At 70.0% G+C, this 56,432-nt stretch carries 55 protein-coding genes and 3 pseudogenes (1 of these 58 running past the window's edge); 19 read left to right on the top strand and 39 right to left on the bottom strand.

Annotation, left to right across the window (positions count from 1 at the left end; all coding sequences use genetic code 11):
* The 5 genes and pseudogenes from dprA to KMZ30_RS19305 form a co-directional block, all read left to right on the top strand.
* On the top strand, positions 1-762 hold the 3' portion of the coding sequence (gene dprA, locus KMZ30_RS19325; protein WP_215520140.1) for a DNA-processing protein DprA. 177 nt of this gene lie to the left of the window's left edge; the window shows 762 of its 939 coding nt (coding positions 178-939); the start codon falls outside the window, past its left edge; its stop codon occupies positions 760-762.
* Positions 759-1,601, top strand: coding sequence for a ComF family protein (locus KMZ30_RS19320; protein ID WP_215520139.1), 843 nt, complete (start codon positions 759-761; stop codon positions 1,599-1,601). The genes dprA and KMZ30_RS19320 overlap by 4 nt, the downstream gene beginning before the upstream one ends.
* 257 nt (positions 1,602-1,858) lie before the next feature.
* Positions 1,859-2,263: pseudogene (locus KMZ30_RS19315) on the top strand (transposase); the annotation flags it as partial.
* A gap of 179 nt (positions 2,264-2,442) precedes the next feature.
* Positions 2,443-3,726 carry an IS256 family transposase gene (locus KMZ30_RS19310; protein WP_215512103.1) on the top strand — a complete coding sequence of 428 codons (1,284 nt, stop codon included), beginning with the start codon at positions 2,443-2,445 and terminating at the stop codon, positions 3,724-3,726.
* Positions 3,727-3,808: 82 nt separating this feature from the next.
* The gene (locus KMZ30_RS19305; protein ID WP_215512047.1) at positions 3,809-3,991 is read left to right on the top strand and encodes a hypothetical protein; all 183 of its coding nucleotides are present in this window, start codon (positions 3,809-3,811) and stop codon (positions 3,989-3,991) included.
* Between the two features lie 62 nt (positions 3,992-4,053).
* On the opposite strand, the gene KMZ30_RS19300 is transcribed toward KMZ30_RS19305, so the two are convergent.
* The gene (locus KMZ30_RS19300; RefSeq protein ID WP_215512046.1) at positions 4,054-4,548 is read right to left on the bottom strand and encodes a hypothetical protein; all 495 of its coding nucleotides are present in this window, start codon (positions 4,546-4,548) and stop codon (positions 4,054-4,056) included.
* Positions 4,549-5,283: 735 nt separating this feature from the next.
* Between KMZ30_RS19300 and mobF the strand changes: the two genes are divergently transcribed.
* Positions 5,284-10,821 (top strand): MobF family relaxase, encoded by a 5,538-nt coding sequence (gene mobF / locus KMZ30_RS19295; RefSeq protein WP_215520137.1) that lies wholly within the window; start codon positions 5,284-5,286, stop codon positions 10,819-10,821.
* A gap of 1,214 nt (positions 10,822-12,035) precedes the next feature.
* Here mobF and KMZ30_RS19290 read toward each other — a convergent pair.
* Positions 12,036-12,215 carry a sigma factor-like helix-turn-helix DNA-binding protein gene (locus KMZ30_RS19290; protein ID WP_215520136.1) on the bottom strand — a complete coding sequence of 60 codons (180 nt, stop codon included), beginning with the start codon at positions 12,213-12,215 and terminating at the stop codon, positions 12,036-12,038.
* A gap of 50 nt (positions 12,216-12,265) precedes the next feature.
* Entirely contained in the window at positions 12,266-12,808 is a 543-nt protein-coding gene (locus KMZ30_RS19285) for a hypothetical protein (RefSeq protein WP_215520135.1), read from the bottom strand.
* A 225-nt stretch (positions 12,809-13,033) separates the two neighbouring features.
* Between KMZ30_RS19285 and KMZ30_RS19280 the strand changes: the two are divergent.
* Both KMZ30_RS19280 and KMZ30_RS19275 read left to right on the top strand, forming a co-directional pair.
* Positions 13,034-13,212: pseudogene (locus KMZ30_RS19280) on the top strand (transposase); the annotation flags it as partial.
* A gap of 184 nt (positions 13,213-13,396) precedes the next feature.
* Positions 13,397-14,371: an IS481 family transposase gene (locus KMZ30_RS19275; RefSeq protein ID WP_215520134.1), complete on the top strand. Its 975-nt coding sequence runs from the start codon at positions 13,397-13,399 to the stop codon at positions 14,369-14,371.
* 13 nt (positions 14,372-14,384) lie between these two features.
* Here the strand turns inward: KMZ30_RS19275 and KMZ30_RS19270 are convergent, their stop codons facing one another.
* From KMZ30_RS19270 to KMZ30_RS22685, 33 genes and pseudogenes are all read right to left on the bottom strand, one after another.
* Complete coding sequence (locus tag KMZ30_RS19270; RefSeq protein WP_215520133.1) at positions 14,385-15,044, bottom strand: hypothetical protein; 660 nt, start codon at positions 15,042-15,044, stop codon at positions 14,385-14,387.
* Entirely contained in the window at positions 15,041-16,495 is a 1,455-nt protein-coding gene (locus KMZ30_RS19265) for a type IV secretory system conjugative DNA transfer family protein (RefSeq protein WP_215520132.1), read from the bottom strand. Before KMZ30_RS19265 ends, KMZ30_RS19270 begins: the two co-directional genes overlap by 4 nt.
* Positions 16,492-16,950 carry a hypothetical protein gene (locus KMZ30_RS19260; RefSeq protein WP_215520131.1) on the bottom strand — a complete coding sequence of 153 codons (459 nt, stop codon included), beginning with the start codon at positions 16,948-16,950 and terminating at the stop codon, positions 16,492-16,494. The genes KMZ30_RS19265 and KMZ30_RS19260 overlap by 4 nt, the downstream gene beginning before the upstream one ends.
* A gap of 64 nt (positions 16,951-17,014) precedes the next feature.
* Positions 17,015-18,352, bottom strand: a complete 1,338-nt coding sequence (locus tag KMZ30_RS19255) for an ATP-binding protein (protein WP_215520130.1) — start codon at positions 18,350-18,352, stop codon at positions 17,015-17,017.
* 38 nt (positions 18,353-18,390) lie between these two features.
* Positions 18,391-19,575 carry a peptidoglycan DD-metalloendopeptidase family protein gene (locus KMZ30_RS19250; protein ID WP_215520129.1) on the bottom strand — a complete coding sequence of 395 codons (1,185 nt, stop codon included), beginning with the start codon at positions 19,573-19,575 and terminating at the stop codon, positions 18,391-18,393.
* 13 nt (positions 19,576-19,588) lie between these two features.
* Positions 19,589-21,109: a putative type IV secretion/conjugal transfer ATPase gene (locus KMZ30_RS19245; RefSeq protein ID WP_215520128.1), complete on the bottom strand. Its 1,521-nt coding sequence runs from the start codon at positions 21,107-21,109 to the stop codon at positions 19,589-19,591.
* A gap of 68 nt (positions 21,110-21,177) precedes the next feature.
* Positions 21,178-22,686 (bottom strand): SCO6880 family protein, encoded by a 1,509-nt coding sequence (locus KMZ30_RS19240; protein WP_215520127.1) that lies wholly within the window; start codon positions 22,684-22,686, stop codon positions 21,178-21,180.
* 14 nt (positions 22,687-22,700) lie between these two features.
* Positions 22,701-24,098, bottom strand: a complete 1,398-nt coding sequence (locus tag KMZ30_RS19235) for a type IV secretion system protein (RefSeq protein ID WP_215520126.1) — start codon at positions 24,096-24,098, stop codon at positions 22,701-22,703.
* Positions 24,099-24,100: 2 nt separating this feature from the next.
* Positions 24,101-24,916: a hypothetical protein gene (locus KMZ30_RS19230; protein WP_215520125.1), complete on the bottom strand. Its 816-nt coding sequence runs from the start codon at positions 24,914-24,916 to the stop codon at positions 24,101-24,103.
* Entirely contained in the window at positions 24,916-25,206 is a 291-nt protein-coding gene (locus tag KMZ30_RS19225) for a hypothetical protein (protein WP_215512023.1), read from the bottom strand. The genes KMZ30_RS19230 and KMZ30_RS19225 overlap by 1 nt, the downstream gene beginning before the upstream one ends.
* Entirely contained in the window at positions 25,203-26,027 is an 825-nt protein-coding gene (locus tag KMZ30_RS19220; protein ID WP_215520124.1) for a hypothetical protein, read from the bottom strand. Before KMZ30_RS19220 ends, KMZ30_RS19225 begins: the two co-directional genes overlap by 4 nt.
* A complete protein-coding gene (locus tag KMZ30_RS19215) occupies positions 26,024-26,266 on the bottom strand; it encodes a hypothetical protein (RefSeq protein ID WP_215512021.1) in 243 nt (80 codons plus the stop codon). Before KMZ30_RS19215 ends, KMZ30_RS19220 begins: the two co-directional genes overlap by 4 nt.
* Positions 26,263-27,075: a hypothetical protein gene (locus KMZ30_RS19210; RefSeq protein ID WP_215520123.1), complete on the bottom strand. Its 813-nt coding sequence runs from the start codon at positions 27,073-27,075 to the stop codon at positions 26,263-26,265. The genes KMZ30_RS19215 and KMZ30_RS19210 overlap by 4 nt, the downstream gene beginning before the upstream one ends.
* A 189-nt stretch (positions 27,076-27,264) precedes the next feature.
* Positions 27,265-28,679, bottom strand: a pseudogene (locus KMZ30_RS22690) (integrase core domain-containing protein).
* Between the two features lie 187 nt (positions 28,680-28,866).
* Positions 28,867-29,310, bottom strand: a complete 444-nt coding sequence (locus tag KMZ30_RS19195; protein ID WP_226905262.1) for a protein-tyrosine phosphatase family protein — start codon at positions 29,308-29,310, stop codon at positions 28,867-28,869.
* 224 nt (positions 29,311-29,534) lie between these two features.
* Positions 29,535-30,500: a hypothetical protein gene (locus KMZ30_RS19190; protein WP_215520122.1), complete on the bottom strand. Its 966-nt coding sequence runs from the start codon at positions 30,498-30,500 to the stop codon at positions 29,535-29,537.
* Complete coding sequence (locus KMZ30_RS19185; protein WP_215512018.1) at positions 30,493-31,077, bottom strand: TetR/AcrR family transcriptional regulator; 585 nt, start codon at positions 31,075-31,077, stop codon at positions 30,493-30,495. The genes KMZ30_RS19190 and KMZ30_RS19185 overlap by 8 nt, the downstream gene beginning before the upstream one ends.
* Positions 31,078-31,169: 92 nt before the next feature.
* Positions 31,170-31,919 carry an SAM-dependent methyltransferase gene (locus tag KMZ30_RS19180; RefSeq protein WP_215520121.1) on the bottom strand — a complete coding sequence of 250 codons (750 nt, stop codon included), beginning with the start codon at positions 31,917-31,919 and terminating at the stop codon, positions 31,170-31,172.
* Positions 31,920-31,987: 68 nt separating this feature from the next.
* The gene (locus KMZ30_RS19175) at positions 31,988-32,539 is read right to left on the bottom strand and encodes an ester cyclase (protein ID WP_215512016.1); all 552 of its coding nucleotides are present in this window, start codon (positions 32,537-32,539) and stop codon (positions 31,988-31,990) included.
* Positions 32,540-32,579: 40 nt separating this feature from the next.
* Entirely contained in the window at positions 32,580-33,455 is an 876-nt protein-coding gene (locus KMZ30_RS19170) for an NmrA family NAD(P)-binding protein (RefSeq protein WP_215512015.1), read from the bottom strand.
* 109 nt (positions 33,456-33,564) lie between these two features.
* Positions 33,565-33,984, bottom strand: coding sequence for a GNAT family N-acetyltransferase (locus KMZ30_RS19165; protein ID WP_215520120.1), 420 nt, complete (start codon positions 33,982-33,984; stop codon positions 33,565-33,567).
* 669 nt (positions 33,985-34,653) lie between these two features.
* Positions 34,654-38,091 carry a LysM peptidoglycan-binding domain-containing protein gene (locus KMZ30_RS19160; protein ID WP_215520119.1) on the bottom strand — a complete coding sequence of 1,146 codons (3,438 nt, stop codon included), beginning with the start codon at positions 38,089-38,091 and terminating at the stop codon, positions 34,654-34,656.
* Complete coding sequence (locus KMZ30_RS19155; protein ID WP_215520118.1) at positions 38,088-38,525, bottom strand: TadE/TadG family type IV pilus assembly protein; 438 nt, start codon at positions 38,523-38,525, stop codon at positions 38,088-38,090. Before KMZ30_RS19155 ends, KMZ30_RS19160 begins: the two co-directional genes overlap by 4 nt.
* Positions 38,526-38,531: 6 nt before the next feature.
* The gene (locus tag KMZ30_RS19150; protein ID WP_215520117.1) at positions 38,532-38,960 is read right to left on the bottom strand and encodes a TadE/TadG family type IV pilus assembly protein; all 429 of its coding nucleotides are present in this window, start codon (positions 38,958-38,960) and stop codon (positions 38,532-38,534) included.
* On the bottom strand, positions 38,957-39,361 hold the full coding sequence (locus KMZ30_RS19145) for a TadE/TadG family type IV pilus assembly protein (RefSeq protein ID WP_215520172.1): 405 nt from the start codon (positions 39,359-39,361) through the stop codon (positions 38,957-38,959). Before KMZ30_RS19145 ends, KMZ30_RS19150 begins: the two co-directional genes overlap by 4 nt.
* Before the next feature lie 22 nt (positions 39,362-39,383).
* Positions 39,384-39,608, bottom strand: coding sequence for a hypothetical protein (locus KMZ30_RS19140; protein ID WP_215520116.1), 225 nt, complete (start codon positions 39,606-39,608; stop codon positions 39,384-39,386).
* A gap of 43 nt (positions 39,609-39,651) precedes the next feature.
* Positions 39,652-40,557, bottom strand: a complete 906-nt coding sequence (locus tag KMZ30_RS19135) for a hypothetical protein (RefSeq protein ID WP_215520115.1) — start codon at positions 40,555-40,557, stop codon at positions 39,652-39,654.
* Positions 40,554-41,420 carry a type II secretion system F family protein gene (locus KMZ30_RS19130; protein ID WP_215520114.1) on the bottom strand — a complete coding sequence of 289 codons (867 nt, stop codon included), beginning with the start codon at positions 41,418-41,420 and terminating at the stop codon, positions 40,554-40,556. The genes KMZ30_RS19135 and KMZ30_RS19130 overlap by 4 nt, the downstream gene beginning before the upstream one ends.
* Positions 41,417-43,018, bottom strand: a complete 1,602-nt coding sequence (locus KMZ30_RS19125; RefSeq protein ID WP_226905260.1) for a TadA family conjugal transfer-associated ATPase — start codon at positions 43,016-43,018, stop codon at positions 41,417-41,419. Before KMZ30_RS19125 ends, KMZ30_RS19130 begins: the two co-directional genes overlap by 4 nt.
* The gene (locus KMZ30_RS19120; protein ID WP_215520113.1) at positions 43,015-43,836 is read right to left on the bottom strand and encodes a hypothetical protein; all 822 of its coding nucleotides are present in this window, start codon (positions 43,834-43,836) and stop codon (positions 43,015-43,017) included. The genes KMZ30_RS19125 and KMZ30_RS19120 overlap by 4 nt, the downstream gene beginning before the upstream one ends.
* Positions 43,837-43,840: 4 nt before the next feature.
* Positions 43,841-44,479: an SAF domain-containing protein gene (locus KMZ30_RS19115; protein ID WP_215520112.1), complete on the bottom strand. Its 639-nt coding sequence runs from the start codon at positions 44,477-44,479 to the stop codon at positions 43,841-43,843.
* Positions 44,480-44,571: 92 nt separating this feature from the next.
* Positions 44,572-44,970, bottom strand: a complete 399-nt coding sequence (locus tag KMZ30_RS19110) for a PKD domain-containing protein (RefSeq protein ID WP_215520111.1) — start codon at positions 44,968-44,970, stop codon at positions 44,572-44,574.
* Between the two features lie 1,367 nt (positions 44,971-46,337).
* Complete coding sequence (locus KMZ30_RS22685; protein WP_215512004.1) at positions 46,338-46,778, bottom strand: helix-turn-helix domain-containing protein; 441 nt, start codon at positions 46,776-46,778, stop codon at positions 46,338-46,340.
* A 717-nt stretch (positions 46,779-47,495) separates the two neighbouring features.
* On the opposite strand from KMZ30_RS22685, the gene KMZ30_RS19100 reads away from it, so the two are divergent.
* The 3 genes from KMZ30_RS19100 to KMZ30_RS19090 all read left to right on the top strand — a co-directional run bounded on the left by KMZ30_RS19100 (position 47,496) and on the right by KMZ30_RS19090 (position 48,834).
* Entirely contained in the window at positions 47,496-47,954 is a 459-nt protein-coding gene (locus tag KMZ30_RS19100) for a hypothetical protein (RefSeq protein WP_215520110.1), read from the top strand.
* A gap of 113 nt (positions 47,955-48,067) precedes the next feature.
* Complete coding sequence (locus KMZ30_RS19095; RefSeq protein ID WP_215520109.1) at positions 48,068-48,271, top strand: hypothetical protein; 204 nt, start codon at positions 48,068-48,070, stop codon at positions 48,269-48,271.
* 152 nt (positions 48,272-48,423) lie between these two features.
* Entirely contained in the window at positions 48,424-48,834 is a 411-nt protein-coding gene (locus tag KMZ30_RS19090) for a VOC family protein (protein WP_308284335.1), read from the top strand.
* 200 nt (positions 48,835-49,034) lie between these two features.
* On the opposite strand, the gene KMZ30_RS19085 is transcribed toward KMZ30_RS19090, so the two are convergent.
* Complete coding sequence (locus tag KMZ30_RS19085) at positions 49,035-49,616, bottom strand: DinB family protein (protein WP_215520108.1); 582 nt, start codon at positions 49,614-49,616, stop codon at positions 49,035-49,037.
* A 578-nt stretch (positions 49,617-50,194) separates the two neighbouring features.
* Here KMZ30_RS19085 and KMZ30_RS19080 point away from each other — a divergent pair.
* The gene (locus KMZ30_RS19080) at positions 50,195-50,509 is read left to right on the top strand and encodes a hypothetical protein (protein ID WP_215520107.1); all 315 of its coding nucleotides are present in this window, start codon (positions 50,195-50,197) and stop codon (positions 50,507-50,509) included.
* 30 nt (positions 50,510-50,539) lie between these two features.
* On the opposite strand, the gene KMZ30_RS19075 is transcribed toward KMZ30_RS19080, so the two are convergent.
* Entirely contained in the window at positions 50,540-51,190 is a 651-nt protein-coding gene (locus KMZ30_RS19075; protein WP_215520106.1) for a leucine-rich repeat domain-containing protein, read from the bottom strand.
* Positions 51,183-51,416, bottom strand: coding sequence for a hypothetical protein (locus tag KMZ30_RS19070; protein ID WP_215520105.1), 234 nt, complete (start codon positions 51,414-51,416; stop codon positions 51,183-51,185). The genes KMZ30_RS19075 and KMZ30_RS19070 overlap by 8 nt, the downstream gene beginning before the upstream one ends.
* 244 nt (positions 51,417-51,660) lie before the next feature.
* On the opposite strand from KMZ30_RS19070, the gene KMZ30_RS19065 reads away from it, so the two are divergent.
* From KMZ30_RS19065 to KMZ30_RS22510, 7 genes are all read left to right on the top strand, one after another.
* Positions 51,661-52,218 carry a hypothetical protein gene (locus tag KMZ30_RS19065; protein WP_215520104.1) on the top strand — a complete coding sequence of 186 codons (558 nt, stop codon included), beginning with the start codon at positions 51,661-51,663 and terminating at the stop codon, positions 52,216-52,218.
* 2 nt (positions 52,219-52,220) lie between these two features.
* Positions 52,221-52,817 (top strand): TetR/AcrR family transcriptional regulator, encoded by a 597-nt coding sequence (locus tag KMZ30_RS19060; protein ID WP_215520169.1) that lies wholly within the window; start codon positions 52,221-52,223, stop codon positions 52,815-52,817.
* A 309-nt stretch (positions 52,818-53,126) separates the two neighbouring features.
* A complete protein-coding gene (locus tag KMZ30_RS19055; RefSeq protein ID WP_215520103.1) occupies positions 53,127-53,945 on the top strand; it encodes a maleylpyruvate isomerase N-terminal domain-containing protein in 819 nt (272 codons plus the stop codon).
* A 169-nt stretch (positions 53,946-54,114) separates the two neighbouring features.
* Complete coding sequence (locus KMZ30_RS19050) at positions 54,115-54,348, top strand: ribbon-helix-helix protein, CopG family (RefSeq protein ID WP_215520102.1); 234 nt, start codon at positions 54,115-54,117, stop codon at positions 54,346-54,348.
* Positions 54,345-54,587 carry a toxin gene (locus KMZ30_RS19045; protein ID WP_215520101.1) on the top strand — a complete coding sequence of 81 codons (243 nt, stop codon included), beginning with the start codon at positions 54,345-54,347 and terminating at the stop codon, positions 54,585-54,587. The genes KMZ30_RS19050 and KMZ30_RS19045 overlap by 4 nt, the downstream gene beginning before the upstream one ends.
* Positions 54,588-54,942: 355 nt before the next feature.
* Positions 54,943-55,485, top strand: coding sequence for a nucleotidyltransferase domain-containing protein (locus KMZ30_RS19040; RefSeq protein ID WP_215520100.1), 543 nt, complete (start codon positions 54,943-54,945; stop codon positions 55,483-55,485).
* Positions 55,482-56,303 carry a DUF4440 domain-containing protein gene (locus tag KMZ30_RS22510; protein ID WP_372449526.1) on the top strand — a complete coding sequence of 274 codons (822 nt, stop codon included), beginning with the start codon at positions 55,482-55,484 and terminating at the stop codon, positions 56,301-56,303. The genes KMZ30_RS19040 and KMZ30_RS22510 overlap by 4 nt, the downstream gene beginning before the upstream one ends.
* Positions 56,304-56,432 lie beyond the last annotated feature (129 nt).

Raw genomic sequence — 56,432 nt, 5'->3', positions numbered from 1 at the left:
CACGCCGGCCTACGAGGCCTCGACGAGCCGCGAGCACGCGTGGACGCCGAACTGGACGCCGGTCACCGCGCCGGGGCAAGGCTGATCACCGTCCTCGACGAGGACTACCCATCCAACCTGCGGCAGGTGCCCGACCTGCCCCCCTTCCTGTTCGTTCTCGGACAGCACCACGCAGCGGACGAGCGCGCCGTCGCCGTCGTCGGTACCCGACAAGCCACCGACACCGGGCTGCGACGAGCCAGCCGTCTGGCCACCGAGCTGACCCAGCAGGGCGTAACCATCGCCTCCGGCCTCGCCCGCGGGGTCGACACGGTCGCACACACCGCAGCCCTGGACGCCGGAGGACGCACCTTGGCAGTGATCGGTACCGGCATCACCCGCTGCTACCCCGCCGAGAACAAGACCCTCGCTGAGCAGATCACCAGGCACGGCGCAGTGATCAGTCAGTTCTGGCCCACCCGCGCCCCCGGCCGAGACACCTTCCCCCGACGAAACCGGGTCACCAGCGGTATCAGCCTGGGCACCGCCGTCATCGAAGCCTCCAGCACCTCCGGAGCGAAAATGCAGGCCCGACTAGCGTCCGAGCACGGCAAACACGTCTGGCTCCTGGCATCGCTAGTGACTGCTCAGCCGTGGGCCCAGAAGATGATCTCTCAAGGTCGCGCCCGAACCGTGTCGACCACCGCAGACATCCTTGAGGATCTCAGCGTCCCCGCCACCACCGCGCCCGCCGCCGTCCAGGACACCTTGGACCTGTCATGAGCTACCGCGGATTCAATAAGCCGATCAGCACGAACTGGACCACGCGAGACTGGCTCAGCTGGGCCATGGATGAACGGCTCTTGCTGGACGTGCGCACCGACATCCCCGAAGGCGTCTGCGCGGGCTGCTACGGCGGAACGGACAAGACCTACGAGGACACTACTTTCGTCCGCGATCCCAGCGGCTTCATGACTCTGCACACAGAACTCCGACGATGGCCCAGATGCTTTCCCTGCAACAGCTTCGACGGTCTCGATGGGATCCTGCCCATCTCGTACAGCCTGGGCAATCGGCTCGAGTCGGCGATCTGGCGGGCTAAGAACGACACCGCGCATCGCTGGCTCAATGTCCCCCTCGCCTCCATCCTGCACACCTTCCTCAGTAGCCACCTGGAGTGCATCGAGGACAAGTGGGGACCGGTGGACGTCATCACCGTCGTTCCGTCTCACGCCACTGCACGTGGGGGGTGGGACCACATGAAGGACCTCATCAGCAAGGTTCGCACCTGGCCAGGTAAAGGTGTGTGGGAGCTCGACCTGCTGGAAAAGGTCGGCCTATCCAACGCCGACACGCGCCGCGACCGACCACGTGCCGACCTGTTCCAACTGATGCCCGACAAGGGCGCCATCGAGGGTCAGCGCGTTCTACTGCTGGACGACACCTACACCACCGGAGGCACACTTCGCTCAGCCGGCCTCGCCGTCAAGGCAGCCGGCGGACAACCGATCGCCGTCACCATCGGACGCCAAGTCCGGAACGACCAATACGGCGCTCACATCGTCGCCGACGCAACGAACCGCGCCCCCTTGTTTGACCCTCGTCGATGCGCGATCCACTGACCGAGCGCCAGTGGCCCTCCCACCATCAGCCAAGTCGTCCACCACAGCTACCGACCAGGAGCCCAAACCACCCACACAGTGATGAGCAGTCCGATCACCATCACAATCACGAGGGCGAAACTACGGAGCAAGGTGGGCAACCCCTCTGCAACTACGTCGATCACACTGCCCCAGATAATGCGTGACCCACGTCGCGCCCAAGGTTGCCGCCACTCGGTCAGTCATGTCGATGACACCCAAACACTCACCCCAGATAAGCGGTCTTCCGCACGATCTTCGCCCAACCCAGCCTCACCCCAATGGCCGCGCATTGGGACAAGGTCCGCGACGAGCTCGCCGCGCGCTACCCCAAGATCGGGCCACTGATGGACGCCGCCAAGACCGAGGTCCTGGCGTTCGCGGCGTTCCCGCGCGAGCACTGGCGCAAGATCTGGTCCACCAACCCTCTGGAGCGGCTGAACAAGGAGATCAAACGCCGCTCCCGCGTCGTGGGGATCTTCCCTAACGAAGCCGCCGTCATCCGCCTCATCGGAGCCGTCCTGGCCGACACCCACGACGAGTGGGCCACCGACGAACGCCGCTACCTCTCCGAAGAATCCATGGCCAAGATCGCCACCATCGACGACACTGAAACCGTCGCCCTCACCGAGGGTGACCGGTAGGCATCGATGACCTCAAAGCCCACCACTCCGCGGGACTCTTACTAGACCGCCCTACAGCCTGGTTTCCAGATTCGGTGGTGGGGACTGTCCGCCAAACGGTGTTTCCGGCCTAGCACGCCGGCAGCTGCTGGCGGGAAGGTTGGTCACTGATGACCGAGACAGTCAGGGGCGGGAGCGCGATGCCCAAGGAAGCGAAGAAGCGGACGTCCTCGTCGACGGCGTCGGCCAAGGAGCGGGCGGCGATCACCGAGCTGGTGCGGGCTGCCCGGGAACGCGGCGACGACATCACCGGCCCGGACGGGCTGCTGAAGTCGATCACCGCCTCAGTGCTCGAGGCGGCGCTGGAGGAGGAGATGACTGACCACCTGGGCCATCCCAAGCACCAGGCCCCCGAGCGCGGGGCCAGCAACATCCGCAACGGCACGCGAGGCAAGACGGTGCTGACCGACGCCGCCGGTGAGGTTCAGATCGACGTTCCGCGGGACCGGGCCGGCACGTTCGAGCCGGTGATCGTCAAGAAGCGCCAGCGACGCCTGTCCGATGTCGACGCGGTCGCGATCTCGCTGTACGCCAAGGGGCTGACCACCGGTGAGATCAGCGCGCACTTCGCCGAGGTCTACGGCGCGTCGATCTCCAAGGACACGATCTCGCGGATCACCGACCGGGTCGTGGAGGAGATGCAGGCCTGGTGCGCCCGCCCGTTGCAGGGGGTGTACGCGGCGATCTTCATCGACGCGATTTACGTCGAGGTCCGCGACGGGCAGGTCGGCAACCAGCCGTTCTACGCCGCGATCGGGGTCGACCTGGGCGGCCACCTGGACGTGCTCGGGCTGTGGGCCGGCAAGGGCGGTGGGGAGTCGGCGAAGTTCTGGATGAACGTCCTGACCGACCTGAAGAACCGCGGCGTGGCCGATGTGTTCTTCATCGTCTGTGACGGGTTGAAAGGCCTGCCCGACGCGGTCAACATCGTCTTCCCGGCCGCGATCGTCCAGGCCTGCGTGATCCACCTGATCCGGGCCACCCTGCGCTACGCCTCACGCAAGTACTGGGACCAGCTCGCCAAGGACCTGCGCGCGATCTACACCGCACCCAGCGTGGAGGCCGCTTGGGCGGCGTTCGAAGAGCTCGACGAGAAATGGGGCAAGCCCTACGCGGCCATCCCCAAGCTGTGGCGGGCCGCGTGGGAGGAGTTCACCCCGTTCCTGGCCTACGACGTCGAGATCCGCCGGGTCCTCTTCTCCACCAACGCCATCGAGTCCCTCAACGCCCGCTACCGCCGCGCGGTCGGAGCCCGGGGCCACTTCCCCACCGAGCAGGCCGCGCTCAAGACGCTGTACCTGGTCACCCGGGGCATGGACCCCAAAGGCACCGGGCAGGCACGATGGACCATGCGGTGGAAGCCCGCGCTCAACGCGTTCGCCGTCACCTTCGCCGACCGCATGCCGGCCGCCGAGAACCTCTAAAAATGAACGCCGGAAACACCGTTCATCGGACAGTCCCGGCCCCGGCGTCGTCTACGACCGGGCCGGGGTCGGCATCGTCTTCATGGACGAGCGTGGGCGCGACTTCACCTTCACCGACACCGGTCGCGCCCTCGAGGCGTGGTGCGGCCAGGGTGCGCGCCTGTCCCCCACGTTGGCCCGCGACCTCGCGACCGCGCTCGAGCGGTTCGCCGACTACGCCGAGGGCCACACCGCCTACGACCTGCCACCGGACACCCGCACCTGACCCAGCCACACGCTGCAGCGCCCGGCACGCGAGCCACCTCCGTGCCGGGCGCTGCACTGCGCTCACCACAACGCCATCTGCTCGCCGTACAGCGCCCGCAGCCGTTCCAGGTCCGCAGCCACCAGGGCAGGGTCCTGGCGTGCCAGGTCCCGCAGCTCGCGCGCCCTGGCCCGTGACCCGCGCGGGTCATCCAACGGGGAGCCGGAGATCGCCTTCCGGATCGCCCACTCCCGCCGGTTCTCGACGTATGACGAGGCCACCACGTGGCCCGGACCGACCCGCTGACACAACGGGTTGTCACAGCGGTGGCCCAGCACCGGCACCGCCGCCACGGCTTGGACCCCGTGGACCAGCGCGTACCCGAACCGGTGCGCGATCACCACCCGCTGTGGACCCAGCCAGAACCTCCCGTGGCCCCGCCCGGACAACGCCCCCGTCCACCACCAGCAGCCGCTGCCGTCGACCTCCACCACCTTGGAGCGGTACCGCTGCACCACCTCGGGCCGCCCGAGCGCACCAGCCAGCGCCCGCAGCCCACTGTCGTCCAGCCGCGCCACGGGCCCTCGATCAGCCGGCGGCCGGCACGCTGCCGGCCGCCGGCGCATCCGACTCCGTGCGCGACCCCGGAGGGGGGGGGGGGGGGGCCCGGGCGCCGCCCCCCCCCCGCCCCCCCCCCCCCCCCCCCGCCGCCCCCCCCCCCCCCCCCCCCCCCCCCCCCCCCGGGTCGGGCTCGGCCCCTGCGCCGAGCCCGACCCTCCGCAGCCGCACCGCCTCACGCGCGTCCACCTGACCGCCGCACCACTGCACCGCCTCGGCCAGGGTCAGGCCCTCATCCTCGGTCAGCGCCCGCAGCGCCTCCCCGGCCCGCGCCTCGCACTCACGCATCAGCTCGTCGCGCTCGGCCAGCGCCGTCACCACCGTGACCGCCAACCCACTGCGCCGCCGCTCCTGCTCCGCCCGCTCCTGCCGCAGCCGCGACTGAGCATCCAACGCCGCCCTCCTCGCCCGCTGCCGCGCCGTCTGATTCGGCATCACACACACCCCTTCCGCTGGTCGCATCCACCCCCCCTAAGCGCGCCGACAGCGCCGAAGAGTCACCACCACCCCAACCAGCCCGCCACGCGCCCTCCCGACCCCACCGGCGACGGCGTCCCCCCACGCGATCCCACGCCCCGCGACACCACCCGTCCGCGCCCGAGCGCACTGCCCCACACACCTCTTGCACCGACGGTCGTTTCAGCTTCAACCACTGATCCTTCGCGGCAGGATCGCCGCTTACGGATGGTGTGACGATGTCCATCCACAAGCTGACCGCCGGGAGCGGGTATGACTACCTGACCCGCCAGGTCGCGGCCCAGGACGTCACCGAACGTGGGCACTCCGGCCTGGCGTCGTACTACTCCGCCAAGGGCGAGGCGCCGGGCACTTGGCTGGGCTCGGGCCTGGCTGGCCTGGAGGGGGTGGCCGCCGGCGACATCGTCACCGCCGAGCAGATGCGCAACCTGTTCGGGGCCGGCCGCCACCCCCTGGCCGAGCACATGCGGGAGGAGGCCGCGGCCGCGGGACTGGACGTGCGCGCCCAGGACCACGCCAGCTGGTTGGGCCGGCCGTTCAACGTGTACGCCGGCGACGTCTCGGAGTTCCGCCGCCGGGTAGCCCAGCGGGTCGCCGCGGCGAACGCGGCTGCGGGGCTCCCGGCCGACGCGCCAGGCAGCCTGCAGGACCGGGCCCGGATCCGCACCGAGGTCGCCGTGGAGCTCTTCCGGGACGAGCACGGACGTGCCCCGGTAGACGCCCGGGAGGTGGCCGCGACCATCGCCAAGCACTCCCGGCCGCGCACCAACGCCGTGGCCGGCTACGACCTGACGTTCTCCCCGGTGAAGTCGGTGAGCACCCTGTGGGCCGTCGCTGCGCCGTCGGTCGCGGCCGCGATCGAGAAGGCCCACCACCAGGCCGTCAAGGACGCCCTGACCTACCTCGAGCAGCACGCCCTGTTCACCCGCGAGGGCGCCCACGGGGCCCGCCAGGTCGAGACCCGCGGCCTGCTCGCCGCCGCCTTCACCCACCGCGACTCACGCGCCGGCGACCCCGACCTGCACACCCACGTGGCCGTGGCGAACAAGGTGCAGGCCAGGGACAGCGGCGCGTGGCTGGCCATCGACGGGCGTCTGCTGTTCAAGGCCACCGTCGCCGCGTCCGAGACGTACAACACCCGCCTCGAGCACCACCTCCGCACCGCCCTGGGGGTGCGGTTCGCGGCCCGTCAGGACCCGCAGGCCGGCAAGCGGCCCATCCGGGAGATCGTCGGTGTCGCGCCGGCACTGAACCAGGTGTGGTCCTCACGCCGCACCAGCATCGAGGCTCGCCGCGAGGACCTGACCAAGACCTTCCAGGCCACCCACGGACGTCCCCCGACCCCGATCGAGTCGATCCGCCTGGCGCAGCAGGCGACGCTGGAGACCCGCGACGCCAAGCACGAACCCCGAAGCCTGCAGGAGCAGCGCACGACGTGGGCCAGAGAGGCGGCCGCCTCGCTCGGCGGCACGGATCAGGTGCAGGCGATGGTCACCGAGGCGCTCAACCCCAGCCCGCGTGCCGCGGCCCGCGTGGACAGCGCGTGGGTGGCCAAGACCGCCGTGCAGATCCTAGAAACGATGGCCGCGCGCCGCTCACACTGGCAGCGCTGGCACGTCGAGGCCGAGGCGCTGCGTCAGGTCCGCGGCACCGACCTGGCCGCCGGCGACATCGACCGCGTCGTGGCCCTCCTCGTCGACGACGTCCTGGCCCGCTCGGTGCCGCTGACCCGGCCCGGCGACGACGTCGAGGTCCCCGCTCAGCTGCAGCGCAGCGACGGCTCGAGCGTCTACACCGTCGCCGGGTCCGAGCTCTACACCGCCGGCGACCTGCTCGCCGCCGAGGCACGGATCGTGGCCGCGGCCGGCCTGGGTGACGGGATGGCCGTCCCGGCCAACCTCGTCGACCTGGCAATGCTCTCCTCAGCCGCCAACGGGCTCGCCCTCAACGCGGGCCAGGGCACCCTGGTGCGGGAGATGGCCACCTCCGGGGCGCGGCTCCAGCTGGCGATCGCACCGGCCGGCTCGGGCAAGACCACCGCCATGCGGGCCCTCACCCACGCCTGGACCGAGGCCGGCGGAGACGTCGTCGGCCTCGCCCCGTCCGCGGCCGCGGCCGCCGTCCTGGGTGAGCACCTCGACGCCTCCACCGACACGATGGCCAAGCTCGCCTGGCACCTCCAGCACACCGACCGCGAACCCCTGCCGGCCTGGGCTCAGGGCATCGGGCCACGCACCCTGGTCGTCATCGACGAGGCCGGAATGGCCGACACCCCGACCCTGGACACCGTCGTCCAGTACGTCCTGGCCCGCGGCGGCTCCCTGCGCCTGATTGGGGACGACCAGCAGCTCGCCGCAGTCGGCGCCGGCGGTGTCCTTCGCGACATCCAAGCCACCCACGGATGCCTCCACCTCAGCGAGCTCATGCGCTTCACCGACCCCGCCGAAGGCGCCGCGTCACTGGCACTGCGCGAGGGCCAACCCGAAGCGCTCGGCTTCTACCTCGACCGTGGCCGCGTCCACGTCGGGGACCTCTCGACCATCACCGACGACGTCTTCACCGCGTGGACCCAGGACCGTGCCACCGGCCGCGACGCCATCATGCTCGCCCCCACCCGCGACCTCGTCGCCGAGCTCAACGCCCGCGCCCGAGCCCACCGGCTGGCCACCGACCCCACCCCGGTATCGGCCGCCGCGGCACTGGCCGACGGCGCCCACGCCTCGCTCGGGGACACCGTCATCACCCGCAGCAACGACCGCAACCTGCGGACGACCTCGAGCGACTGGGTCAAGAACGGCGACCGGTGGCGCGTCAGCCACGTCGACGCCGACGGGTCGCTCACCGTCCAGCACCTTCGCAACGGCCACCACGTCCGCCTCCCCCACCGCTACGTCACCGCCTCCGTCGAGCTCGGCTACGCCTCCACCGTCCACACCGCTCAAGGCGTCACCGCCGACAGCTGCCACACCCTGGTCACCGGCGCCGAGTCCCGCCAGCTGGCCTACACCGCCGTCACCCGTGGCCGCCACGAGAACCACCTGTACCTCGAGGTAGTCGGCGACGGCGACGAGCACACCGTCATCAAGCCCGAGAGCACCCACCCGCTGACCGCGACCGACCTCCTCGAGCGCGTCCTGGCCCGGGACGACTCCTCCCGCTCGGCCACCACCCTGCGCCGCGAGGACCAGGACCCTGCCACCCAGCTCACCCACGCCGTCGCCCGCTACACCGACTCCCTGCACGTCGCCGCCGAAGCGAGGCTCGGCCCGGCAGTAATCGACCGCCTCGATCACACCGCCGACCTCCTCGTCCCCGACATCACCCGCGCCCCGGCCTGGCCCACCCTGCGAGCACACCTCATCCTGCGCTCCGCGCACGGCACCGACCCCCTCGAGGAGCTGCGGGCGGCCGCGGCCTCCCGCGAGATCGACATCGCCGCCGACGTCGCCTCCGTCCTCGACTGGCGCCTGGACGACACCGGCCTGCGCAGCGCCGGCACCGGCCCCCTCCCATGGCTGCCAGCCGTCCCCGAGGACCTGGCCGACGACCCCCAGTGGGGCCCCTACCTCGCCGCCCGAGCCGCCCGAGTCCGCGACCTGCGCGACCAGGTCCGCGACGACGCCACGACCGCTACCGCCCTGCCCACCTGGGCCCGGCAGGGCCAGGGCCGGCCCACCCCGCAGATCCTGGCCGACGTCGCCGTATGGCGCGCCGCCAACGGCGTCGACGCCACCGACCGCCGCCCCACCGGGCCGGTCCACCCCACCAAGGCCGGCTACCGCTACCAAGACACCCTCGAGGAACGGCTGCTCGCCGGGCGGACACCCGCGATGGCCGAGTGGGGACCCACCCTCGACACCGTGCTCATCCAGTCCCGCAAGGACCCGTTCACGCCCCTGCTCGCCGAGCGCCTCGCCGCACTCACCCGTGCCCGGATCGACGCGCCGGCCCTGCTCGGACGCGCCCTGAGCGAAGGCCCACTGCCCGACGACCACAACGCGGCCGCGCTCTGGTGGCGCCTGTCCCGTCACCTCTCCCCCGCCGTCGCCGCCCAAGCCGGCACCGAGCACCAGGTCATCGCCCCCTGGACACCCCAGCTGCCCGACATCGTCGGCCCCGAGCGGGCCGAGCAGCTGCGCACCTCCAGCTGGTGGCCCACGCTCGTCGCCGTCGTCGACCACGCCATGGCACGCGGCGCGAACTCCCACGACCTGCTCACCACCCCGCCGGCAGCGGACGCCGACCTCGACCCGTGCCAGGCCCTGGTCTGGCACATCTCCATCCAGAACGACCCCCCTCCCCCGCTCGAGCACCCTCTCGACCCCGCCACCGACACCCTCGACCAGGAGCGCAACCCGTTCTGGGAGGACGACCTCGAGCACCACGAGCTCTCACCCACCGACGCCGAGTGGGCGCAGCTGGTCCCCCTCGACGACACCGAGCCGGACCCCTGCGACACCGACGCAGACCCGGACCACCCCGACGACGAGCTCGACGAGCTCGCCGTCGCAGCCCACCTCACCCTCGCCGCGCAGTTCCGCCAGCACGCCGGCGTCCTCGAGCCCGAAGGGCGCGAGCTCGACGCCCTCCTGGCCCGCGCCTACGACGACGACACCGCCCCCGTCAGCCGCGCCCGCATCATCGAGCTCAACCAGGCCGCGCTGGACTACTACACCGCCCGCTACCCCGGCTCCTGGGCCCAGACCTACCTCACCGACCGCACCCGCACCGACCTCACCGGCGACCCCCACCTTCAGCCCGGCTACGCCCCCGCCGGCTGGACCCACCTCGTCACCCACCTACGTAGCCACGGAGCGACCGACCTCGAGCTCACCGAGTCCGGCCTGGCCACCTTCACTCGCAACGGACGCGTCATCGACCGCTTCCGCGACCGCCTCGTCCTGCCCATCACCATCACCGAACGTGACGGCACCACCAGCACGCTCGGCTTCGTCGGCCGCCGCCGCGACGACGCCGACGGACCCAAGTACCTCAACACCCCCGACACCCCCGCCTTCCACAAGGGCGCCCAGCTCTACACCCCCCGACCAGACCTCCTCGAGGCCGGCGCCGTTCCCGTCCTCGTCGAAGGCCCGCTCGACGCCATCGCCATCTCCCTGGCCGGCCAAGGCCACTACGTCGGGATCGCCCCACTCGGGACCGCCCTCACCGAAGAGCAGTCGCGCCAGCTGGCCACGGCCTCACACACCCACCACCAGAACCCGATCATCGCCACCGACGCCGACGACGCCGGCCGCACCGCCGCCCACCGCGACTACTGGCTCCTCGCGCAGCACAACCTCGACCCGGCCACCGTCGCGCTACGACCCGGTACCGACCCCGCCGACCTGCTCAACCTCTACGGCGCTAACGAGGTCTGCACGGCCCTAGCCGCCGTCACGCCTCTAGCCGACGCCCTCCTCCACGAACGCCTCACCCAACTCGACGGGATTCTCGGCGCTCGCCAGGCCCTAACCGTCCTCGCCGCCAGCCATCCGTCCCGCTGGGACGCTGGCATCGACTCGATCGCCGAAACCTCCGGTATCCCCCGTATCGTGCTCCGTCGCCACCTCGCCGACGCCGTAGCCCGTTGGGACGACGAGCCACACGACGTCGCAAACCAGCAGCTCGACGACATCAGGGCGACTCGAGCCCGGATGTCGCGTCAGACGGATCCTGCGCCCGACCAGGCACTTACATCACCACCAGCCCCGCCGACATCGCCCTCGCAGAATCACAGTCAGGTCTCTCGCTAGGCCCGGCGCCATCGGTCCAGGTTTCAGCCGTTGACCATCCCGATTGTCCGTCTCCCAGCGCTACACCAGTTGGAACCGGTTACGTTCTTGCGATGGGGATGAGGCCTACGGTCATCCGTCCGGTCCACGGCCGACTACAGCTGCGCATTCCCTACGCACCCGACAACCGTCAGTGGATTCACGAAGCCCTCGGTGATCGGATCCGGCCAACCTGGAGGAGGTCGGCTGGCCATTGGGCAATCGCTCGAAACCACCTATCTCCCCTCGTGGATGCTCTCCTCGACCGATGGCCAGAGGTCGAGGTGCACCTCGACTACCGCTCCACAGAGCAGTGCGACACCAGATGCCAGAACGCCAGGGGTGAGGACTGCACCTGCTCGTGTCTTGGCACCAACCACGGTGGAGCCGGGCACATCCAGCAGTGGCGTCAGGTGGGGTCGACAACCCTCGTTGGCTCCGAGACACACCGGGTCAGCAGGATCATCACCCGCTGACCTTCGGGACGGGGTCACACCCGGGGGAGGGTCCGAGTCAGTCGAGCGCCGGGCGCGGACCTAAGCCGGGCCGGCTCTCCCTGAAGTCATGTAGACACGACGCGAAGACAGCACGAAAGCTCAGCGGGTGAACCCAGTGCTGCGGGGCGCCTCGCCGGCGCCCCGCAGCACTGAACGTGGTCAGCCGTTCTCTGTGACCGTGGTGTTCGGGTTCCGCTGGGCAGTCCCCTTGGTCACGTAGCGACCGCTGATCGCGGACCGGTGTGCGGTTCCCGAGCCCCTGTTGCCGCCGGACTCGACGACGGAGGTACGAGGATGGCGGGCGGCGGCCGCCCTCGAGATGTAGCGCCCCGTGATGGCGCTCCTTGCGTGGCCCTTGGCCATGGTGGGACCTCCAAGTCCCTCGTGCAGACGGCCGGTGTCGAGTACTCTCACGATGTCACCCGTGATGGCTCTTCGACTGGCTTCTGCTGGTTGGGGAGCCTCACTCTTGTGCGGCTCCACAGGCGGACCGGTTGGACCGTCTGATGCTTGCGTATAAGTGTCTGGCGCCTGCTCACCCCCCAGACTTCTTGGAGCGGATGCTTTTCGACTTCCACTCCCCCTGTGCTCGAGCAACGATTCGGCGCGCAGTGTCATCGGGAACCGACCGCCGTGCCGCTCTCGCGGACGGCGTCCCGAGGGATCCGCTGTTGACCTTCGCTCGGATCTCCGAGTTCCTCATGCGATACCTCTCTTCTTGGGTCGTGCTCGCTCGTTGGCGATCATGCGCTCCACGGTCTTTTCGCTCACCTCGAAGTAGTCGGCGATCTGGGCTTGCGTCCAGTCCTCGCCCCGGAGTCGCATGGCTTGCCGTACCCGGGGGTCCTTGATCGTGGACAGCGCCTCCTCGGCGGTCACGCCCGCAACGACCCGGGGTTCAGGGCCGCTGACAGCGCCCCGGTACACGCTCAGCAGGTCGTCGTTTTCAGTGAGTACGGCGCGATTGCGGTTCTCTCCAGCCCACCAGCGGCGGTAGATGTTCGGGAACCTGATGAGGCACTGCCCGATGAAGTACGTACGGAGAGTGGCTCCCTACGGTGATCCCACTTGCTCTTCATGAGCACGTCGTGCCGGAAGTGGAAGAGCGCCTTCGTTACCGTCTCGTAGGTCAGCTCGGCTACTTCGTCCTCGGTGAAGGGGCGGTTGGACGTCGGGAGCCCGCCGAAGCCCTTGGTCCGGCAGCGTTCAAAGATGATCTTTCGGCGGATCCGGCTGGCGATGACCGCGCACCCGTACTTGGCCAGTTCGTTGGCGAAGTAGTCCCAGAGCCGACCCTCGTACCCAGCCAGTGCCAGGCTTAGGTTGAGGTCCACGTCGCCGGCCATCCGGTCAACGGTGTCCGCGAGATCTGCGTGTCCGGCCTCGACGAGCCACGCCTCTGGCACCTGCTGTTGTACGGGCGCGCCAGAGGCGCCAGGCAGTTCCGGCTCGCTCTCTGGCTCTGAGTCCATACCTGTTTCTTCTCTCGGGGACGACCAGCGACTCCGTCGTTGGTTGTTCCCTCATAGGTGGGCCAACTACGCCCACCCCCCAAATCTGCGTCGACTTTTTTCAGGGTCGAGCACAGCCATTGTCCGCTGCCCCTCCGACACGCGGTGATGACCCGATGCTCGCGCGTCGCCTCGAAGTTCCCTGCCTCCAGCCGATAGAGCCCGATCCTGGCGGGTCTGTTCTTCACGAACGCGATCGAGTCACTGCACTCCCGCTACCGCCGCGCGGTCAGCCTGTGCGGGCACCCCCCACCGAGCAGGCCGCGCTGAAGACCAGCTACCTCGTGAAGCGAGGTATGGACCCCAAAGGCACCGGTCGGGCGCGATGGGCCGTGTGGTGGAAGCCCGCGCTGAACGCGTTCGCGGACGCACGCCGGCCGCCGAGAGCCTCTGAAGATGAACGCCAGGAACACCGTTCATCGGACACTCCCTCGCTACACGTCCTAGTTGTACTCGGCCACGAGGTTGGTGACGCGGGGGCGTTGACGACGAGGAGAACCTCCGGGTGAGGTGTGGATTGTCTAGGTCCTACGCCGCCCGGAGGTTCTCGTGGCCCACGCTAACGCTCGTCTCAATGTCCACGGCCGTCGTCTTCTCGTGGAGCGGGTCCGCCGGCAGGGCTGGGCGGTGGCCCATGCCGCGAAGGCGATGGGCATCTCGCGTCAGTGCGCGCACCGTTGGGTTGCCAGGTTCGACGCCGAGGGCGAGGCCGGACTGGTCGACCGGTCCTCCCGCGCGAGGTCGAGCCCGTATCGCACCAGCGCGGCGACCGAGGCCGCGATCGTGGCCGCACGCACCCAGCATCGCCGCGGGCAGGACTGGATCGGTCCCGAGCTCGGGGTCCCGGCCCGGACCGTCTCGCGAGTCTTGCGCCGCCACCACGTGCCGTACCTGAGGGTGTTGGACCCGCTGACCGGGGAAGTGATTCGCGCCAGCAAGACCACCGCGACCCGCTACGAGCGGGACCGGCCCGGGGAGCTGGTCCACGTCGACGTCAAGAAGATCGGGAAGAGCCCGGCCGGCGGTGGGTGGCGCGCCCTGGGACGGGCGGCCACGGTGGACCACCGGCACAAGAAGGTGCGCATCGGGTACGACTACGTGCACTCGATGGTCGATGACCACTCCCGGCTGGCCTACAGCGAGATCCTCCCGGACGAGAAGGGACCGACCTGCGGACAGTTCATCGAACGCGCCGCGGCCTACTTCGCCGAGCGTGGCATCACCTCGATCGAGCGGGTCATTACCGACAACCACTTCAGCTACCGCAAGAGCAACGACGTCAAGGCCGCGATCGCAGCCCTCGGCGCCAGGCACAAGTTCATCCGCCCGCACTGTCCCTGGCAGAACGGCAAGGTCGAGCGGTTCAACCGGACCTTGGCGACCGAGTGGGCCTACCGGCAGGTCTTCACCAGCAACGACGAACGCTCTTCGGCCCTTGCCCCCTGGCTCGAGCAGTACAACACTCGACGCCGACACACCGCCCTCGGAGGACTCCCGCCGATCAGCCGCCTGTCACCAACGTGATGGCCGAGTACACCTAGTCGAGGGTTTCTCCAGTGATGAGGTCGACCTGGTCGTGGTTGACGAGCCGTAGCCGGGGGGTGCGCGCTTCTGGGGGGACGGGCGCGTCGGTGAGGGTGTTGAGGTCGTTCTGGAAGTGGCGGCCTCGCTCGTCGACGGCGTTGTGGGCGAGGTGTCGCTTGTGCCGTCCTTGCGCTGGCCAGGTCTGGTGGTCTTGATCCTCGCACTGGGCTTTGAGTCGTTGGCGCATCCGGTCGGTGAAGGCGGGCAGGGCGTAGCGGTGCCACTCTTCGAGTGCTTCGGAGGTGAGGGCGAGGCCGGCGCGGCGTCGTAGGTCGGCGATGACGGCGATCTCGTGGACGAGGTGGGGGTGCTTGGGCCAGCAGGGCGGGATCATGGCGGTGGGGTCCCAGACGTACTCGTGGTTGATCCAGGTGGCGACTCTGTCGAGCCAGTCCCAGACTTCGGCGCGTAGCTCGGGGTCGATGCATGTCGGGGGGTCCCAGGGGCGGGCGAGGGCGGCGGGGTTGCCTAGGGCCTTCTTCTCGGTGTCGTCGCCGTAGAGGGCGACGTTGAGCTCGCGGTAGGCGTGCTCGACGCGTCGTCCAGGTCGGGGGAACCCTTCGAGGACGGGCTGCGGGCGTGGGCCGCGTCCGGTGCGGGTGTGTTCGCTCATGCCGGCTCGGTGTCGTTGTCGGCGGTCAGGCCGTGCCTGCGGGCCTGGACCAGCGCGGCGGTGGCGCGGGCTTCTGGGTCCACGGAGTGGCCTTGGCTGATGCTGACGTGCTCGCGAAGGCGGGCCTGGTCGGCGAGGAGCTGGCGGCCTGCTTTGCCTTGGATGCAGCGGTGCAGGTGGGCGATGATCGGGGCGCCGTTCTCGGACAGGACCAGGGCGTGCCGTTCCTTGATCTGCCGGATCTCGGCGCCGGTGAGGATGGCGATGTCGTCGGCGGAGTGCTGCCGGCCACCCATCCGGCCGGACTGCCAGGAGGTGCGGGAGATGCGGACCTCGCCGAGGAGGTCGGAGATCTCCCGGTTGAACGCGACGTCCTTGGAGCCGCCGAACACGATGAGGTTGTTGGTGAGGCTGACCAGGGTGCGGGCCTCCTGCTCGCCGAAGACCGCGGCCAGCTGGGGCCAGGCCTGGGCGGCCCACAGGAACGAGATGCCCAGCGCCCGCTCGTTGGCCATGCGGGTGCGCAGCGTCGGCAGGGGTGCGGTGGAGGGCAGCTCGTCGAGGATGGCGTGGAAGGGCGGGCAGAGCCGGCCCCACGGTGTGGTGTTGGCGACCTCGAGGGCGGTGTCCAGGACGTGCTCGGTGAAGGCGGTCATCAGTGGGGACGCCGAGGCGTAGGGGTCCTCCCGGCCGAGGAGGTAGAAGGTCCCGCCGCGGGTGATGACGTCGACGACGTCGGTGACGGGCCGTCCCGGGGAGGGGACGCAGCGGCGGCGGGTGTCTTCCTGGAAGAACAGGGCCATGGCCTGCTGCACGGTGGTGACCGTGTTGCCGGCGGTGCGGTCGTCGCCGTGCAGCGCGCCGTGGAGCAGCCCGGCCCAGAACGACGCGGCGTGGGGGTGGGCGCGCAGGATCTCGTGCGGCGCTGATGCTGCGACGGGATTGGCTACCCAGTGCAGGACGTCCTCGAGGCTGCGACCGGTGAGGGCTGCGGCGTGGAAGTAGCCCTGGAGCACCTTGGCGGCCTCGGCGGCGTAGAAGCGGGCCGAGTCGTCGCCGTGTCCGCCGGCGACGGCTCCCTTGACGGTTCCGGCGGTGAAGGCCTTGGCGCGGCGCTCGGCCACGAGCGGGTCGACGCACCCGCGGATGGGGTCCCACACCACCTCCGGCAGTCCGGGCACGAGACCGAACGGGTCGAGGGCGACGGCGGGACGGTCGCCGCTGGAGCGGGCGGTGAAGGTCAGCAGGAGGTCGTCGACCTTGGTTAGCGTGGTCAGTGCTGCACCGGGTGCGTTGATCAGCGCCGGGGTGAGAAGGTCCAGGGTCTTGCCGGACCCCTGCGGCCCGATCACGCCGGCGGTGCGGTCCCAGGGCACCCACAGCTGCCCTGCGCGGGGCTCGCGGGCCTTGCCGAGCTGCCAGCCGACGTCGGTGGGGCGTAGTCGTCTCATCGCGGGTCCCGCCGCGTCCCGCCGTACAGGTCGGGCCGGATGACCTTGGCCTGGCGGCGTAGCCGGGTCCGGCCCAGCAGGGCCTCGGCCTGCGCCGGGGTCGCCATGCCCTTGAGGCGCCCCGGGCCCCAGCGGCGCAGCGCCCACGTGGCCGCCGCGCCGCACGTCAGGAGGACCAGCAGCTCCACCAGCCCGACGCAGACCCACAGGAGGGTGCGGCCTGCGGGGGTGGCGATCCCCGACAGGCCTGCCGAGGGGTCGCCCTGCAGGACTCCGCCGAGGGTGCTGAAGAGGTCCTCGCGTCTGACGAAGGCCCACCCGTTGCCGGCGAGGAGGTTGGCGACCGAGCGGCCAGCCTGGGCGCCGAGCACCAACGCCACCGCGAGGACTGCGGTCCCTGCGACGGGGACCTCCCAGGTGAAGGGGTGCGGGTTGGTTCTGCGGGAGCGCTGCATGGGAGGACCTCCGGGTGCTCGGTGGCTGTTCGTCCTCCCTAAGCCGCCGGTCCGTGGTGTGGGGTCAGCGCGGCGGGGGCGGTGATCGCGGCCCGGGGCCACCCGGAGGGTCCAGTCGTGCGGGGTTGGGCCTGGTGACCTTCCCGGGATGGGGGCCGTCCTGGCCCGTGGCGCTGTTGTTGCGCAGCTCCTCGAGGCTGCGGATGCCGCTCTCCTGACCGGTGCGGCGGTCCTGGGGGTAGCGGGCCAGGACGAACGGGGCGAAGAGGGGGACGGCGATCGCGACCTGCCCATAGCGCGGGACGTAGATGTCGCCTTCCTTGAGCAGCTGGTCGCGCAACCAGCTCAGGTCGGTGCTGGCCCGTCCCAGTGCTGTGGCCAGCTCGGCCATGGCGGCGCGCCCTCCCAGGACCGCCAGGGCTGTCAGGAACTCTGCCTGCCGGTCGCTCATCCGGTCCCATCGGGGGCCGAAGGTCCGCATCTCCAGCTCCTCGGCCAGGCGCGGGAGGGCGCCTTCGACGTCGGCGAGGGTGACCGTGTCCGGGCCGGGGGCGGCGCGCCAGACCCGGTCGGCGAGCAGCTGCAGGTGGGCCGGGTAGCCGTTGGTGACGGCCAGCACCCGGTCGAGGGCGTCGGGCTGCCAGGTGACCTCGAGGTCGCGGGCGGGCTCGACCAGGGCGTACCGGGCATCGGGCGGTGTCAGGTTCAGGGGGATGTCCTGGACCGAGAAGAGGCGGTCGGGGTGGGTGACCCCGGCTGCGGTCAGGACCGAGGGTGTCAGTGGCAGGCCCGTGGCGGCGAAGGTGACGTTGGCCTCGGGGTGGTCGACGTTGAGGCGGTGCAAGGTCGCGGCGAGCAGCGCGAGGTCGCGGTGGGGGGCAACCTGCAGCTCGTCCACGGTGATGAGCAGCCCTGCCCCGGGGTGGTCCTTACCCACCTCCGCGGCCAGGCCGGCCAGAGCGGCGGCGAGCATCCCCGCGTCGGGGTGCGCGGCCTCGGTGGCGGGCTCTCGCATCGACACACCGCCACCGAAGCCGGCGACAGAGACGTTGACGCCGGCGACGTTCTCGAATGCTGCACGCGCACGACGCCAGGGCCCGGCCTCGGCCTGGGTCTGTGTGCGCGCCTGCTGCATTAGGGACCCGATCAGCCCTTCCCCGCCCTGCACCGCCTGCACGGACAGCACGATCGAGCCGTGCCGGTCGGCCTCGTGCCCGTAGGCCTTCAACAGTGCGGTCTTCCCTACCCCGCGAGGACCAACGAGGATGGTGTCGACCGCAGCGACCCTCCCCCGGGCACCGGTGTCGTTGAGCATGAGCCGCCAGTCACGCATGAGGTCATCGCGCCCGGCGAGCACCGGTGGCTGGTGGCCCGCACCGGGTGTGTAGATCCGTGAGTCCACGGCCAACTCCTCTCGTCTATAACTGTCGATATCTAGCCTCAGTTATCGGCTGCCGTGGTGGTGGCACGTCGGGTTGGCGTGTCGGAGACGGCTGCAGCCGCTGCGGGGGGACCCTCTCGCCGGCTGCTGGTGCAGTCGCTGGGCTGGGCGAGGACGCTTCCGCCGCCGTAGGCGGCTGCGTAGTGCAGGACGTCGTTGACGTACCAGTCGGCGTGGTTGTAGGCGAAGAGGGCCTTGCGCACGCCGTCGGCTCCCTCAGCGACCCCGGAGGCGGTGAGGTAGTTGGCTGCGGAGAACACCGAGTCGGCGTTGTTGTGGATGTCGGCGCGGCCGTCACCGTCGCCGTCGACTCCGTAGCTGGCCCAGGTGGCGGGCATGAACTGCATGAGGCCCTGGGCGCCGGCGCTGGAGGTGGCGGTGTGTGCGCCGTGTGCGGTCTCCTCCATCCCGATCCCGGCCAGCAGCGTCCACGGCAGGGAGTACCGCTTCGCGGCAGCGACGTACAGCGCCTTGACGTCGGCGGGGATCGGCGCCGGGGTGTTGGTCAGGGACGCCAGGCGTGGGGTGCCGGGTGGGGGCAGGTCGAACCCGCGGCCGGGCGGGGACTCGCGGGGGGTAGGCCGTGCGGCGCCGGGTTCCTGGGTGGGTGCGACGGCCACCCCGTTCAGGGGTGCCCCGCGTTCGAGCATGAAGGGGATGGGGTCGATGGCGCTGCCATCGCGGCGGACCTCGAAGTGCAGGTGGGGCCCGGTGCTCTTGCCGGTGGAGCCTTCCAGGCCCAGTGGCTGCCCGATGCGTACGGCCGCCCCGGCGCGCACGTCGGGGTTGATCCGGGCGAGGTGGGCGTAGGCGGTGTGGATGCCGCCGCCGTGGTCGAGGACGACGAGGTTGCCGTAGCCGCCGGCGGTGCCGGCGCTGACCACCGTGCCGGCTGCGGCCGCGACGACCGGGCCGGGCCCGGGCAGGGAGGTCAGGTCCTGACCAGTGTGCTCTTTCCAGATGCGCTCGATCGGGTGGAACCTGATCCCGAAGCCGCGGGAGCCGACGGCGTAGGCCTGGTGGAAGGGTGGGCGCCACGCTCCTGCCACGGGGGCGCCGGCAGCGGCGCAGCTGGTGGCCTGGACGGCGGCGGCGGTCCCGGCGGCGGTGATCGCGACCAGGAGCATGGGTGCCCCGATGGCCAGGATGGCGACCAGCAGGGCCGGGAGCAGGATCTTCTTCACGGTGGCACTGTCGTCAGATCGCGCCCTCGAGCGCCTCGTTGGTCCAGGTCAGGTGTTCCTCCAGGGGGTGCAGCCTGGTCTCGACCTTGTAGGGACGCTCCCCCACCAGCCACAGGGCCCGACCCTTGCGCTGCATCGCCCACCCGGTCATCACCTCGCGGGCCTGGTCACCCAGGCCGAGCATGTCGTCGAGCTCGCGGGCCACGCCCTGCTTCTGGCCGTGGAGGATCTTCACGTCCGCCAGGTGCATCAGGTCGCGGGCGATGTTGGCGGCTTGGGAGCCTTGGTCGCCGACGGTGAGCATGTCCGAGGGCTTGTGTGCGTTGAGCCACTGGATGTCGCCGCCTCGGCCGGCGACACCGCGGGAGAGGCGCAGGTCCTCATCGAGCGACTTCACCGCCTCGACGCCCAGCCGCATGGCCTTCCACACCTCGTCGCGCACGACGACGCGCAGGTCTCCGGGGTCGGCGATCTCGCGCATCCCGCGGCCCCAGCTGTTCAGGCACACCAGGGCCGTGCCGACTGCCTCGTCCCCCAGGGGGTTGAGCCTGGAGAGGGAGAGGGACTGGATGGGGGCTCGCCAGTCGACGTCGATGTTGGTCAGGTCATCGAAGAGGCCGGCCAGGGCGCCGGAGACGAGCTGGCCGAGGGCGTCGCGCAGGAGGCGGGTCTGGTCGAGGAAGTGTTGGCGGCTGGAGTAGCGGCACTGCTGGATGAGCCGGTCGGTGGGAGCGTCGAGGTAGTGCCACAGCTTGGGGATCGTCGTCTCGGTCAGGGTGGTGTTCCCGGTGCCGTACCCGGTGAGGTCCTCCAGGGCGGTCTTGACGACGGTCTCCTCGCTGGGACCGAACGGGACCCGCTCGCTGCCGATGCGCTGGCTGCCGACCAGGGCACGCACGAGGGTGAGCCACCGGGTGAACGCGACGGCGCTGCGGCTGCGGGCTGCTTCCGCGCTGAGGTCGGCCCACCCATGGGCCAGCGGCCCGAGCCCGAGGGGGTTGATCCGTGCCGGCATCCCGGGTCCGAGCGCGAAGGGAGTGACGCCGCAGAAGCGGCAGAGCCGCTCGTACTCGTCCTTGGGGTCGCCCAGGATCAGGATGCGGTAGCCGAAGTCGGTCATCCGCAGGCAGAACGCCTTGGTCGTGGCGGACTTGCCCGTGCCGGGCTTGCCCATGCAGACGACGTTGGCGTTGGTGACCGGGATGTCGTCGCGCAGGACCCACCCGACCGGGTCGGCGTGGAACGCCGACCCGGACAGCATGTCGATGCCCATCTGCGCCCCGGTCGGCGGCAGGCCCGGTCCGGCGATGAACGGCCAGAACACCGGCGCCTGGTCCGAGGTCATCCGGTAGGCGGTCACGGGTGCGCTGGCGGCGGCCCAGCCGCGGCCGGCGGCACGGGCGCCCCGGCGGGGCTGGTGGCGGAAGAGGCGGGCCTCCTTGGGTGGTGTCGGCTCCGCCCCGAGCGTGGGGACGTCGTGGCCGAAGTCGGCCAGCAGGCGGGTGACGTCGCGGCCGCGTGCCGTTCCGGTCATCTGGGTCTCCCGAGGGTGGTTGTGGCGTCTGGTCTGTGTCCGTGGGCGGGTCCGGCGGCCGTGGAGCCTCACCCGTCGCCGCGGCGGGTGAGGCTGATACCCATGGGCACCACGGATGCGGCGAACGCGACGTCCTGGGCCAGGTCGAGCCGCAGGCCGGCGAACCCGGCCGCGCGGATCGCGCCGTCGAGGCGGCGCCCGTACTCGGCCACCCGCAGGGTCTTGGGCACCGTGACCGTGCACACCGCGTACGGCTGGGTCATCGCGCTCCCTCGCGAGAGCCGCTCCTCACGTGCCCGGACCTGGGCGACCTCGTCGCGGCCCTTGGTGGACTGGCGCATCCTCGCCTTCTCCCGCAGCGCGCTGCCGACGTCGGCAGCCCACTCCCCCGAGGCCGCAGCACGCGCCGCCTTGCGCTGGGAGAGGATCGGGTAGGCCACCAGGAACGAGCGACGCTCACCGGTGGCGCTCGGCGCCAGAATCGGCGCCAGCGCTCCCAGCAGGGCTCCCTTGACCGGCAGGCGCAGGGTTGAGCTGATCGAGTTCCAGGCGTCGTGGCTGTAGTGCCGGGCCACGACGTCGGCGCCGGAGGGCCCGGCCATCGCCCACGGCACCTGGCTGTTGACCTCGACCCCGGCGGCCGCAGCGGTCAGGGCGTCGACGATGCCCGCACGGTCCCCGGGGGCGAACCCCGTCCGGCAGGCCACGGCGAGCTCGGGACTGGTCAGCCAGGTGATGTTCGTACAGCCCATCCCGCCCTTGAGCTGGGCTTCGATCTCGGCCATGACGCCGTAAAGGACCTGGGCGCGGGCCTCGACACCGCGCCCGGCCTCCCTGGCCGCCTTCCCCAACCGTGTCTCGGGGACCACGACCGTCACGAACGTCTCGGTCCGGACCGAGGCGCCGGTGAGGATCTGCTGCAGGTCGTTGTTGATGGCGCGCACCTGCCCGCCGGGGCCGCGGCGGTGGCGTGCCGTCCACTGGTCGCGCTCGGCGCCGTCCTCAGGGACCGTGCGCGTGAGGAAGAGGACCTCGTCGACGAGCTCGCCACGACCGGCCTGGTCGATGAGGTCCGCGAGCCCCTGGGCCATCCGGGACCTCTCGTCGGCGTCGCGCATGCCCAGCCCTGGGTGGACGATGGCGGCCGTGACCGCCCACGTCCGGGCGGCGTGGTTCTGGATCAGCGCCACCCGCCTGCCCTCGAGCCCGCTGGGTGGGCCCTCGTGGATCTCCACCCCGGCCAACGACCCGGGCAGGTCTGCCTGGTCGAGGTTCTCGACACCACCTCGAGCCGCCCTGGAGCTGAACCGGGTCCACCCCGCGACCCCTCCGGTCACGAACGCGGTCGAGGCCACCAGCCAGCCGGTCGCCGAGCGGCCGCGCACCGGCACCACCGTCACCAGGGTCACGGCGACGCTGGCCAGCAGCAGCAACCCGGCGGACGCCCATGCTCCGCGGTTCAGAGCGATGAACACCGGCAGCACGGACCCGGCGATCACGCCGGCCTGCCAGCCGGTCAGCCCGAACGGGAGCCAGCCGATCCGGGCCTTGGAGTAGTCGCGGTAGATCACGGTCATGACGTGTCCTTCTCTCAGACGGGGACGATCGGTACGGCTGCGGCAGCGGCGGCGGCGCCGCCCCCTGCGGCGGCACCCCCGCCCGCTGCGGCGCCGGCCGCGCCCGGGGCGCCGGCCCCTCCCACTCCTGCGGCAGCCGGTGTGGGAGGACTGGGCGGCGGCGGGGCGCCGGCGCCGTTGATCTCGGGGTTGTTCTGGTTGGCGCTGCTCGGGCCGCCGGTGTTGCCGCCCTTGGACCGTGCACCGCCGAAGTCCGGGATGTAGGTGTTGTGCCCGATCCCCATCTGGTTGGTCAGGTCGGCCCCCATCGTCGCGGCCGCGGTGCCGGCCCCCACGACCACTCCGAGGGCGTTGCCGACCGGGCCCAGGACCTGGCCTGCGGCCGAGGCGACCCGGGAGGTCGTCGCGGCCTCGGCTCCCACTTCGCCCTGGCTGCGCCCGGCGCCGTCACTGGTGGCGGCCGCCGAGGACTGCCCGGCGGAGCCGCCTTGCCCGAGCAGACCGCTGATCCCTCCTTGGGCGGCCAGGCCGGCTCTCATCGCCGCACCCGAGGAGGTGCCCGGATCCACGAAGGCCAGCAGCTTGAACAAGGCCAGCGGGGCGAAGCACCCGACCAGCAGCAGCATCGCGGCAGGCACCGCGGTCCCGATGGCCTTCTCGACGCTGTCGCCCGCGCCGAGCGCGATGCTGGAGGTGATCTGCACACCGAGGCCGAGCATCAGCATCATCACCACCGGGGTGAACGCGGCGGCGTGGAACCAGCGGAAGGACTTCCAGAACCAGGACCGTCCGCCCTCCCAGACCAGCCCGGCTGCGGAGATCGGCGCCGTAGCGGACAGCACGAGCAGGGACGCACCCCGCGCGAGCATGACCAGCAGGTGCCCGATCGCCGCGAAGACCAGGAAGATGCCGAGGATGCCCAGGACGGTGGCCATCGTGCCGTCGGTGATGTCCGCGGCGTCCAAGCCGCTCCACGGCTGCCAGGCCTGCATCGAGTCCACGCCCAGCAGGGCCTGCATCAGTCCCTTGGTCAGTCCGCTGGCGGCGGCCAGGAGCAGGACGGCGTACCCCACCCAGGCGACCCAGAGAATGACGTACTGCGCGACCCCGATGGCCACCCGCGCCAAGGAGTCCCCGTCTCGGCGGAAGGCGGCGGCACCGAGCTGCAGCATCATCAGGAGCAGGACCAGCGTTCCGGAGATCCAGAACGTCAACGGGTAGACGCTGCGCATGGGGCCTTGGGCGCTCAGGTCGGGGGTTAGGAAGGCGTCCTCGAGGCCCAGCACCAGCTTCAGCAGCCACAGCCCGGCGTTCCACAGGCCGAGCATGCCGGTGGTCCACCCGTCGGCGACGATCGAGGCGGCTGAGTTTCCCAGGTGCGTGAACGGGTCGATGACCTCCCACCAGTCCATCTCTAGCCCTCCCCGTCGGTGGGTCCGGAGCTGGACCAGGTGGCCCACCCGGCCTCATGGGCCAGGGCCGTCTCCGGCCAGGTCGACGGAGCGCGGGCCGGGGCGGGGCCGGCCCCGATCACCCATCGCCCCTGGAGCCACTGCATCCGTTCGCAGTGCCCGTAGGCGATGCGGGCGGTGCTGGCGACCTGGGCACGCACATCCATCAGGACGCACGCCAGGACCCAGTCCGGGCCGTCGACACCCTTGACCTGACCGGCCACGGGTGTCGCCGACACCAGGGGGGCAGCTGCGGAGCCGGCCCGAGAGGTGTGGAAGGCCTGGATGCTCCGGACCAACGCCCACTGCCCTGCCGGGGGCGTCCCAGGCTGCGCCCACGCCTGGTGCACACCAGTGGCGCGCTGTACCGACATGCTCTGCAGCACGGTGCTCTCGATGGCCGCGAGCTGGCCCAACGCTCCTTCGGGTGTGCGGGGAAAGCCGGTGGGTACCTCTGCCGCGCCCAGCTCGGTGGGGGCCGGGACCGTGATGGTCGGTCCGGGGTCACTGGCCGGGGTGCCGCCGCGCGCGGCCGATGGAGGGACGGTGAGCATCGGCGCGGCCGCGATGGCGTCGCGTCGCTGGGTTCCCGAGGGCAGGGAGGTCGGCGGCGGTCCGCCCTTCGCGGCCGGCTCCTCGAGCGGGCCGCGCACCGCGGCATACACGGCGTAGGCGACTCCGAAGACGGCAAGGAGGGCCGCGACCAGAACACCGGCCAGCGTGCGCAGCAGAGCGCGCCGGCTCCACGGGTCCCCCGGCTCGGTTCGCGACCCGATCATCAGATGCAGCCCGCACCGAGCATGCTGTCCACGATGCCCGGGCCGACGAGGTAGGCCAGCACGGCCAGGAAGACCAGCGCCACACCGACCACACCGGCCTTGCTGGCATGCGGCATGCCGAAGACCCGGCCGGCGACGATCGCGCCGATGCTGACGACGATGCCGAGCACGAAGAGGATGCCGACCCCCCAGAGGACGTAGCCCATGAGCTGGTCGGCGTAGCGCTGGGCGCCGGGCGGCGCCTGGGGGCAGACCCGGGTGATCTGGGCGGTGAGGGTGGGGATGTTCATCGGGTGGTTCCTTCCATGAGGTTGAGTTTCGGGGCGGTCAGTGCCAGGAGGTGGGCCGCTGCCTGTAGCAGCGGTGCTGGGAGGTCCTGTCCGGTCAGGCCCCGCTCGGCCAGGTCCTTGTCGGTCGGGATGCACTGCAGGCGCCCGGCGCGGCTCGCGTGGGTGCTCAGCGGACCCAGGCCGGCCTCGAGATGGCGTGGCCAGCGTCGACGCGCCGGCCCGCGGACGGTGATGGCCGGCTCGAGCGGGCTGAGCATCGTCAGGGCGTTCTCCAGTCGCCGTAGCCCCGGGGTGGTGGCGGTGGTGGTCACGACCGCCGACGCCGCCTCTGCGACGGTCCGGTTCACCCAGGACTGGCCGGCCAGGAGCTGGCCGAGCTCCCACCCGACGTCCAGGACCAGGAGGCGCTGAGGATCCTCGAAAGCGGGAGGAACCGGAACCTCGGCCGGGGTCAGCAGCGCCGTCGATGACCGAGCGAGGTGGACCTGGCCACGCCGCCCGATCCGCCACCCGTCAGTGGTCCCGAGCTCGGCGGTGGCGGCACAGGCCAGCCCGGTAGCGGTAGCGCTGGCGCACTCGATCACCTGAGCCGGTGCGGCGACCGTGGCCATCGCGACGGCCAGGGTCGAGACGCCGGCCTGCGGATGGCACCCGAGGATCGTGATGACAGGCCCGGGCGGCGACCACCTGCATTCCGGGTCCGGGTTCGCGACCCCGCGGCGCGGGCGAGGGCTGTCGCAGCGGAACTCTCCCTCGCGCACCGCACGCCAGGCACGCTGCAGCTCGCTGACGGACACCGGACGGGTCGCGGTCTGGGTCATGACACCCCCTGGCCGGTTCCGCGCTGCAGCCGCAGCACCTCACGCAGCTGCTCCCCGGGCAGGGCGGCCAGCTGGCGCTGGGCGGCCCACGCTCGCTGCAGCCGAGCCGCGGCCGCCCCCAGGTCTGCGACGGCGGCTCCCTCGTCGCGCGCATCGCGCACCAGCTGGGCCAGGTCCTCGTCGGTCGTCACCATCATCACCTCGCTCCCGGAAGCGAGGCGGGCCGGCTCAAGGGTCACGCGACGGCCCCCATCTGGGCGCGGGCTGCTGCGATGGCCTCCAGTGCCGCGGTCGCGCGCCGCCGGATGGTCGCCTCAGAGTCTCCGACGTCGGCGGCCACCGCGGCTCGGGCCGCCTGGGAGAACAGCCCTCCGCGGCCGCGATGGTTATGGGTGGGGTCGGCCTGGCAGGCGGCCACGGACAGTCGGTGCAGCAGGTCCAGGTCCCGCCTTTCGACCACCCCTGCTCGCACCGCCCACTCCAGCAGCTCGCCCAGCTCGACGGTCCTGTTGGTCGGCGCGCTGTAGCGCTGTGCCTCCAGAGCCGTCCACAGCTCCGCGTCGGGCTGCACCGGGACCGCCTGGGCCCAGGTGGCGTCGACCTCACGACCGTGCTCTCCCACCTCGAGGTCGCGAAGCACCCCGCGCCGAGTGTTCATCACGATGTTCGCGGCCACCTTGCGCCGCCGCTCCCACGCGAAGGACCGCACCTCCAGCCAGAGCTGGGCGGCCACGAGCTCGTCGATGCGGGAGGTCAGGGTCCGTAGCCGGTAGGCCACGACGCAGGCGCCGGGCAGCAGCACCCAGGCCAAGGTCCCGGCCGCGGCGAGGTCGTCACCCCCGCGAGGGCTGGCCAGAACGGCCAAGGCGTGCAGGACGTCGTCGGCCGCTGCGGGGTCCGCAGCCGGTAGCCAACCGGGCAGGTCGGTCAGGTCGCCGACAGCGGCCAGCGCCGGGTACTGCCGCCCCCAAGAGGGCCACCGGTCTCGTGCCTGCACCAGCAGGTCCTCGTCGAGGCTGCCCAGTCCCAGCTGCGTGGGGACGCTCATCACCATGTCCTTTCGTCGCGGTCTCACACGAGAAAGGTCGTGACGGGTCATCCCCTCACCCGTCCCCCCGACCTGGGGGGGACGGCGGGGGGACGCCGCCCGCTGCGCCTGTTTGCGCAGGTCAGAGGCATCCCCCCGAAAGATCACCTCAAGGTTGTGATGTCTCAGGACATCGGTGACAGTTCTGCCTCAGGACTCTGGTGACGGTGGATGTCTCGGGAGATCGGTGACGATCGACTCATGTCTCAAGACATCGGTGGCGGTTCCGCCGTGTGTCAGGACATCGGTGACAGTCGAGCCCTCGACCGAGGATTCGGGCGCCATCGGGTTGGGGCGGAGCTTGTCGGCGCTGACGTACTTGATGCCGGGGTCGGGCCAGTCGGCCTCGGCGATGTCGGTGCCGTGCTGGTCGAAAAACTCCAGGGTCGTGGCGTGGTAGAGGACGTAGGCGGGCTGGCCGGCGTATCGGCGGCCGATGAGGAACTCTGTGTGGCGCGCCCGAATCGTGCCGTTGCGGCGCACGGTCGTGGTGCGCAGGGCCTCGGCGACGGGCACCTGCTGGCGGAGTGCGCGGCGAGCCGGGGGTGGAGTGGACGGTGCGGTGGGCTTCGGCGTCGGGCGCCGGGTGCTGATGGTGCGCAGGGCGCTGGGGTCGCTGATCGGTGGCTCGGCAACCGGGATGGCGTCCCATGCCTCCTGCGGGGTGGTGCGGCCGGGCAGACCTTGGTGGGGGCGTTGGGTGTTGTAGATGTAGTCGAACTTCTCGACCTGGGCCTGTAGCTCGCGAAGCGTGCCGGCAAGTGGCTGCTTGTCGAGCCACCGGAACAGGGTCTGGTGGAAGCGCTCGTTCTTGCCCTGGGTGGTGGGCTTGTAGGGCTTGCCGGTGATGGGCTCGACGCCCAGCGCTTGAGGTGGGTGACCAGCCGGCCCAGAGCGCCGCGGCGTGAGGGGTTCAGGGCGTTGCCGTTGTCGGACAGCAGCCGTTGCGGGACGCCGTGCGCGGCGATGCCCTTGTTGACCACGGCGATGGCTGCCTCGGATGTCTCACCGAGGGCGACGTGGGAGGCGATCGCGAGGCGGGAGTGGTCGTCGATGAGGTGAAAGATCACGCACTTGCGACCGCCGGACAGGACGTACTCGGTGGCGTCGAGCTGCCAGCACGCGTTTGGGGCGGGGTAGACGAACCTGCGCCAGGCCGAGCGGGGCTTCTTCTTCGGCTCCAGCCGGGCCACGCCCTTCTCCCGGAAGATCCGGGCCAGCGTTGCCACCGACGGCACCGGCATCATGCCGAGGGCGAGCATCTTGTCGTGGACGCTGATCGGGCCGTAGTCCAGGCCCGAGGACTCGACCGCGGTCCGAACCCCGAGCGCCTGCTGCTTGACGTCCTCGGTGATCTGATTCGGCGACGACCGGGGTCGCCGCGACCGGGGCTCCAACGCTGCGGCCTGGCCCTCGGCTCTGGCACGGGCGAGGATCGCGTAAAACGTCTTGCGGGAGATCCGATGCTCGGCACAGAAGCTGGACACCGCCCCACGTGGCGCATCGGCAGGCCACAGCGCGATAGCAAGACGGACACGGGCATCTACGGGCTCATTCTTTGGCACCGCTGAAGCAGAGCCGCCGACCTAAGGTGGCCCTCCCCCGGGCCGCGCCTCGCGAACCGTCGTGAGCTTGCGGCGACATCAGTTGAAGGCAGCCGGCGCGTGTCACAAGCCGATCGGCTCGCGGAGCGCGCCCGTGCAGGATCGGCTCGCGGAGCGCGCCAGTGCAGGATCCCGCACTGGGGCACCGTTACTCCTCGCCAAACCGGACGACGAAGCGGCGTTGCCAGGGCGTTTCGATTGCGCGAGGGTGGTAGTGCTTGCGGACGAAGGTGACCGCCTCCCTGGCCGGCACTCCGTCCAACACGGCAAGACAACCGAGAGCGGTGCCGGTCCTACCGCGTCCACCGTCGCATGCGATTTCCACCCGCTCGTACCCGGCTCGGGTCCACGCCTCACGCAACGCGTCCCGAGCGTCCGCCTCGTCGGCGGGTAGCCGGAAGTCTGGCCAGCGAAGCCACCGCGTGTCCCAGCGCACATCAGCCGGCGGTTTCCCGAGCAGGTACAGCCCGAAGTCCGGCATCGTGCTCTCGGGCATCGGTCGGCGCAAGCCACGGCCACGCACGACTCGTCCGGACGGCAGGTTCAGCACCCCAGCCATCGTCGCGTCCCATTTCCGAGTCATCACGCTCATGATGCCCGAGCATGGGGGCCAAGGCCGCCGGTTCACCATCTGGGCCCACCGGTCTGGGCATGCCGGTAGCCGATGGGCTAGCGGAGCGACCCGGTACGGGGTGGGCTCGCGGAGCGACCCGGTACGGGATCGGCTCGCGGAGCGACCCAGTGCAGGAATGTCACGCGATACGTGCTGATCTCGCGCTGGGCTTTCGGCGCGTTGGTCGCGAGGGTATGAGCGGGTCAGATCGCGTGGACCTGCGTGGCGAGTGGCAGCTGAAGCCCACCCACCTGGATGGTGCCGGGCGTTGGGTGGGTTATGCGGAAGTGGTTGCGATCGATGGCGGACTCGACGAAGGGCAGTCCGGGGGCGTAGGCGAAGACGCCTCCGGTTGGGAGGTTCTCGAGGATGGTGCGGTAGGCGACGGCATATCTGATCGCCATGTCGGGCTGTGCTTGGAGGTGGTAATGGGTGAAGTGCAGCGAGAATCCTTGGTGGCTGGTCACGCACCTCCATCGCTTTCGCCGCAAGATCGGGTTTAGGAGCCAGTCACCGACGACGCATCCTGGGGCATCGGCATAACGGTCCAGGCCCCAGGCGTCGACCCCTCGGCGCTGCAGGTGCCGCACGAGGCGGGCGTGCGATCCGCAACCTAGGTCGAGGAGGCTGCCGCGCAACTGTGATGGATCCAGGCCGAGCAGCTGCAGCTGTAAGTCAGGTGAGTATTGGGCTCCGGGCGCTTCGATAGGGGTTGGGCCGGCCAGTCGCGTGATCAGGCGTCGCAGGAATCGAGCGTGCTCGTTGAAGACCGCGGGCGCCGATGCTTGCAGAGCCGTGAGAGAGGGGGCCATGCACAGTCGCTGCGCGGTGGTTGCCAGGTGCTGACGCAGCCCAATGGTCTCGACCGTGTCCCATCGAAGGAACTGCTGGTGCGAATGTATCCAGCTCATCGTTTGGAAGGTGAGGTTGCCGATTGGGTCGTCACGGAACCGGGAGACACCGGCACCTGTGGTGGGGGTTTTGGTGGCCTTTGTGATCTGGGGGCGCAGGCTCGGTGCGGCCTGCCACAGGGCGGTCAGAAGAGAAGAAGAAGGTGGCAGGAGCGGGCTCGGGTCGTGGAGGTGCCGCTCGAGTGGGAGTGCCCGGGTGCGTGAGGTCCTGCGAGCGAGCCCGGCCTCGAGCGCGAGGAGCGGGTCTAGGTCAGTCACCGGACTTCTCCGTGGCCAGCACGCTGGAGCGCACCATGTGGACCAGCCAGCGGCGGTACTCCTCAGGCGCTCGTCCGGCTCCTGCGGTCAGGCGGCGGACATCGGGCGAGTTGAGGATCCAGAGGGTACGAGCGTGCTCGTCGGGCTCCGCAGCGGGGGACAGCCAGCCGGCCGAGGCCCAGTGCTGGGCGACCATGCGGGCCCCGGCGAGGCGTTCGTCGTCCATGGTCTGCAGGAGCTCGGCGGCGGCGGGGTCGGTCGCACCGGCCGCAAGCACGGCATCGAGGAGTGGCCCGATGCGGTCCCCGACCGTGATGACCATGTCTGCCCACGCGATTGCGGCGCTCTCGGGAGTAGTGGCGTCGCGGATGGCTAGGGCGTGGGTACGCATGGCCATCGGCACGGGCTGGTCGTCCCCGGCAAGCGCGGTGTCGTATGCCGCTTTCAACAGGCCGGCCTTGCCGCCGAAGGTCTTGTAGAGGCTCTCTTGGGACAGACCGCTGCGCTGAGCGATGGTCTTGATCGTGGTGGCGGCGTAGCCGTGTTCGACGAATGTCTCGCGGGCGGCGTCGATCATCCGGCGCCGGTTGGCGTCAGCAGCGGTACTACGGGGCGACTTGTCCACGCTGCCTCAATTCGTCGTTTCAGGGTGCGGTCCGGCTTCTGGGTTCAGGTCGGGTGGATGAGCGTAATCGGCGCGGGCTCGTAAACGACCGGGATGGTCTCAACGCGATCGGGCAGGACTTGGTCACCGCGACGTGCGGCGACTCTGATGTAGGCCAAGGTGGCTCCCGCGTCGGCCTCGACGGCGTCGATCTCCGCGTGATTGTCTGGTGCCACGAGGCGCAGCCAGTCAAGCCATCGGCGCCATCCTTCGTGCAGGGTGTCGGCCGTGGCTATGTCTACGAGTCCGGTGCGGCTCCAGTGGTGGGACCACCACGCGGCGGAGTGCAGGCTCCACAGCGACGGCTCCCACCAGTGGGTCAGGGCGTCGGGGACGCGGTCGGGGATCTCGTTGACCAGTCCGGCGCCAGCGATCCCGATCATGCCCTCGCTGCGTAGCAGCGGGAGGAGGTCCAATAGGAACAGGTCATCGGTGCCGAAGTACCCGAACGAGTCGATGCCCAGGACCGCGTCGAAGAAGCCGCGCGGGAACGGGAGTCTTCGGGCGTCACCGTGCAGGGCGTGAACCTGGCGGCCGACCCCGGCGTCGTCGGCACGTCGCTGACGTTCCTCCGCGGGAAACCAGAGATCGACAGACCAGACCTCGACGTCGAACTCACGCGCCAAGAACACCGAGGACGCGCCACGACCGCAGCCCAGATCCAACACCCGCATGCCTGGCGCCAGGTCTACGACCTCGCACAACCACTCGGTCAGGATCAGTGGTGGGGCACCACCACTGACAGCGGCGGTCACCCACGCGGGGTTGTACCTCGAGGATCTCGCGAACCGATTCTCCTGCGAGGGGTGGGGCGTGCTCATGGTCATCGGTGGGCGCGTCGGGCGCGGCGAGTCGCCCGGGCACAGCGCCACAAGTATCCCGGGGTTGGGGGGATCCAGCCGAGCTGGGTGGCTTGCCCCAGGTCGTCGCGCACCGCCCAGTGCTCGATCACCAGACCGGCCGACAGCCGGCAGAAGTGCACCTGCTCGACCTCGAACTCCCGACCCGTGGGCGGGAACACCCGCTCGACCCCGCCGTCGGCGTCGTAGAAGGTGACCGGGCCGGCGTGGCGTCCGGACATGGTCGCGGAGACCACGACCAGGTCATCGCGGACCAGCACCTCGCCGATCGCCCAGGACAGGTCGGCGTAGGAGCCGCGCAGCCACTGCGCCGTGGCCCACGCCGCGGCCGGCCCGCGGCCGCGCGTCTCGGGAGGTTCGACGGAGGCCTCGCGGTTGCGGAACTCGGGGTGGTAGACGTCGTCGAAGTCGTCGCGGGTGCCGCTGGCCATGACGGCGACGGAGCGGGTGGCCAGGGCGGCCATCGGGTCGCGGGTGGCCTCGCCGTCGTTGAGGCCGGAGGTCGTGGAGGTCATCTGTTGGTGTTCCTGTCGTGGTGGTTGGTGCCGGTGCCGCTCAGGCGGCCGGCTGGAAGAGGTGGGCGTGGCGGTGCAGGAAGTCGCGCACGTCGCGGGGTGCGCGACCGAGGATGTCGGCGACGGTCGTGGTGGTGGCGGCGTAGGCGCCCTGGTCGAGCGCGGCGAAGAGACGGAGGATCTCGGCGACGACCGGCTCGGCCACGCCCTGGGCGCGCATTGCGGCTTGGGCCTGCTCCGGCGGGGCGGCCAGGTGCTGCACCGGGTGGCCCGCGATCTCACCGAGCAGGGTCGCGACCGCGCCGAGCGTGACCGGCTCGGGACCGGTGAGGTGCAGCGTGCGCTGGGTGACGTCGGGACCGGTGCCCCCGAGCAACACGTGCGCCGCGACGTCGGCGACGTCATCAGGATCGACCATCGCGAGTGGGGCGGAGAGCGGTGGCGAGGGCAGGAGGCCGTGCTGACGCACCTGCGGCGCCTCGCCGAGGAGGTTGGACATCAGGTAGGTCGGTCGCAGCACGACCGAGCGGATGCCGGACTGTGCCAGGTGGCGCTCGACGGCGGCGTGGGCCCGCCAGAATCCCACAGGTGCCTCGGGGTCGGCGCCGTGGGCCGAGACCTTGACGACCAGCGAGACACCCGCGTCGACGGCGGCGTCGATGACCGCGCACTCCTGCGCGACCTGGGCGGGTCCGTTCGCCGAGACCAGGAACACCCGGTGGACCCCGCTCAGCGCGTGGGTCAGGCGGTGGTGGTCGTCGTAGTCGCCCACCACCACCTCGGGTGAGCCGACGAGCGCGCCGGCACGGTCATCGTGGCGGACGAGGGCGCGCACCGGAACCCCACGACGGTGCAGGGCGGCGAGCACCCGCCCGCCGAGGTTCCCGGCGGCGCCGGTGACGAGGATGTGATTCATGCGAGGAGCTTCCTGATGGTCGAGGGACGGTGTGGAGTGGACCAGGGGAACGAGGGCAATGAGGGGAAGGCATCGGGGAGGCGAGGAACCACGAGCCGGGGGCGCCGCGTCATGCGCGTCGCATCCACAGGTGGCGGCGGGGCTGCCCGGCGTTGAAGAGGTCCTGCTGCTCGGGCGGCAGTGGCAGGAAGCCGCAGCGGCGGTAGACACCCTGCGCGTGCGTGTTGGCCGGATCCACGCGCAGCACGACGTCGGAGGCGAGGCTCGCGGCGTGATCGGCCAGTCGCCGCGTCAGCGCGCAGCCCCACCCCTCACCACGGCGTGCCGGGTCGACCACCAGGTGCGCGAGCTCGGCCTCGGACTCCTCCTCCTCCAGCCACACCTCGCCGTAAGCCACGGGGACCCCGTCGACGAGGAGGAGGCGAGGGATCGCCCCCTCCAGCGACGCCCACCGCTCCAGGTTGGCCCCGGCGTCCAGGGTGACATCGACCCATGTACGGGAGTAGGGCGACGACAGCGCCCCGCCCACCACCCGACTCGCCGCCCCTGGGACGACCGCTCCGAGAGTCACTCCATGTGGATGAGGTTGGCTCATCTGCGGTCTTCGCCACTGTTGCTACAGTTCACTGTATCGACATTACAGCGCGCTGTACGCCGAGGCAAGTGGTTCTATCAGGAATCCAGGCACTGACCGTTTGAAGCCGCGACTTGCAGCAGTACGCGAGCAGGTTGAACGACCTCGCGGCATCGCTGCCCGAAATATCGGTAGTGAAGATGTGCGTCACCTATGTCCTGATGGAGAACCGTCACGTATGTCCTGAGACATAACAGATCACCTCAAGGTGTTGCCCACAGCCGTGGCGCAGGGGACGTCAGGGCCGGCGGCGATACTGCCGGCGTGCCCGTAGACCCGCCCCGACGCCCGGGGACGCCGCTAGGTCAGCGTCCGGTCACCCTCGGGCAGGAGCGGGGGGGCTACGCCCCGCTGGCGGCTCCGAGTCGACGCCACGTCTGGGTCAGGTCACCCCAGGGGCATGAGGAGCGTGAGCCCCCCGGGCTGCTGCTGCGGTGGGAGCGCGGTCCTGACGGGGTGTGCGGCCAGGTGACGTACGTGGCCGTCGACGACCACGGTCACCCGGTTCAGGTCACCCAGGTTCTCTCGGCGACCCTGATACGGCCGGCGTGAGGGCCGGGCCGGTCAGCTGGCGCGGGGCTGACGCCAGCCTTGGTGGCCGGCGAGGATCTCGGTGGTGCGGGCGGCGAGCTCGGGCGGCGCACCTTCGTCGTCGGTGCGGTTGCAGACCTCGTCGCGCACGATGCGCTGGGCTTCGGCTGCGTTGCCTTCAGCGGCGGCGACGGCGGCCATGTCGAGCCGGGCGATCTCCTCGTGCGGGGCGACGGCGATCGCGGTCTCGGCAGCCAGCCGGGCACCGCTGAGGTCACCCGCGGCCAGGGCGTGCACGGTCACCACGTGTGCGACGTCGACGATCCCGACGAGCAGCTGCTCGTCGGGTCGGTCGCCCTCGAGGAGCCAGGCCCAACCTCCCCCTGCCTCACGCTCGAGGGGGTAGTCGAAGGGCCGGCCGCCGACGAGGCTCAGGGCTCGCTTGAGGTCCTCCACACCGGCCGCTCCGCCGCGGGCGGTGCCGCGCACCCGCAGCCGGCGGAAGAGGTCGGCGTCGGTGAGTAGGTCCAGCACCTGGTAGACGGGGGTGTCTCGGATCGCGGCGGCCGGGGCCAGCCGGGCGTCGGGCAGGTGGGGCTGGCCGGTGCGGGGGTTGGTCCCGAGCCAGTCACGGATGGTGTTGACGTAGTCGCGGGCCTTAGCCTTCGTGATGGAGAAGGTCTGCGCGACCTCGGCCGAGGTCGCTCCGTGACGGCGTAGCGCGATGAACGCCAGCATCTCGGTCAGGTAGGGCTTGCGCTTGGTCAGCGGCTTGCCGCGGGTTGTGGCACGGACCGGGCCGAGGAGGTAGAGCCGGGGCAGGGCACAGTCCTGGTGGAACCACATCGCCAGGTCCTCATCGAGGGTGGGGTCGGCGTCCTCGACCTGGGTGCGGGTGGCCTCCGGGACGCGCGGTGCGAGGGTCTGCAGGTCGGTGCTGGTGGTGGCGGCGACGTCCAGGTAGGTCTCGTCGTCGGCCTCGAGCAGGCTCCGGCTGGGCTCGTGGGGTCCGGCGGGCTCGGTGCGCGGCAGGGCGTGTTCCGCCCGCAGTGCTCCGGCCTCGTCGGCCAGTGCCTGCCATCCCTGGGTGGCGCTCTGGTCGACCGGGACCGGGACCTCGTCGACGCTCTCGCTGGCTGCCAGGAGCGCGGCGCACCCCTGAGCCTCGTCGGAGGTGAGTCCGACGGCCATCAGGTCCAGACCCGCGGCGGGCAGCCTGAGCCGGCCGTCGGCGGAGATCTCCAGGATGGTGCCGTGGGCATTGTTGCGGTGACCGCGCAGGACCACCGAGGTGGCGGTGTGCCCGGCGTGGGCTGTGACGACCTCGACGAGCTGGTCCAGGGCGGGGTTGTCGTTGACGGCGTCGACGAGCAGCAGCCGGGCCGGCCAGGTGTCGGCGCCGGCCTGGTGGGCACGTGCGGTGGCGGCGTCGGTGCCGACGTCGCGGGCGCGGTCGATGGTGTGGACGCTGTCGGCGAGCATCTCGGCGATCGGGTCGTGGGAGCTGTCGGTGGAGTCGTAGGCGCGGATGCGGTCCGGGTTGAGCGGGGCGAGCTCGGTGGCAACGCCGACGCAGGCAACGTCGACGCCGGCGGACCAGGGGTTGCACGCGATCTCGGCGGCCAGGTACCGGGCGAAGTCCTCGCCGTAGGTGGGGTCGCCGGTGATGGAGACGTTGAGGTCCTCGACGTTGAGCAGCCATAGCTCGTTGTCGTCGCCTGAGCCGATCGTCACCAGGAGCGGGTAGGGCGCGGGCTGGTCCGTGGTGTCGGGTCCGACGAGGTCGACGGCGGTGTCGGCCAGCAGCCTCCAGTGGTAGCCGTCGACGGTCCCGGTCCATGGCTCGTCCAGGGAGGAAGGGTTGCTCAGGTGCAGGACGACCGCAGTGTCGGTCAGCTCGACCGCGGCGAGCTCGGGCAGGGGCCGGTTCGTCGCCGCGCACGAGGAGGCCAGGCGCCTCAGCACGGTGTCCATGTACTCCACGGTTGGGGCGCTGGTGGCGCCGATGGTGACGACTGTCTTCTCCACCGGCCCCAGGACGTGTTCGGGGGCGGTCATGGTGTGGCCCGGCCGGCGGTGACGGAACTGTGCCCTCCGTCGGCGGCGCAGCAGCAGGAGCATCGACCCTGCCAGGAGCGTTCCGGATCCGCTGAGCCCGGCCAGCACCCAGGCCGGCGTGGCCCCGGACGCGTCGTCCTGGAGGTCCTCTGCCGGCGCTGAGGTCGACGTGTCCGGCGTCTGGCTCGGCCTCGCCGAGGGCTGGGTGGGGGCAGTGGTCGGCGAGGAGCCGGTCGCGGTGGTGGTCTTCGGTGTCGTGCGCGGTGCGGGCCGGGACGCGGTGTCGCGGCCTGTCGCGCGGGGTGTGTATGTCGTGGCGGGCCGAGGTTCGGCGACCGCGGGCAGGGTGAGAGTCCAGCCGAGGTCGATCTGGTCCGGGTCGCTCAGCCGGACCCCGCCGGGCTGGGCGGTGTCCTTGGAGAGCTCGTAGATCTCCGGCCAGCGCTCCAGGTCCCCCAGCTCGCGCTGCGCGATGCCGGAGAGGGAGTCCCCTTCCTGCACCGTGTACGGGCGCGTGGTGCCGGCGCGAGGTTCAGCGACCGCGGGCAGGGTGAGAGTCCAGCCGAGGTCGATCTGGTCCGGGTCGCTCAGCCGGACCCCGCCGGGCTGGGCGGTGTCCTTGGAGAGCTCGTAGATCTCCGGCCAGCGCTCCAGGTCCCCCAGCTCGCGCTGCGCGATGCCGGAGAGGGAGTCCCCTTCCTGCACCGTGTACGGGCGCGTGGTGCCGGCGCGAGGTTCAGCGACCGCGGGCAGGGTGAGAGTCCAGCCGAGGTCGATCTGGTCCGGGTCGCTCAGCCGGACCCCGCCGGGCTGGGCGGTGTCCTTGGAGAGCTCGTAGATCTCCGGCCAGCGCTCCAGGTCCCCCAGCTCACGCTGCGCGATGCCGGAGAGGGAGTCCCCTTCCATCACCGTGTAGAGGCGCGTTGCCGAGGAGGTGGGGCTCTGGCGTGCTGGTGTCGTCGTGTGTGGCCCGGCGGTGGCCGCGGTGGGCGTTGTCGCGGTTGCGCTCGATGCGGCGGCTGGGACGTCTGCTTGAGCGGTGTCGGCGGTGGACAGGCTGGTCGAGCCCACGACGAACAGCAGGGCTGCTGCCGTGACGAGCTGTTGGGCTGCTCCTTGGGGAAGGGCGAGGCCGGGGAGGTGGGGTGCTCGCACCCCCCGGACGCGACCGGTGAGCTCGAGCACGATACTCAAGGCCAGGAGCGCCCAGGCCACCCAGCCGACGAGTGTCATTGCCTGCAGGAACAGGGTGCCGTCGTCAGGACTGGTCAACGCAGCGAGGACCTGGCTCACGCTCGGGACGGAGGACGGGACGGGGTCGGCGCCGACGGCGAGCAGGGCGAGGGGAAGCCCGATGAGGATGCCCAGGAGCAGCGCGGTGGCTGCCAGCCCGAGGAGTCGTTGTCGGATCACTGTCGGCTCCCGTTGACGGCGCGGTTGACCTCGACCTCGGCGTGCCCGGTGACACGCAGCTGGCGCACTCCGATGATCGAGAGGAACTTGGTGGTGTAGATGATCTGGGTGTCGGCCACGACGGTGGTGCCGCCGCGGACCCGGCTGGAGCCGCTGACCTCGGGCACACTGGACAGGTAGGTGTTAGCCGCCGCCACCGCGGTCGACGGGTTCAGCTCAGCGGCATCCCCTCGCACAGCCGCGGCGCCTTGGAGCTGTTGGCCGCCGGCCCGGGCCGCTTCGGAGGCCAGGTCCTGGGCGCGCTGCTTGGCCAAGACCCGACCGGAGAGGTCGACGGCCAAGCCGACCATGAGCACCAGGCTGAGCGCGGTCGTGATCATCCACACGGTGACCGATCCCCGCTCGGCGACCAGGTGCCGCTGCTCATCGCACATCGTCGTTCACCGCTCTCGGTGGGTGTCCAACGGCGAGGCGACGGACGCGGTGATGTTCATCGCTCCGGGCAGCCCGGGCAGGAGCCCGGCCAGGTCCAGCCGGCAGGTGACGGTGGCCTGCACCGATGCCGGTGTCCCGACGGGCCGGGCGAAGCCAGAGGTGTCGACTTGCGTGCTCGTGGTCAGGCACCTGGTGCTCTGGGCATGCAGGCTGCTCTGTGCCGCAGCCTGCGCGGAGGACCCTGCGGCTGCTTGGGTCCGTGCGATCGAGGCGCCGCGGGCCCCTTCGGCGGCCGCGGCCTCGACCGCCTGGTGGGCCAGGGCGACCCGGCCGCCGGCGATGATGAGGCCGAGGATCAGCCCGAGCGCGGGGACCAGGATGACGACCTCGATCACCGCAGCGCCGCGCTCCCGGCGCGAAGCGTTGCGCTTCATTGCGTGATCCGTTCGGTCGGGGCGGACGCGCTCTGCGTGACCTTGGGAGTCCATCCCGGGACCACGGACATGGTCGTCGCGGTGACGGTGATGGTGGCGGAGGACGCGGTGCGTAGCGCCGTGACGCGCACTCCCTTCAGGACGCCGTCCCCGCCGGCGGCGGCGATGAACGCTGTCGCCGCAGCACGGCCGGAGATCGTCGTCCCGTTCTGTGCGGCGGCCGCTCTGGCGCCCTCCTGGGCCGCGGCGATCGCGACGGTCCGCCCGTGGGAGAGCATCGCGGCTTGCACCCCGAGGAACAGCAGCGTGAACAGCGCCGGCATGAGCACGACGAGCTGGACTGTCGCGACGCCGCGTTCGTGCTCTCCCGCGCGACCGGGTCGGTCAGCGCGCGAGGGCATCGAGAGGCGGTGTGACATCGCGTCAGCGGATCCCGGGGAGCTTGCCGTTGATGTAGGCGGTCAGGGCGGCGTACACGATGCCGGCCAGAAGGAGCAGGGCCACCGCCCAGAAGACGATCTCGAGGGTGGAGGCTCCGCGCTCGTCGCGCTGGGCCTGCGTGGGCGTGAGCCGCTCACGCAGACGCACACCGGCGGTGTGCAGGGTGGCGACGAGGTATGCGGTCCTCGCGATTGGCTTGCTGTCCATGATGGTGTCCTTTCGGTGGGTGTGTCGGTGGTCGCGCTCAGGGTCAGCTCGCGCTGAGGAGCCGTAGCAGCGGCGGCGCCATGAGCAGCGCCAGGAAGATGACACCGAGCAGCGAGCCGGGGAGGTACATGCGTTCCTCGACCTGCCCGGCCTCGGCGAGCTCTGCGCTCAGCAGGGCGCTGCGCACCGAGGCGCTGCGGGCTCGCAGCTGCCGGTACACCTGGGAGCCTTCGTCGTTGGCCAGGCGCATCGTGTCGGCGATCTCGGCCAGCTCGGGCAGCCCGTGGTCCTCGGAGAGCTGCTCCAGGCAGTCCCAGGGTGGCTGTCCGTTGTAGCGCGAACGAGCGAGCTCCTCGCTGATCCGGCGGAAGATCCACGAGTCCCCGACCTCGGCGGCGTTGCTGAGCGAGACCACGGTCCCGGCGCCGGAGTTGCGCTCCAGCGCGCACAGCTCGATGAAGGCGCTCAGGGCGCGTGCGCTTTCAGTGCGGGCCCTCTTGGCTTCCTGGCCGATGTCGCGGGAGGGAGTCATGAACAGCACGGCCGAGAGCAGGAGGGTCGCCCCGACAGGGACCACGAACGGGATGCGCAGGCCGATGAGGGCGAAGAACCCCGTCACGGCGGTGGGCAGGACCATCCCGAGCAGCCCGTAGAGGACCTTCTTGCCGTAGAACTGCGCCGGTGTCTTGCGCACCACCGCCAAGTCGCGGGCCGGCGGCACCCCCAGCAGCCGGGTCGGCAGGGTCCGCTCCGCCCACAGTCCTAGCCGTTCCTCGAGGTCGGGGTTGACCGAGGCGGTGGGCGCTCCGGGGCGCCGACGTGCGGGCGGGGAGAGTCGAGCGAGCACGTCGCCAAGGTCTGGCTGGGCAGGGACCAGGGCGTAGGCGATGCCGGCGACGCCGAGGCCGACGACCAGGCCCAGGGCGAGGGAGAGCTGCAGGGTGGTCATCGCGCCTCCGCCTTGGCGTGAGCGCCGAGGAAACGGGGCAGCGGCTTGCCCTCGGCCATCTTCCGCATCCAGAACAGTGCCCCCGCGTAGGCCAGCAGCAGGAACACCAGGACGACCTCGCCGATCGGGGTCGTGTACGGCTCGACGTAGTCACCGGTGAAGGCCAGGACGACAAGCACCCCCAGGGAGAAGAGGGTGACCAGTCGGGCGCTGCCGCGCGGCTTGGCCCGGCCGGCCTCGATCTTGCGGCGGGAGGCCACGTCCTCAGCGACCGACTCGGCCACGCCCTGCAGGGCGCTGGCCAGGGAGCGGTTGCGGCGCCGGGCGGCGAGGATGAGGTTGGCCGCGACCAGGTCGCCGGTGACGTCGTCGAGGTCCTCGGCGAAGGCCCGCAGGGCCTCCTCGGTGTCCCAGCGGGCCCGCAGTCGGGCCACCAGCGTGGTGACCTCGGGTTTGATCGGCTCCGGGGTTGAGCGCAGCGTTGCCGTCAGCGCCTGCTCCAGGCCGATACCGGCCCCCAGGACGCCGGCCAGGGATCGGGTCCACTCCTCCATCGCCTCGACCCGGCGGATCTGCGCCGCGGCCGGCGGAGCCGAGAGCAGGTAGGGCAGGACCAGCGCGGCGACCGGCAGGACCACCACGGCGACCACCCAGCCGGTGACCAGGGCCACGAGGAGGCCGGCTGCGACGGCTGCGCCCAGGGTGATGCGGGTGCGCCTGGGGAGGGAGGCCAGCCGCGTGCCGAGCTTGGAGGGGGTTCGCTCGGCACGCGGCCGGGGTGTGTGGGGGCGCAAGGCGAGGACGGCACCGACCGTCCCGAGGACGATCGCCGCACCGAGGACAACGGGCAGGAGGGTGGTCACGGGCCCCACCCGTCACTGTCGGCCTCGGCCATGAACAGGCGCGCGTCGAAGCCGTGCTCCGCCAGCTGCTCGCTGACCCGGGGTGGCAGGTTCCCGGTCGCGCGTGCGGGGCCGGAGCTGCTGGGCCCGAAGAGGTGGGTCAGGCTGTAGCCGATCTCGCGCTCTCCCGGCTCGACCAGCACGACCTCACTGACCCACCGGCGCAGGACCTGGGTCCCATCGGCGAGGGTCTCCACTCTCTTGCCGAGCTGGACGATCAGGTCCAGACACCCGGCCAGCTTCTCCACCGCCAGGTCTCGGGTGACGTGCGCCCCGTCCTCCATGGCACAGGTGACCAGCTTGCGCACGCACGCCCCGGCGTTCGCGGCGTGCGTCGTGGACAGGGATCCCGTCCCGGACTCCATCGCCTTGATCATCGTCCACGCCTCCGGGCCACGGACCTCACCGACGATCTGACGGGACAGGTTGAAGCGGAAGGAGTCGGTCAGGGCGTCCGAGAGCTCGAACGCGCCGGCGGCCCGTCCGTTCAGCCCGACCTCGCCGACGCCGGGGCGGGCCTCCCAGTCCAGGACGATGTCGTGGTTGCCGGTCTCTCCCAGGAACAGCTCGTGCTCGGTCTCGAAGGTGCCGATCGCTTCCTCCCGGGGAATCTCGGCGCACAACGCACGCACCAGCGTGGTCTTGCCGGCGCCCATCGGGCCGGCCACGGTGACGCTCCACGCGGCACGGATGGCCGCGGCCAGGAGGTTGGCGCACGCCGGTGACAGCCCCTCGCGCTCGACCCACCCGCTCAGGTTGTCCACCTTGAGCCGGTGTCGGCGGATCACGACGTTGGGCCGGGAGGTCACCCAGGCCGTCGCCGCCATCCGCGCACCGCCGTCGAGCTTCATGTGCAGGCGAGGGTGAGACTCCGAGAACGGGCGCGGGTTGGACTCGCTGCGGTTGGCCAGGAACCGCAGGAAGTCGATGAGCTCTTCGTCGCTGTCGGCGACCCTGGCACCGGGCACGCGGGAGCCGTCGGTGAGCTCGAGCAGGACCTGGTCGTGTCCCAGCAGGAAGATGTTCTCCACCCGGTCGTCGTCCACCAAGGGCTGCAGTCTCCCCAGCCGGAAGACCGCGTCGAAGACAGCCTGTCGGGTCGCGGATCGCTCGGCCGGTGCCCAGGACTGCTCCCCGGCCGCGGCGACGTCTGCGCTGTGCTCGCGCAGCACCTCCTCGATCAGGTCCAGCCCGAGTGCCTGCTGCTCGGCTCGGCTCGCACCTGCACCAGGCCGCTCACCATCGCTGTCCCCGCCGCTCCAGGGGCCGCCGAGGGCGCCGGCCAGCCGGGTGGCCACCATCGTGCGGAACATCGCGACCTGGGACCAATCGACCACGGCGTCGGCGGCCTTGAGGTCGACAGGTTCCCAGGTCGGTGAGGGGGCGTCCTGGCGTTTGCGGAGCCGGTCCAGGGCGGCGGGGCGGGGCAGGCTCGTGTGGGCTGTCATGGAGAAGGCTCCCCGCTGACGGCCAGGCCGCACCGCCGGCGCGGACAGCAGCACCGGTATGCCTGCAGGGTCAGAGCCGTCGGTGCGGTCGTAGATCTCCTCGGTGCTCATCGCGCCCCTCCCCCGGTGACGGACAGCTGTTGGTCGATCTCGCGTAGCTGCCCCGTGATCGCCCCCCGCACCCCGCGGTAGCTGCGCAGCAGGGCCGAGTCCTGCCAGCCGGCCCGGCCGGTCAGGCGAGCCCGCAGGTTCGCCTTCGGGGGCTGGGTCCCGGCGGAGAGGACCTCGGCGGCCGCCGGGTCCCACGCCACTGATCCCAGGACGGGCACCTGCAAGACCTTGGCGACCTCCCCGGCCCGGAACGGGCGGCCCTCCCCCAGCAGCAGCACCCCGAGAGCGGACGACCCTCCGCTACGGGCGAACCGCTCCCTCAAGGTCTCCGCCCACGAGCGTGCCGCCGCCAGGGACACCATGTCCGTCCGGGTGACCAGCAAAGTCAGGTCGGAGCCGTAGATCAGCGGCTCAGGAGAGCCGTACAGCCCGAGGCGCCCCGCGTCCAGGAGGACGTCCTGCCCGGTCGCGTGCAGCGACCGCAGCACCGGCGTCAGCGGCTCCCACAGGGACAGCAGCGTGCGGGCCTGTTCGTGCGAGCGGGTGCCCGGCACCCACGATGCCGGCGAGTCGGGCAGCGGCTGGGACACCTGCGGCAGCACCTCGAGCACACCGCCGGACTGCTCGGCCAGTGCCAGGTCGATCATCGCCTCCGGCGGGATAATGGCTCCGCGCAGGTAGCCCGCGGCGATCGCCGACCCGCCGGTCGGGTCGGCCTCGACGAGCAACGCCGGCCGGTGCCAGCCCAACGCCAGACCCAGACACGTCGTTGTCACTCCGGGCGACCCGGCCGCCGAGCACAACACGATCAGGCTCATCAGGTCACCGTGCCCGCGAGTCCAGGACCACGGCCGCGTTCCCCGTCGCCGCCATCGCCGCCAAGGTGGTCGCGTCCTCGGCGGGTACCTGGAGGGTGACCACCGTGGAGGCCCCCTGGCCGGTGACGTCCTCCCCCGTGACGGCCGAAACCACCTCACCCGCGACGGCCTCGACCTCTGTCTTCGCCGGGTCGATGGCCCCCTGCTGACCGGCCGTGGCGACCACCCGGACGAGGTCGCCCGCCATCAGCGCCGTTCCCGGCATGAGGTCCGGTGTCACCGAGACACCCACCAGGGAGAAACCCTCCGCCGGCAGGACCTGGCTGGTCACCGAGCCGGGGGTCAGCAGCGACCCGGACGCAACGTCGACCGCGGCCCGCTTCCCGACGATGTCGTCCAGCTGGTCCGCGGCGACGGTCTGCAGAGACGGGTCGGCACCCACCCTGACCGCCACCAGGTCATCCCCGGAGATCACTGCCCCCCGCTCGATCGTGGACCTGGCGGCCAGCACCGTCGCGGTGTCGCTCGTGGCCTGCACCAGCCACAGATTGCCGAGCGCGCCAAGGCAGACAAGTGCCACCATCGCGGCGAACAGCCCCCAGCGCCGGCGCGGCTTCGGCGGTTGCGGGAGCGCCCCGGCCACCTCGACGGGGACGGCCCCAGCGGGCCTTTGGTGTCCGTTGCGAGACGGTGAGCGGAACGGGGCCGCTGGGCGCGTGCCCTCTCGTTGGGTCGTCATTGCTTCAACACCTGCGCTTCCCCAATCGTCACCTGCGCGGTCTGGGTGAGGTCAACCGGAATGGTTCCGCTCTGCCCGATCCCGGCCCACGTGATCACCCACGAGGACGTGGCCCGCACCGTGTACTCGCCCTGGCGGGTGTAGGTATGCCCACACGTCGGGGAGCTGATCAGGCCGTAGGAGTCCTGATAGGGCGTGCCGGCGTCACAGGCAATGACCTGTCCATCGCCCATGTCCCACGCGACCTTCGAGACCTTCGCCGTGGCCGTCACGCTGTAAGCCCCCGCGGTCGCCGTACGCGTGATCGGACCGTAGGTATTCTCGCTCGGCTCCTCCACCCACATCCAGTTCGGAACACCGACCAGCCCGACCTTCCCCGCGTCGGGCTCAGGCACCAGGCCGATCGTGATGGCCCGCAGACCCATTTCGGCGACTGCCCGCTCCGCAAGAACACGAGGGTCCGGCGGAGCCGCCGGACCGGCAGGCTGAGCCGCGGCCCAGAAGTCGTAGTTCCGGGTCCCCTCGATGAACGGGTTGTAACAGCTGTAGATCGCGCCCTCGGGATGGTGGCCCTGCCAGATAGGGGAGTTGGGGGGGTAGTCAGTATGCGAAGGCCCCACGTAGCAACCGAGATTGTTGCTCCAGTATCCGAAGCCGTCCGCACTCTCACAGGGAACCTCCTCCGTGAAGCGGCAGACCGGCGGTTTGTCCCCTCCCCCTGCTCCTCCCCCTCCCCCAGCTCCTCCGCCCCCAGCTCCTCCTCCATCCCCGGGTGTACCCGGATCCGTGACCACAATGACGCACGTGGCTTGGGTTGAGTCCCAGACCGAGCCCGGTGGACAACTGATTGGCTTACCGGCTTCGGCCAGCACCGGAAACAACACACCTGGAACTGACGCAACCAAGGCCGCTACTAGGGATCTTGCTAGCACTCCTCCACCACATCCTCTTCGGTGACGAAGTAGGTCTCCCTGTCGCGCTCTACTACGAACATGGACCTGACCCGCAGGGGACCCGTCCCGCGAACGGACTTACCGTTCTTATCGACGACGTTGGCCCCGCTGGCGTCTATGCACGCTGATACATCCCAACGCCCTGGACCGTTAGCCTTGACTCTCGCGTCTTCGACACTGACCCTGCCGGTCTGTGTGTACTGCTGCCCTCGGCGCTTGGTAAGGATCTGCTGCCATTGAGTCAGCGCACTCCCCCGAGCCACCGTGGCTAGGTCACTGAGTGAGGTCGAAGGATCTGAAGCCAGATTGTCGAGCATCGCCCAGTACTGCACGACTGTCGCCTGGGCCCGCGCCTGTGGCGAGTTCGAGTCTGTCGGCTTCGCGCTAGGTGACGGGCTAGGACTCGGCGACGCAGTCAAACTCATGGTTGATGTCGGCGACACACTTGGCTCTTGAGTCGGCGCATCTGGACCGCACGCGCCCAAGACGATCGCCGAGACGAGGGCGACTGTCGCGGTAGCGCCTCGAGTGGTTACGTTCATGAGTTCTCCTCAACGGTCTCTAAACGCCTTAAGCAAGCGGCCTCACCACGAGGGGTCAAGCAGCCAGACATACGCTCACTTAGAGCCTAGGCTCTGAGGTACCATTAGGCAACAGGTGCGACACGCCTCCGTGAACAATGTGGGTTTCACTGCGCCCCCTCACAAACGTCGCGCGCGATGCACGTGGAGAAGAGTCGGTCAATCGCCGACGCATTCCATGGCACCACACAACCCCGACACCGTCGCGCTGAGCGCCGACTCAGCCCCTTAAGCGCTCGAACTGTCAGAGCCTTGACGGAGGGCCTCTCGGACATCGTCGGCGCTGGCTCCCAGCGCAGCAGCGACCGCGGACACCGTGGAATCGGTGGGCTTGAGCAGGCCTGATGCTTCCCAGCGTTTTACGGTCCCGGGAGACGCATGGATTGCGGCAGCCAGCTCTTCCACCGTGGTGCCGGCGGCATATCGAAGCCACCGTAAGGAAGGGGGGCCCGTAGGTGGCAGGAGCAGGCTTCTAGGCGACACGTGTAACAGCACCGCGACCTGCCTGAGCGCTGCCGCAGACCGAGGACGAGCCTCACCCCGCTCCCAACGCGAGATCCGCTGCCCGTCTGCGACACCAGCCGCCCGCGCGAGCCCACTCTGACTCAAGCCCGCGCGCTCGCGAGCCCTGCGCAGTGCGGCGCCGTCGAGTGCGGGAGCAGTCTCCATCAAGCCAGATCCTATGGTCACCTGCTTGCTACTCGGCGGCTGCGAAAGCAGCTACCAAAACCTGCCCAGCGCCTCGGAATGCTGCATGTCGCTGCTCGCCGTCACAGCAACGGTTGCACGTCAGGACGATGTCATATCGGCGAGGCGACACCTTGTGGCTACTCGGCTCCGTCCTACTGTTGTCTTGCGCCGCGTCGCCCGGCTGCTGGCCTGCGCTGCCAGGTGCCGAGCAAGGGCTCGGCATGACCCTGGTCCGCTGGCCTTATGGTCTCCGTTTGCCGTGCCAACCGCCCCTAATGCGGCGGATAGACGCTGATCAGTCGGTGCTCTCGGGGTCCGGGGCCAAGCTCTGCCTCCCACCTCCCAGTGTCGACGAACCTGTTCAAGAGGTCCAGGGAAAGGTCGACTGCTCGGAGAGCGGAGAACGTGAATGTGCCATGGGCATCCGAGTAGAAGACTTCTAGGCATGGCCCCGGCCCGGATGGCTGATCCAGGTCGGTCAGTTCGAGTGCTATGCCGTCCCGGATCACGTCGGATGCCATGAGCACCTCAAACCGTCGCCCCTCGGCTTCCCAAACATTCACCCGGCAAGCATGCCCGACCCAGAGTGGCGATTCTCGGCGGTCGACTCGCGGCGGAGTGCCGCACATCGGGCGCGACGTGAATGCTGGAGCAACTGTTGCGCTGCGAACCCCAGCTCGCGTGCTGTACTCACCCATGGACATCGTGCTGGAACCGCCGACCGGGGCAGCAGGGATTGACATCGGCGCGAGCCGACTCGAAGCCGAGAGCCAACTCGCAGCACACGGCGAACCGAAGACCTTCCGTCGCGGTGACGAGGGCAACCCGTCCTTGGCCGTCCACACCACATCGGGTTGCTCGGTGTTCGTGTACTTCGACGACGCCGACTTGGTGGAAGCCGTCGAGCTCAGTCGACCCGACCGTGGCGACACCGTCACCTTCGAGGACATCGACGTCTTCGCCACCCGCGCCGAGGAGGTGATCGGGCAGCTCACCCGACGCACCGTCGTGCAGGTCGAGGAGAACGGGTGCTCCGTCACGGCAACCGAGCTGCTGTTAGCCCTCTGGCGGCCGACGGTCCCCGAGAGCGACCAGGACGAGGAGGGCCGGCACTTCGAGTCCGTGCTCGTCGCCCGACCCGGCTACTACGATTGAACTGCCGTCGTACTGCATTGCGACAGGCGGCAATTCGCGGCAGATCCGAGTCGGCGGCGCGCTGACATCACACCTGTCGACGTCGATGGCCGTGGGGAGGAAGCGTCGTGCGAGTGGTTTCGGTCGTGACGGGTTTCGTGCTGGGTGGGCTCCTCGGCCTGTTCGTGGGCATGGTCTTGGCAGAGATCCTCGTCAGCGTGCTCGGACCACTCGACGAGGCTGATTACGTCACGACGAAGTTCTTCGTGCCCCTGGTCGCAGTGGCCCTTGCCGCTGTCACCGGAGGAATGGTCGCCGCACGCCACGGGCGCCCATGAGTGCGCCGAAAGTCGTGCTGACATCAGAGTGTTCGTCGGCAGGCGGCGGGATGCAGCAGGTTCCCTTGATGCCAGGGCGTCCCTCCGTTCCGGTGCGCGAGCGGTCCGCGATACCGCATACGGTGAGCGGACGAAACCCCGAGGAGCTGTCGGTGTCCCCGTATCCCGTGTTGATTCATACCGCGATTGATGCCCGCGACTGCCGAGGCTTGGCGGAGTTCTATCGCGAGCTCCTGGGCCTGCACTACCGGGATGGAGACACGCCACCGACTGACGGCAGCCCTGACGACGCGGACTGGATCGTCCTGCTCGACGACAACGGCGACCGCGTGGTGACCATTCAGAAGAAGACGGACACCACGCCCCCGACGTGGCCCTCCGAGGCAGTTCCGATGCAGATGCACATGGACTTCGAGGTCCCTACCCGTGAGGAACTCGAGCGGCACCGAGAGCGTGCTGAGAGATTGGGCGCTCGGCTGCTGTATGACCGCACGCACGTGAAGGACGCGCCCCTCTACGTCCTCGTCGACCCGGCCGGCCACCCCTTCTGCCTCCTGGTCTGACACGTTCCATGGCGCGCCGGATCCGCCGAGTCGCCCGAGCTCCGACACTCCTGCCCAGCAGGGCTACGCCCCGTCGCACGCCAGACCACGATGAGCTAGGTCGCCTCGCGGCGGAGCGCGCTACACCGTGCGATTCGGTTTGGGGCACGTGCTCGCGGGAAATGGATTGAGCTGGCGGAACCGGCGCGCTGGGCCACGGCTCACGCTCCGGTCCTGCCATCGATCCCCTCGCGGAGCAGGTCGATGTGCCCGCAGTGCTGGGCGTACTCAGCAATCATCCGCAACACCAGCCAGCGCAGGTCGACGTCCTCGTACCAGTCCAGCGGCCGCGCGGTGTCGTCCAGGTCGTGGGCGGCCATGATCTCGCGAGAGACCGCACACTCTGCGCGCCAGGCCTGCAGGTCGGCGGCGAAGTCGGCGCCGACCGGTGGGTTCATGTCCAGCTCGGGGTCGTCAGCGGAGACGAAGAGGAACGGCACGTCGCGGCGCTCGAAGTTCTGCTGGAACCACCAACGCTCGACACCGGCAAGGTGGCGGACCAGGCCGTGCAGCGACAGCGTGGAGGGAGGCATGGACCGGGTCCGCGCCTGCCGCGGGGTCAGTCCGCGGCACTTCATCTCCACCGTCGCCCGGTAGTAGTCGAGGTACGCGGCCAGCGCCTCACGCTCGCCGGCCACGCGTGGGATGCGCGGACGGTCATCGTCATCCCACACGGGCGAGAAGTCATCGTCGGTCAGCCCGGACTCCTGCCGGCGTTCGCGCTGCGAAGGGGAATTGCCCATGCCCGCACTGTGCCATGCGGGCCGCGCTGCCCAGCTCCTCCGGACGACCTCTCCCCTCCCCGCGGGATCGACCGTGCGACGTCAGCGAGTCCTCCAACAGCCCGACATGGACCGCGGCGCAGAGGCGAGGACACCCGACGCGGCCCCTTGTCCGATGTTGGATCCGTTCGCCATCAGAGCGCCCGTCTGGCGGCGGATAGACGCACCTTGGTCGCTACCTCACCAGACATCGCTCCGCTGCTGACAGGGCGCTACGAAGGAGGGCTGCTTGGTTCGCGCGCAGTCGAAGTTGCCAGTCCTCAGGATCGGCCGTCGGACTAGGGATGATTGCGCCTGCCTTCCAAGCTGCAGCGTTCGCCTCAAGACTGGCTACGAAGTTCGTTGACACTCGACCACTCTTGTATCCGTGGCCGATGGGGTTTCGCGCTTTGTCAGCCGTCAACTCCAGATGAAGCTTGAGTCCGAAGTCCTGGCCAGAGGGCGGTCAGCTCGCGGCACCAGGAGGCAGTTCCTGATAGCGCCCGGCGCGCCGACTCGCAGCGCTAGCCTCCGGTCCGTCCGCCAACAGAAGGAGCGCCGTGTACCGCGAGGTCGAGTCCGTCAACGGCGTCCACTATCAGGTTCGAGCCGTGCCAACGGGTGCCCCGCTGCGCGTCACCAACACTCCCGGCACTGGAATCGTCGACAACCTGTTATGGACTGCCTACCTCGAGTTGCGTGAAGCGACGGCGCGCCGCTGGAAGGTGGGCGTCGTACTGCCCCAGAGGCTGGCTGGGGACCGGATCGTAACGGTTCGCAAGCTTCAGCACGGCGAAGACCGCGAGGCAGCCGTTAGCGATCTCATCGAGCAATGCCGGCGAGGGGACTTCGACAAGAATGCCGGCGCGACCTGAGCGTGTGCAGCGGCGAATAGACGCGGTCGCTCACCAGGGCTCGAGGCCGAGGTGCTCGCGCACCGCGTTGACCGAGGGCGTGTAATGCCGCCGGTTCATCATGCGTAGGTCTCTCATGCGTTTGAGGCCCAGCAGTGGCGACAGGTCGCCGTCGGCGATCTTGGTCGAGCCGTAGAGGTAGAGCCGTTCCAGCGCAGTGAGGGCGGCGATCGGGGAGAGGCCGGGCAGAGTGCCGCCGTCACTGACATCGAGTTCACGCAGGCCGTGCAGACCACCCACGGGGTCCAGAGATGGGATGCGGGGGCAGGACGCGAGGTCGAGTCGGTTCAGGACTGGTGAGCGCAGGCGCTCTAGGGCGGTGATGTCCTCCAAGGGCGCGCCGTAGATCCCGAGCCACGCCAGCCACGGCATCGACTCGACACCGTCCAGGGAGCGCACACGGGGGCGCTCCTTCATCCGCAGGGTTCGCAGGGACGTGAGGTGGCTGACCGGGCGTAGGTCGTCCTTCCGGTAGGGAGAGAGGAGGAGCTCTTCGATGCGGTCCGTCCGCTCGATGGTGTCCTTCACCTGGTCCCATGCGCACGACAGCACCCGGAGCCGGGGGAGCAGTGTCAGGTCGAGGTGAGTGCCCGGGTGTGCCTGAACGTGCAGTTCTTCGAGCGTGGCGCCGAGGTCATGCACAGGGGTGAGGTCGGTGATGCTCCCGGTCCAGCAGCTCGAAGCGGCGAAGTGGAAGGCCCCTGACGAAGTCGATGTCGGTGCCGACGAAGCCGCGGGCGTAGTTGGCGATCAGCCCGTCGGCCCCGGAGGAGAGGTATGCCTCCCGGATCCGCGGCGACCACGACGTGTACAGGTCGAAGTCGGTGCGCCCCCGGTCATCACGCACGAGGGCAAAGTCGTGGGTCACCGGCCTATCATCGATCCCCGAGCCGCCTGCCACCCGCCATTGGGAAAGGACGGTCGACTGGCGGCGGAGCAGGGCACTTCTCGGCCCCGATCCGGGTCCGGCCGGGAAGGGCTCGCTCCCGGTTGCCGCGGACCGCTACCGGGCGGACCATGCCTGCAGCGACCAGTGGCTCCATGCTCCGCGTCATGACCCCCGAGCAGGCCCCTGTGAGTACACTCGTACTAACATGGCGGACGGGGGCAGCATGATCCTGACCGCGATCGTGCTCTGCGAGGTCGCGTTTTGGGTGGCGATCCTCGCAGGGCTCGCCGCACGGTACCTCCTGCGCCGCCCCCGCATTGGTGCCACTCTCCTCGTTCTAGCCCCGGTGATCGATGCGGTCCTGCTGGTGCTGGTCGCCGTCGATCTGCTCGGCGGCGGCACCGCGTCGTGGCAGCACGGCCTAGCGGCGGTCTACATCGGGGTCTCCGTCGCCTACGGCAAGCGCATGATCAACTGGGCCGACACCCGCTTCGCACAACGGTTCGCGGACGGTCCCGCGCCCGAGAAGCTCACCGGAGCCCGCTACACGGCGAAGTGCTGGCGAGACGTCCTCCTCACCGCCATCGCCGTCACGATCGCCGGTGTGATCCTCGGCTTGATGATCCTGCTTGTCGACGACCCTGGACGAACGGCGGCGCTGTCCGGCTACTTCGGCATCCTCGGGATCTTCCTCGTTGTCGACGTCCTGTGGGCGGTGAGCTACACGATCTGGCCGAGGAAGCCCTCCGCGGCTCCGCCGGGCACCCGACTGGGCGCGTGACCATGCCGCGGAGAATTGACACCGAAGAACGCACCGAGCAGATCGCCTCCGCCGCGCTGCGCGTCCTCGAGCGAGATGGCCTCGCCGGCATGTCCGTGCGGGGCGTCGCCGCGGAAGCCGGCCTCGCCGCAGCCTCCCTAAGACGGGCGTTTCCGACGCAACAGGCATTGCGGGAGTACTGCCTCGAACTCATCGAGGAGCGCGTCACCGCCAGGATCATCGCTCTCGACCTCTCAGGCCGGGCCTTGGTCGATGAGCTACTCGCCCAGCTGCTGCCGTTGGACGCGCAGCGGCGCTCCGAACTACTCGCGCAGGTTCAGCTCGGCGTCCTCTCTGTCACCGACCATTCCCTTCGTCCGGCCGCGGCCATGCTCAACACATCGGTGGACCGAGCATGCCGATCCGCCATCGAGATCCTCGTGACAGCAGGCCAATTCGGGAAGCGGCGCGACCCCGGCTACGAGACACGACGACTACGCGCGCTCCTCGACGGAATCGCCATGCAGGGTCTCTGGAGTGGGAACCCGCAAGTGCCGCCGGCCCAGATGCTGGCCATGCTCGCTCGCCACCTCGACGAACTCGCCCGACCCGAAGCCTGAGCCCAACCTCGACAACCACGGCCGTCCCCCATCGGCGGAACCATGACGTCCTCAGCAGACGATCCCTTCCCACCGATTCAAGCCAATCTGCTTGCCCCCTAGGGGGCGTGGCCGGGGGCGGAACCAACCCAATCCCCGCAGTCCCACCTCGGTCCTGGATGCCCTTCCACGGCGGTCGGACAACAAGACCCTGGGCCACTCCCAAGAAGTGACCCGGCAGGCGGCGCTTAAACGCACACCGTAGGAGCTCGGGCTGGTCAGCTCTCAGGGCGTGGGCGCTACCTGGCACTCGACCCTAGGCTGGCATTCATGCGGGAACTGGATGTCGACCTGGCTGAAGCCCGCGCGATGTTCCTCGAGCAAGTGGACGGACTTCTCGCCGCGGTCGAAACCTTCAGCGATGTCGAGCTGCTCGACCCGTCGCTGTGCCGCGGTTGGTCACGTCTCGAGGTCGTCGTCCACGTGCGTCTGGGTCTGGACGAGGTGGCCGCGACCACGGCCGCCTTCACCGACCATGAAGCTGATCACGACGCGGCCAGCTACTGGTGCCGCAGCGAGGACAGCGAGAGCGACCCCGTGCCCGGCATCCTCTGGCTACGGCGTGTGGATTCCGCGACGGCCTCGCCGTCGGGCGCCGTGCAGCACTTCCGCGACGCCGCCCAGAGGGTCCGGCTCATCATCAGCCAGGCGTCTGAGCGAACCGTGCTCTTCCAGGGCAAAGCCATGACGATGGGCAACTTCATCGCGACGTGGGTGGCGGAACTGGCGATCCACCAGGCCGATCTCAACATTCGCACGCCACCGGCGCACATCGCCTTCGCCCGCAGGACCATCGAGGCCGTGGCCGGCGCCGACCTACCCGCCGAACTCAGCGACCTCGACGCCGTCCTCGTCGGCCTCGGCCGCAAACCAGCCGATGACTCTTTCGGCGAGTGGGGTCCTTACCCCCGTCCACCTATGAGCTGGTCAACAGGCGGCGATTTGACGCGGTCCGAGCCGGGTGGGCTACACGCCGAGGAGCCCGAGCCGATCGAGGATCCAGGCCACCGTCTTCTTCAGGGCCCGTCCTGTGGCTCGCAGCCAGGTGAGTCCCTGGGCGGGCATCGTAGAGCCGTTCATGGAATCTGAGGCACCCTGGGCAGTTCCCCCGTCGCGCATGCCTTCGATTATGCAGCCGGTACTAGCGCGGAACTCAGCGTTGCCAGAGGCCCTGACGATCGACAGGCGGCGGCGTGGGCTACATCCATGGATGTACGCCGCGCTCCCGATCAGCCCAATTTCGTTATACGATTTCGTCATGGCGAGTGACGAGCAGATCCAAAAGTGGGCGGCCGAGGCCGAGGCCGGCTACGACGTCGATGCGCTCAAGCGGCGCGGCCGCGGCCGTCCCGGACGTGGAGCGGAGCCGATGCAGGTCGTCGCGGTCCGGCTGACGGCGGAGGAGCTGGACGCGCTTGACGCGGCCGCGTCGAAGAACCAGATGAGCCGCTCCGAGGCGATCCGAGCAGCACTGGCGCACTTCGCCGCGTGAAGGTCCACCCCAGCGCACTGAAGCACGGCATCGACCCCGAGGACGCCGTCCAGGCGGCCGAGTGGGCCATCTGGATCGAGCCGCTGACCGACGAGGAGACTCCCGCCCGCGAACTCCGCCTCGGCTTCGACACCGGCGCCCGACTGCTCGAGACCGTCGTGCTCATCCTTGACAGCGGCGACGAGATAGTCATCCACGCAATGCCAGCCCGCAGGAAGTACCTCGACCTGCTGCCATGACCGCGAACCAGTAGCCCAGCAGGCGGCGCTGTGACGCTGATGTGTTCGGACTCAGCGCCGGGGCAAAGGCGTGACTACTGCCGGTCCAAGACCTTGCTTATGAGTCGTTGACGCAGTCGCTGGGGTCCTCGCGACCGTCGAGTACTGCCCTCTCCATGGGGCCGGGACGGGTGAGGCCTGATGCGGCCGAACAGCGCGTACCGTCGCGACGGCCGATCACGTGGGCAGGTCCATCGCGAATGGACTCTTGGTGCGGCGTCCAATTGGCTCCCCCGGGGCACTTCTCTATTGACTACCGTCCTTGACAGGTCGTGCCCGAGTGTCGATTCGTCCCGAAGTGTGAGCAGGAGAACCCATGAGCGCCCGATTCCGCGCCCGCCGGCAACAAGCTTTGAAGGTCATCGAGCACGCCCGTCGATGGGCGGCCGGTCAAGGCGACGTTCGCGCCTGCGTCGTCGTGGGTTCCTACGCATACAACGCACCGCGCATGGGCAGCGATGTCGACATCATCATCGTCACCGAGGAACGCGCCCGCTACCTGCACGACCTCGAGTTCGCCGCCGGCATCGCACCGAAGGCCCGCCTCATCCGCAGTGAGGAGTGGGGCGCACTGACCGAGCGTCGCGTCCGACTTCCCAGCGGCCTCATCGTCGAGTTCGGAATCGTTGATCCCTCATGGTGCTCGCTCCCTCTGGATCCGGGCACCGAACAAGTCCTGGGACGAGCCTGCTGGGTCTTGCACGATGACGGGTCGGTTGCCGCCGCCCTCGAATCCCTGCCAATGCCTCCGCGCCATCCGGCCGCGGGAGTCTACGGAGACCACCTGCCCACGGGGAGTGCAAGGGGCGGCGGCGGAGTTGAACCCGCAGTGGCCAGTCGGGAGGGAAGTTCCCTATGACAGTAAGGACATTGCTGCACCGAGATCGGGTCACCCCGATCCTGACCGCGCACAGTCCCGACCAGCTGGTCGACTTCCTCATCGCTGCCCTCGGATTCCGTCCATCCCCCATCGAGCGCGACGGTGCGGTCGCATTCGCTCATGCAAGGTTGGAGTGGTCTGACGGCGGCGCGGTCATGGTCGTCCCGGCCACGTGCGACGGTCCGAGTTTGCATCCTCCCGGGACGGCGCAGGTTTACCTACACACTCCGGTGGTGACCGCGGTCTTGGCGCGGGCTCGCCAGGCTGGCGTAGATTTGGTCAGTGACCTGCGCGTGGTGGGCCCCAGCGGGCAGGAGTTCGTGGTGCGTGATCCTGAGGGCAACCTGTGGTTAGTGGGCAGCGCCGCAAGCCAGCCTGCCGACGACCCGACCGCCACCAGCGAGGACAACGAACCTGAACGCACTCGGGATGAGGTCGGGCTGTTCATGACCGCATGGGCCGAAGCGATCGTCTCCAACGACGTCGAACGGATAGCGCACTTCACGACCCCGGACTGGATCCTCGTGGACCGGCCCGGCGTGATCAGTCGGCAGGCGTTCCATACGGCGGTGGCGAGTGGTGCGCTGCAGCACACCAGCATGAGCCACGACGTGCTGTCCATTCGTGCCATCGGTCAGACCTTGGTCGTGGTGACTCATGGGCGTAACATCGCTACCTTCCGGGGCGAGCAGATTGAAGCCGACGAGTGGACCACTGATGTCCTGGTCCGCGACGGCGACCAGTGGCGGTGCGCGTTCACCCAGCTGACTCCCCGCCCTCAGCAAGGTCAATCATGAATCTGCGTGAGCAGACTTGGCTGATCACCGGTGCCGCGGGACGGATTGGTCAAGGTCTGCGCGCCCACCTCCAGCCACGCGTGGAGCACCTCGTGGTCGCGGACCTGCTCAGGCTGACGCCACAATCGA

The organism is Phycicoccus mangrovi, assembly GCF_018729305.1.
Classification (GTDB): domain Bacteria; phylum Actinomycetota; class Actinomycetes; order Actinomycetales; family Dermatophilaceae; genus Phycicoccus; species Phycicoccus jejuensis.
This window is presented reverse-complemented; position numbering and strand designations above follow the sequence as displayed.

What these genes read in the sequence shown, in the direction of transcription:
- KMZ30_RS19320 (WP_215520139.1), top strand. Translation starts at nt 759, where the DNA reads ATGAGCTACCGCGGATTCAATAAGCCGATCAGCACGAACTGGACCACG.
- KMZ30_RS19310 (WP_215512103.1), top strand. Translation starts at nt 2,443, where the DNA reads ATGCCCAAGGAAGCGAAGAAGCGGACGTCCTCGTCGACGGCGTCGGCC.
- KMZ30_RS19305 (WP_215512047.1), top strand. Translation starts at nt 3,809, where the DNA reads ATGGACGAGCGTGGGCGCGACTTCACCTTCACCGACACCGGTCGCGCC.
- mobF (WP_215520137.1), top strand. Translation starts at nt 5,284, where the DNA reads ATGTCCATCCACAAGCTGACCGCCGGGAGCGGGTATGACTACCTGACC.
- KMZ30_RS19285 (WP_215520135.1), bottom strand. Translation starts at nt 12,808, where the DNA reads ATGGACTCAGAGCCAGAGAGCGAGCCGGAACTGCCTGGCGCCTCTGGC.
- KMZ30_RS19270 (WP_215520133.1), bottom strand. Translation starts at nt 15,044, where the DNA reads ATGAGCGAACACACCCGCACCGGACGCGGCCCACGCCCGCAGCCCGTC.
- KMZ30_RS19265 (WP_215520132.1), bottom strand. Translation starts at nt 16,495, where the DNA reads ATGAGACGACTACGCCCCACCGACGTCGGCTGGCAGCTCGGCAAGGCC.
- KMZ30_RS19260 (WP_215520131.1), bottom strand. Translation starts at nt 16,950, where the DNA reads ATGCAGCGCTCCCGCAGAACCAACCCGCACCCCTTCACCTGGGAGGTC.
- KMZ30_RS19245 (WP_215520128.1), bottom strand. Translation starts at nt 21,109, where the DNA reads ATGACCGGAACGGCACGCGGCCGCGACGTCACCCGCCTGCTGGCCGAC.
- KMZ30_RS19240 (WP_215520127.1), bottom strand. Translation starts at nt 22,686, where the DNA reads ATGACCGTGATCTACCGCGACTACTCCAAGGCCCGGATCGGCTGGCTC.
- KMZ30_RS19235 (WP_215520126.1), bottom strand. Translation starts at nt 24,098, where the DNA reads ATGGACTGGTGGGAGGTCATCGACCCGTTCACGCACCTGGGAAACTCA.
- KMZ30_RS19230 (WP_215520125.1), bottom strand. Translation starts at nt 24,916, where the DNA reads ATGATCGGGTCGCGAACCGAGCCGGGGGACCCGTGGAGCCGGCGCGCT.
- KMZ30_RS19225 (WP_215512023.1), bottom strand. Translation starts at nt 25,206, where the DNA reads ATGAACATCCCCACCCTCACCGCCCAGATCACCCGGGTCTGCCCCCAG.
- KMZ30_RS19220 (WP_215520124.1), bottom strand. Translation starts at nt 26,027, where the DNA reads ATGACCCAGACCGCGACCCGTCCGGTGTCCGTCAGCGAGCTGCAGCGT.
- KMZ30_RS19210 (WP_215520123.1), bottom strand. Translation starts at nt 27,075, where the DNA reads ATGAGCGTCCCCACGCAGCTGGGACTGGGCAGCCTCGACGAGGACCTG.
- KMZ30_RS19195 (WP_226905262.1), bottom strand. Translation starts at nt 29,310, where the DNA reads ATGAGCGTGATGACTCGGAAATGGGACGCGACGATGGCTGGGGTGCTG.
- KMZ30_RS19185 (WP_215512018.1), bottom strand. Translation starts at nt 31,077, where the DNA reads ATGATCGACGCCGCCCGCGAGACATTCGTCGAACACGGCTACGCCGCC.
- KMZ30_RS19175 (WP_215512016.1), bottom strand. Translation starts at nt 32,539, where the DNA reads ATGACCTCCACGACCTCCGGCCTCAACGACGGCGAGGCCACCCGCGAC.
- KMZ30_RS19170 (WP_215512015.1), bottom strand. Translation starts at nt 33,455, where the DNA reads ATGAATCACATCCTCGTCACCGGCGCCGCCGGGAACCTCGGCGGGCGG.
- KMZ30_RS19155 (WP_215520118.1), bottom strand. Translation starts at nt 38,525, where the DNA reads ATGTGCGATGAGCAGCGGCACCTGGTCGCCGAGCGGGGATCGGTCACC.
- KMZ30_RS19150 (WP_215520117.1), bottom strand. Translation starts at nt 38,960, where the DNA reads ATGAAGCGCAACGCTTCGCGCCGGGAGCGCGGCGCTGCGGTGATCGAG.
- KMZ30_RS19145 (WP_215520172.1), bottom strand. Translation starts at nt 39,361, where the DNA reads ATGCCCTCGCGCGCTGACCGACCCGGTCGCGCGGGAGAGCACGAACGC.
- KMZ30_RS19140 (WP_215520116.1), bottom strand. Translation starts at nt 39,608, where the DNA reads ATGGACAGCAAGCCAATCGCGAGGACCGCATACCTCGTCGCCACCCTG.
- KMZ30_RS19135 (WP_215520115.1), bottom strand. Translation starts at nt 40,557, where the DNA reads ATGACCACCCTGCAGCTCTCCCTCGCCCTGGGCCTGGTCGTCGGCCTC.
- KMZ30_RS19125 (WP_226905260.1), bottom strand. Translation starts at nt 43,018, where the DNA reads ATGAGCACCGAGGAGATCTACGACCGCACCGACGGCTCTGACCCTGCA.
- KMZ30_RS19120 (WP_215520113.1), bottom strand. Translation starts at nt 43,836, where the DNA reads ATGAGCCTGATCGTGTTGTGCTCGGCGGCCGGGTCGCCCGGAGTGACA.
- KMZ30_RS22685 (WP_215512004.1), bottom strand. Translation starts at nt 46,778, where the DNA reads ATGGAGACTGCTCCCGCACTCGACGGCGCCGCACTGCGCAGGGCTCGC.
- KMZ30_RS19100 (WP_215520110.1), top strand. Translation starts at nt 47,496, where the DNA reads ATGGACATCGTGCTGGAACCGCCGACCGGGGCAGCAGGGATTGACATC.
- KMZ30_RS19085 (WP_215520108.1), bottom strand. Translation starts at nt 49,616, where the DNA reads ATGGGCAATTCCCCTTCGCAGCGCGAACGCCGGCAGGAGTCCGGGCTG.
- KMZ30_RS19065 (WP_215520104.1), top strand. Translation starts at nt 51,661, where the DNA reads ATGATCCTGACCGCGATCGTGCTCTGCGAGGTCGCGTTTTGGGTGGCG.
- KMZ30_RS19060 (WP_215520169.1), top strand. Translation starts at nt 52,221, where the DNA reads ATGCCGCGGAGAATTGACACCGAAGAACGCACCGAGCAGATCGCCTCC.
- KMZ30_RS19055 (WP_215520103.1), top strand. Translation starts at nt 53,127, where the DNA reads ATGCGGGAACTGGATGTCGACCTGGCTGAAGCCCGCGCGATGTTCCTC.
- KMZ30_RS19050 (WP_215520102.1), top strand. Translation starts at nt 54,115, where the DNA reads ATGGCGAGTGACGAGCAGATCCAAAAGTGGGCGGCCGAGGCCGAGGCC.
- KMZ30_RS19040 (WP_215520100.1), top strand. Translation starts at nt 54,943, where the DNA reads ATGAGCGCCCGATTCCGCGCCCGCCGGCAACAAGCTTTGAAGGTCATC.
- KMZ30_RS22510 (WP_372449526.1), top strand. Translation starts at nt 55,482, where the DNA reads ATGACAGTAAGGACATTGCTGCACCGAGATCGGGTCACCCCGATCCTG.